This is a genomic window from Nocardiopsis sp. N85, from assembly GCF_028882275.1.
In the GTDB taxonomy this organism is placed as follows: Bacteria; Actinomycetota; Actinomycetes; order Streptosporangiales; family Streptosporangiaceae; genus Nocardiopsis; species Nocardiopsis lambiniae.
Genome location: NZ_JARBUT010000002.1, coordinates 228871 through 285924 on the forward strand (window position 1 = coordinate 228871; position 57054 = coordinate 285924).

The 57054-nt window shown below is 71.9% G+C and carries 50 protein-coding genes and 1 riboswitch (1 of these 51 only partly in view); of the genes, 18 read left to right on the forward strand and 32 right to left on the reverse strand.

Features of this window, described 5'->3' with window-relative positions; all coding sequences use genetic code 11:
* The 7 genes from PWG71_RS05020 to PWG71_RS05050 form a co-directional block, all read right to left on the reverse strand.
* On the reverse strand, positions 1-328 hold the 5' end (the start) of the coding sequence (locus PWG71_RS05020; protein WP_274808320.1) for an amino acid ABC transporter ATP-binding protein. It extends 455 nt beyond the left edge of the window; the window shows 328 of its 783 coding nt (coding positions 1-328); it begins with the start codon at positions 326-328; its stop codon lies beyond the left edge, outside the window.
* The gene (locus PWG71_RS05025) at positions 325-1173 is read right to left on the reverse strand and encodes an amino acid ABC transporter permease (RefSeq protein ID WP_274808321.1); all 849 of its coding nucleotides are present in this window, start codon (positions 1171-1173) and stop codon (positions 325-327) included. The genes PWG71_RS05020 and PWG71_RS05025 overlap by 4 nt, the downstream gene beginning before the upstream one ends.
* 1 nt (position 1174) lies before the next feature.
* Complete coding sequence (locus tag PWG71_RS05030; RefSeq protein ID WP_274808322.1) at positions 1175-2044, reverse strand: ABC transporter substrate-binding protein; 870 nt, start codon at positions 2042-2044, stop codon at positions 1175-1177.
* 126 nt (positions 2045-2170) lie between these two features.
* Entirely contained in the window at positions 2171-4483 is a 2313-nt protein-coding gene (locus tag PWG71_RS05035; RefSeq protein ID WP_274808323.1) for an ATP-binding SpoIIE family protein phosphatase, read from the reverse strand.
* 143 nt (positions 4484-4626) lie between these two features.
* The gene (locus tag PWG71_RS05040; RefSeq protein ID WP_274808324.1) at positions 4627-5328 is read right to left on the reverse strand and encodes a metal-dependent transcriptional regulator; all 702 of its coding nucleotides are present in this window, start codon (positions 5326-5328) and stop codon (positions 4627-4629) included.
* A 603-nt stretch (positions 5329-5931) separates the two neighbouring features.
* Positions 5932-6585 (reverse strand): pyridoxamine 5'-phosphate oxidase, encoded by a 654-nt coding sequence (gene pdxH, locus PWG71_RS05045; protein ID WP_274808325.1) that lies wholly within the window; start codon positions 6583-6585, stop codon positions 5932-5934.
* A 59-nt stretch (positions 6586-6644) separates the two neighbouring features.
* Complete coding sequence (locus PWG71_RS05050) at positions 6645-10148, reverse strand: hypothetical protein (RefSeq protein WP_274808326.1); 3504 nt, start codon at positions 10146-10148, stop codon at positions 6645-6647.
* A gap of 231 nt (positions 10149-10379) precedes the next feature.
* On the opposite strand from PWG71_RS05050, the gene serC reads away from it, so the two are divergent.
* Complete coding sequence (serC, locus tag PWG71_RS05055; RefSeq protein ID WP_274808327.1) at positions 10380-11501, forward strand: phosphoserine transaminase; 1122 nt, start codon at positions 10380-10382, stop codon at positions 11499-11501.
* 129 nt (positions 11502-11630) lie between these two features.
* On the forward strand, positions 11631-12668 hold the full coding sequence (locus PWG71_RS05060; protein WP_274808328.1) for a glycerophosphodiester phosphodiesterase family protein: 1038 nt from the start codon (positions 11631-11633) through the stop codon (positions 12666-12668).
* 205 nt (positions 12669-12873) lie between these two features.
* On the opposite strand, the gene PWG71_RS05065 is transcribed toward PWG71_RS05060, so the two are convergent.
* Positions 12874-13929 (reverse strand): hypothetical protein, encoded by a 1056-nt coding sequence (locus PWG71_RS05065; RefSeq protein ID WP_274808329.1) that lies wholly within the window; start codon positions 13927-13929, stop codon positions 12874-12876.
* A 107-nt stretch (positions 13930-14036) separates the two neighbouring features.
* On the opposite strand from PWG71_RS05065, the gene PWG71_RS05070 reads away from it, so the two are divergent.
* Entirely contained in the window at positions 14037-14762 is a 726-nt protein-coding gene (locus PWG71_RS05070; protein ID WP_274808330.1) for a 3-keto-5-aminohexanoate cleavage protein, read from the forward strand.
* 13 nt (positions 14763-14775) lie between these two features.
* Here PWG71_RS05070 and PWG71_RS05075 read toward each other — a convergent pair whose 3' ends face one another.
* The 4 genes from PWG71_RS05075 to PWG71_RS05090 all read right to left on the reverse strand — a co-directional run bounded on the left by PWG71_RS05075 (position 14776) and on the right by PWG71_RS05090 (position 19030).
* Entirely contained in the window at positions 14776-15165 is a 390-nt protein-coding gene (locus PWG71_RS05075) for a PPOX class F420-dependent oxidoreductase (RefSeq protein ID WP_274808331.1), read from the reverse strand.
* A 154-nt stretch (positions 15166-15319) separates the two neighbouring features.
* A complete protein-coding gene (gene thpR / locus PWG71_RS05080) occupies positions 15320-15907 on the reverse strand; it encodes an RNA 2',3'-cyclic phosphodiesterase (protein WP_274808332.1) in 588 nt (195 codons plus the stop codon).
* 126 nt (positions 15908-16033) lie between these two features.
* A complete protein-coding gene (locus PWG71_RS05085) occupies positions 16034-17407 on the reverse strand; it encodes an MFS transporter (protein ID WP_274808333.1) in 1374 nt (457 codons plus the stop codon).
* Positions 17408-17572: 165 nt separating this feature from the next.
* A complete protein-coding gene (locus PWG71_RS05090; protein ID WP_274808334.1) occupies positions 17573-19030 on the reverse strand; it encodes an NCS2 family permease in 1458 nt (485 codons plus the stop codon).
* A gap of 220 nt (positions 19031-19250) precedes the next feature.
* On the opposite strand from PWG71_RS05090, the gene PWG71_RS05095 reads away from it, so the two are divergent.
* Together PWG71_RS05095 and PWG71_RS05100 are read left to right on the forward strand one after the other, a co-directional pair.
* Positions 19251-19505 carry a DUF2530 domain-containing protein gene (locus tag PWG71_RS05095; protein WP_274808335.1) on the forward strand — a complete coding sequence of 85 codons (255 nt, stop codon included), beginning with the start codon at positions 19251-19253 and terminating at the stop codon, positions 19503-19505.
* A 39-nt stretch (positions 19506-19544) separates the two neighbouring features.
* Positions 19545-21041 carry a class I SAM-dependent methyltransferase gene (locus tag PWG71_RS05100; protein ID WP_274808336.1) on the forward strand — a complete coding sequence of 499 codons (1497 nt, stop codon included), beginning with the start codon at positions 19545-19547 and terminating at the stop codon, positions 21039-21041.
* Positions 21042-21082: 41 nt separating this feature from the next.
* On the opposite strand, the gene PWG71_RS05105 is transcribed toward PWG71_RS05100, so the two are convergent.
* The 3 genes from PWG71_RS05105 to PWG71_RS05115 form a co-directional block, all read right to left on the reverse strand.
* Complete coding sequence (locus tag PWG71_RS05105) at positions 21083-21733, reverse strand: SRPBCC domain-containing protein (RefSeq protein WP_274808337.1); 651 nt, start codon at positions 21731-21733, stop codon at positions 21083-21085.
* A gap of 54 nt (positions 21734-21787) precedes the next feature.
* The gene (locus PWG71_RS05110) at positions 21788-22150 is read right to left on the reverse strand and encodes an ArsR/SmtB family transcription factor (protein ID WP_274808338.1); all 363 of its coding nucleotides are present in this window, start codon (positions 22148-22150) and stop codon (positions 21788-21790) included.
* A 97-nt stretch (positions 22151-22247) separates the two neighbouring features.
* Positions 22248-22685, reverse strand: coding sequence for a hypothetical protein (locus tag PWG71_RS05115; protein WP_274808339.1), 438 nt, complete (start codon positions 22683-22685; stop codon positions 22248-22250).
* Positions 22686-22843: 158 nt separating this feature from the next.
* Between PWG71_RS05115 and PWG71_RS05120 the strand changes: the two genes are divergently transcribed.
* A complete protein-coding gene (locus PWG71_RS05120; protein ID WP_274808340.1) occupies positions 22844-23698 on the forward strand; it encodes an MOSC domain-containing protein in 855 nt (284 codons plus the stop codon).
* A gap of 63 nt (positions 23699-23761) precedes the next feature.
* On the opposite strand, the gene PWG71_RS05125 is transcribed toward PWG71_RS05120, so the two are convergent.
* The 4 genes from PWG71_RS05125 to PWG71_RS05140 all read right to left on the reverse strand — a co-directional run bounded on the left by PWG71_RS05125 (position 23762) and on the right by PWG71_RS05140 (position 29545).
* Positions 23762-26839 (reverse strand): sacsin N-terminal ATP-binding-like domain-containing protein, encoded by a 3078-nt coding sequence (locus PWG71_RS05125; protein WP_274808341.1) that lies wholly within the window; start codon positions 26837-26839, stop codon positions 23762-23764.
* 212 nt (positions 26840-27051) lie between these two features.
* On the reverse strand, positions 27052-27807 hold the full coding sequence (locus tag PWG71_RS05130; protein WP_274808484.1) for a DUF3027 domain-containing protein: 756 nt from the start codon (positions 27805-27807) through the stop codon (positions 27052-27054).
* Positions 27808-27994: 187 nt separating this feature from the next.
* Entirely contained in the window at positions 27995-28378 is a 384-nt protein-coding gene (locus PWG71_RS05135; RefSeq protein WP_274808485.1) for a cold-shock protein, read from the reverse strand.
* A gap of 381 nt (positions 28379-28759) precedes the next feature.
* Positions 28760-29545 (reverse strand): hypothetical protein, encoded by a 786-nt coding sequence (locus PWG71_RS05140; protein ID WP_274808342.1) that lies wholly within the window; start codon positions 29543-29545, stop codon positions 28760-28762.
* Positions 29546-29911: 366 nt separating this feature from the next.
* Between PWG71_RS05140 and PWG71_RS05145 the strand changes: the two genes are divergently transcribed.
* The 5 genes from PWG71_RS05145 to PWG71_RS05165 all read left to right on the forward strand — a co-directional run bounded on the left by PWG71_RS05145 (position 29912) and on the right by PWG71_RS05165 (position 35643).
* On the forward strand, positions 29912-32377 hold the full coding sequence (locus tag PWG71_RS05145) for a helicase-associated domain-containing protein (protein WP_274808343.1): 2466 nt from the start codon (positions 29912-29914) through the stop codon (positions 32375-32377).
* A gap of 48 nt (positions 32378-32425) precedes the next feature.
* Entirely contained in the window at positions 32426-32842 is a 417-nt protein-coding gene (locus PWG71_RS05150) for a hypothetical protein (protein ID WP_274808344.1), read from the forward strand.
* 61 nt (positions 32843-32903) lie between these two features.
* Positions 32904-33380, forward strand: a complete 477-nt coding sequence (locus tag PWG71_RS28660) for a hypothetical protein (protein WP_342455940.1) — start codon at positions 32904-32906, stop codon at positions 33378-33380.
* Between the two features lie 72 nt (positions 33381-33452).
* On the forward strand, positions 33453-33929 hold the full coding sequence (locus PWG71_RS05160) for a hypothetical protein (protein ID WP_274808345.1): 477 nt from the start codon (positions 33453-33455) through the stop codon (positions 33927-33929).
* 67 nt (positions 33930-33996) lie between these two features.
* Positions 33997-35643 (forward strand): DNA repair helicase XPB, encoded by a 1647-nt coding sequence (locus tag PWG71_RS05165; RefSeq protein ID WP_274808346.1) that lies wholly within the window; start codon positions 33997-33999, stop codon positions 35641-35643.
* A 25-nt stretch (positions 35644-35668) separates the two neighbouring features.
* Here the strand turns inward: PWG71_RS05165 and PWG71_RS05170 are convergent, their stop codons facing one another.
* Positions 35669-35905, reverse strand: coding sequence for a hypothetical protein (locus PWG71_RS05170; RefSeq protein ID WP_274808347.1), 237 nt, complete (start codon positions 35903-35905; stop codon positions 35669-35671).
* 207 nt (positions 35906-36112) lie between these two features.
* Between PWG71_RS05170 and PWG71_RS05175 the strand changes: the two genes are divergently transcribed.
* A complete protein-coding gene (locus PWG71_RS05175; RefSeq protein ID WP_274808348.1) occupies positions 36113-37063 on the forward strand; it encodes a R2-like ligand-binding oxidase in 951 nt (316 codons plus the stop codon).
* A 144-nt stretch (positions 37064-37207) separates the two neighbouring features.
* On the opposite strand, the gene PWG71_RS05180 is transcribed toward PWG71_RS05175, so the two are convergent.
* Both PWG71_RS05180 and PWG71_RS05185 read right to left on the reverse strand, forming a co-directional pair.
* Entirely contained in the window at positions 37208-38326 is a 1119-nt protein-coding gene (locus PWG71_RS05180) for a zeta toxin family protein (RefSeq protein WP_446724981.1), read from the reverse strand.
* A gap of 200 nt (positions 38327-38526) precedes the next feature.
* Positions 38527-39870, reverse strand: coding sequence for a glycoside hydrolase family 6 protein (locus PWG71_RS05185; protein WP_274808350.1), 1344 nt, complete (start codon positions 39868-39870; stop codon positions 38527-38529).
* 336 nt (positions 39871-40206) lie between these two features.
* Between PWG71_RS05185 and PWG71_RS05190 the strand changes: the two genes are divergently transcribed.
* The 3 genes from PWG71_RS05190 to PWG71_RS05200 are packed head-to-tail and all read left to right on the forward strand — an operon-like array spanning position 40207 to position 44182.
* Positions 40207-40626 (forward strand): NUDIX hydrolase, encoded by a 420-nt coding sequence (locus PWG71_RS05190; protein ID WP_274808351.1) that lies wholly within the window; start codon positions 40207-40209, stop codon positions 40624-40626.
* Positions 40627-40685: 59 nt separating this feature from the next.
* A complete protein-coding gene (locus PWG71_RS05195) occupies positions 40686-42407 on the forward strand; it encodes an ABC transporter transmembrane domain-containing protein (protein ID WP_274808352.1) in 1722 nt (573 codons plus the stop codon).
* Positions 42404-44182: an ABC transporter ATP-binding protein gene (locus PWG71_RS05200; RefSeq protein ID WP_274808353.1), complete on the forward strand. Its 1779-nt coding sequence runs from the start codon at positions 42404-42406 to the stop codon at positions 44180-44182. The genes PWG71_RS05195 and PWG71_RS05200 overlap by 4 nt, the downstream gene beginning before the upstream one ends.
* A gap of 133 nt (positions 44183-44315) precedes the next feature.
* Here PWG71_RS05200 and PWG71_RS05205 read toward each other — a convergent pair whose 3' ends face one another.
* The 8 genes from PWG71_RS05205 to thrC all read right to left on the reverse strand — a co-directional run bounded on the left by PWG71_RS05205 (position 44316) and on the right by thrC (position 51640).
* Entirely contained in the window at positions 44316-44639 is a 324-nt protein-coding gene (locus PWG71_RS05205) for a hypothetical protein (protein WP_274808354.1), read from the reverse strand.
* 223 nt (positions 44640-44862) lie between these two features.
* On the reverse strand, positions 44863-46491 hold the full coding sequence (gene groL, locus PWG71_RS05210) for a chaperonin GroEL (RefSeq protein ID WP_274808355.1): 1629 nt from the start codon (positions 46489-46491) through the stop codon (positions 44863-44865).
* A gap of 284 nt (positions 46492-46775) precedes the next feature.
* A complete protein-coding gene (locus PWG71_RS05215; protein ID WP_274808356.1) occupies positions 46776-47552 on the reverse strand; it encodes an ABC transporter permease in 777 nt (258 codons plus the stop codon).
* Positions 47549-48514, reverse strand: a complete 966-nt coding sequence (locus PWG71_RS05220; RefSeq protein ID WP_274808357.1) for an ATP-binding cassette domain-containing protein — start codon at positions 48512-48514, stop codon at positions 47549-47551. Before PWG71_RS05220 ends, PWG71_RS05215 begins: the two co-directional genes overlap by 4 nt.
* A gap of 145 nt (positions 48515-48659) precedes the next feature.
* On the reverse strand, positions 48660-49262 hold the full coding sequence (locus PWG71_RS05225) for a PadR family transcriptional regulator (RefSeq protein ID WP_274808358.1): 603 nt from the start codon (positions 49260-49262) through the stop codon (positions 48660-48662).
* A 92-nt stretch (positions 49263-49354) separates the two neighbouring features.
* Complete coding sequence (locus PWG71_RS05230; RefSeq protein WP_274808359.1) at positions 49355-49837, reverse strand: GNAT family N-acetyltransferase; 483 nt, start codon at positions 49835-49837, stop codon at positions 49355-49357.
* A 200-nt stretch (positions 49838-50037) separates the two neighbouring features.
* Positions 50038-50313, reverse strand: a complete 276-nt coding sequence (locus PWG71_RS05235) for a ubiquitin-like small modifier protein 1 (RefSeq protein WP_274808360.1) — start codon at positions 50311-50313, stop codon at positions 50038-50040.
* Positions 50314-50380: 67 nt separating this feature from the next.
* The gene (gene thrC / locus PWG71_RS05240) at positions 50381-51640 is read right to left on the reverse strand and encodes a threonine synthase (protein WP_274808361.1); all 1260 of its coding nucleotides are present in this window, start codon (positions 51638-51640) and stop codon (positions 50381-50383) included.
* 13 nt (positions 51641-51653) lie between these two features.
* Positions 51654-51799: riboswitch (SAM riboswitch) on the reverse strand.
* 350 nt (positions 51800-52149) lie between these two features.
* Between thrC and PWG71_RS05245 the strand changes: the two genes are divergently transcribed.
* Together PWG71_RS05245 and PWG71_RS05250 are read left to right on the forward strand one after the other, a co-directional pair.
* Positions 52150-53586, forward strand: a complete 1437-nt coding sequence (locus PWG71_RS05245) for an alpha,alpha-trehalose-phosphate synthase (UDP-forming) (RefSeq protein WP_274808362.1) — start codon at positions 52150-52152, stop codon at positions 53584-53586.
* A 72-nt stretch (positions 53587-53658) separates the two neighbouring features.
* The gene (locus PWG71_RS05250; protein ID WP_274808363.1) at positions 53659-54117 is read left to right on the forward strand and encodes a hypothetical protein; all 459 of its coding nucleotides are present in this window, start codon (positions 53659-53661) and stop codon (positions 54115-54117) included.
* Between the two features lie 41 nt (positions 54118-54158).
* Here PWG71_RS05250 and PWG71_RS05255 read toward each other — a convergent pair whose 3' ends face one another.
* Both PWG71_RS05255 and PWG71_RS05260 read right to left on the reverse strand, forming a co-directional pair.
* Complete coding sequence (locus PWG71_RS05255) at positions 54159-54752, reverse strand: GrpB family protein (protein ID WP_274808364.1); 594 nt, start codon at positions 54750-54752, stop codon at positions 54159-54161.
* A gap of 456 nt (positions 54753-55208) precedes the next feature.
* A complete protein-coding gene (locus PWG71_RS05260) occupies positions 55209-56348 on the reverse strand; it encodes a S8 family serine peptidase (protein WP_274808365.1) in 1140 nt (379 codons plus the stop codon).
* Positions 56349-56558: 210 nt separating this feature from the next.
* Here PWG71_RS05260 and PWG71_RS05265 point away from each other — a divergent pair, with 210 nt between their 5' ends.
* Positions 56559-56843 (forward strand): DUF3263 domain-containing protein, encoded by a 285-nt coding sequence (locus tag PWG71_RS05265; RefSeq protein ID WP_274808366.1) that lies wholly within the window; start codon positions 56559-56561, stop codon positions 56841-56843.
* Positions 56844-57054 lie beyond the last annotated feature (211 nt).

The window sequence follows — 57054 nt, forward strand, 5'->3', positions numbered from 1 at the left end:
GCACGCTCATGTGCGGGAACAGGTTGAACGACTGGAACACCGTCCCGATCCGGCGCCGCACCCGGTCCGCGTCCACCCTGGGGTCGGTGATGTGCTCCCCGTCCAGGTGGATGGTGCCGTCGGTGATCGGCTCCAGCAGGTTCGCGCAGCGCAGCAGGGTCGACTTGCCCGAACCGGAGGCCCCGATGAGGACGACCACGGCGTGTTCGGGCACGTCCAGGTCCAGGCCGTCGAGGACGACGGTGCCCCGGAACTCCTTGCGGACCCCGCGCAGGCGCAGTACCGGGGCCGGGCCCTCCAGCCGGGCCGTGCGGTCCAGTTCGCTCATCGGTCCCCCTCCGCCGACTGCCGTCGCGCCGCCCGCATCGTCACCCAGTCGGTGAAGGCCACCAGCGGGATCGCCATGAGGACGAACAGCACCCCGGCGACGATGTAGGGCGTGAAGTTGTAGGTCTGCGCCGTGGCGATCTGCGCGGCGCGGATGGCGTCGATGGGTCCGGCCAGCGAGATGAGCCCGACGTCCTTCTGAAGCGCCACCATGTCGTTGAGGAGCGGCGGCGAGACCCGTCGCACCGCCTGGGGCAGCACCACCCAGCGCATCGCCTGGGGGTAGGTGAGGCCGAGGGAGCGGGCCGCGGCGATCTGGCTCGGGTGCACCGACTCGATGCCGGCCCGGAACACCTCGGCGATGTAGGCGCCGTAGGTGAGGACCAGCGCGATCCCGCCGAGCACCAGCACGCTCGGGGTGTTCTCCAAACGCAGTCCGGGCACCCCGAACGCCATCAGGTACAGCACGATGATGAGCGGAGCGCCCCGGAAGCCGTAGGTGTACCCGGTCGCCAGCGCGCGCAGCGGGAAGAACACCGGACCGCGCAGGGTCCGCAGGATCGCCGTGATCAGCCCGAGGGCGAGCGCTCCGAGGGCGCAGAAGAAGAGCAGTCGCACGTTGAGCCACAGCCCGGTGAGCACCGCGGGCAGGGCGTCCCGGGCCACCGCCGCGTCGAAGAAGGTGTCGCGCACCCGTTCCCAGCCGGGCGAGCCGACCACGACGGTCACCAGGGCGGCGCCCAGCAGAGCGGTGGAGACCGCTCCGATGAGCACCGACCGCACACTCTGGCGACGGCGCAGCGCGGCCCGCTCGACTTCGAGGGGAGTGGGGATCCGTTCGGTCACGTCAGCCCAGTTCGGGTGCGTCGGCGGCCTCGGCCAGCCACTCCTGTTCGAGGTCGGCCAGCGTGCCGTCCTCGCGCAGGGCGTCCACGGCCGCGCTGACGCAGTCCGTCAACGGCGAGTCCAGGTCCAGGACCAGGCCGAAGTGCTCGGTCTCCGCTTCGAGCAGGGGGAGCTGCCCGACGATGACGGCGTCCTCCAGCTCGGCGGCGGTGATGTAGAACGCCGTGGGCAGGTCGAAGACGACCGCGTCCACCTGGCCGTTCTCCAGTGCCTGCTTGGCGTCGTCGTTGTTGTTGTACACCAGCGGTTCGACCTCGGGGTCGATCGTCTCGACGAGGGTCTCGTAGCTGGTGGTCCCGACCTGCGCGCCGATGGTGAGGCCGGCCAGATCGGCCGCCGAGGTCGCGCCGGCGGCCTCGGAGTCGCCGAGCGCGACGACGGCCTGACGGACGTCGTAGTAGGGGCTGGAGAAGTCGACCGCCTTCGCCCGCTCCTCCGTGATGGAGAACTGGTTGATGTCGAAGTCGAAGTCCTTGGGGCCGGGCTGGATGGCGCTGTTGAACGCCACGGTGGTCCATGTGACCTGTTCGGCGGTGTAGCCGAGCTCCTCGGCGACCGCGTGGGCGACGGCCGACTCGAAGCCCTCCCCGTTGGTGGGGTCGTCGTCGGCGAACCACGGCGGGTAGGCGGGGCTGTCGGTGCCGACGGTGAGCACGCCCTCGGCGAGGGTGGGCAGGTCGCCGGGGACGCATTCGGCGGCGTTCCCGGGCTCGGGGGCCGCCGCGTCGTCGTCGGCGGGGGCGCACGCGGTCGCCATGAGGACGGCGCCGACGACGAGCGGAACGAACATGGACGGGGGACGGGAGGTCATCGGCTCACTCCGTGGTGAACGGGGGACGGGATCCGTACAAATTACCTACCTGATCGGTGGCGAATCCACGTCTTTTCGATCACGGCACGGGGAGGAACCGGACGGTCACACGTCAGGACCGGACGGTCACCCGGAGGCGGAGTGCTCCTCGATCGCCTCGGGCACCCCGCCCTCCTCCGCGGCCGAGGGCTCCTCGGGGGTGTGCATGGGCATCTCGAACCAGACCGCCTTGCCGTCGGGGGTCGGTCGCGATCCCCAGCGGGTGGCCAGCTGCTCCACGAGGTACAGGCCCCGGCCGCCCTCGTCGTCGGCGGCCGCGCTGCGGATGCGGGGCAGCCGCAGATCGTGGTCGAAGACCTCCACCCACACCCGGGAGGCTCCCCGGCGCAGGCGCAGCAGGAACTCCTTCTCGTCGGCCTCCGCGTCCGCCTCGTCGGCCTCGGCGACCTCGTCGAGAAGGTCGCTCCAGTCCTCGTCGAACTCGTCGAAGGAGGCGGACCCCTCGAAGGGCGTCTCGGAGTCGCGCACCCCGTTGCCGGTGAACTCCCGGTGGACGGGGTGCGGGGTGGCGTGGATGACGACGTTGGTGACGATCTCCGAGACCAGCAGGCAGGCCAGTTCGGCCTGGTCCCGGTCCATCCCCCACTCCTTGAAGGTGTCGGCCGCCAGGTGGCGGGCCTCGCCCACGGTGGAGGCCTCCGAGGGGAACCAGCCCTCGCGCAGCGCCAGCTCGTCGGAGTCGGTGCGCACGACCAGCAGCGCGGTGTCGTCGTCGAGTTCGCCCGGGACGCTGTGCACCGCCGCCTCGGCGATCTGCTCCACGTCCTTGTCGGCGACCTCGGTGACCCGCTCGGTGAGCCTGCTCAGCGCCCGCTCGGGGTCGGGGCGGCCCCCGAGGGGGGTGCGGTCGACCAGGCCGTCGGTGTACAGCAGCAGGGTCGCGCCGGTGGGCAGGCGCAGCTCCGCCTGGTGGTAGACCACGTCCTCGCCGGCACCGCCCTTGACGCGCACGCCGAGCATGCGGTCGGTGACCTCCAGGTCGAGCGCCTCCACGGAGTCGGAGGTGATGAGGAACGGGGAGGCGTGTCCGGCGTTGGCGTAGGACAGCTCACGCGACCAGGCGTCGTAGACCATGTACAGGCAGCTGACGCTCGGGATCCAGGTGCCGCCCTCGATGGGGCGACCCAGGCGGCGCACCCATTCGTCGAGTTCGCGGAGGATGTCGGCGGGTTCGCGGTCGGCCTGGGCGAAGGCCCGCAGCGCGGCGCGCAGCTGTCCCATGACGGCCGCGGCGTGCGGGCCACGGCCCTCGACGTCGCCGATGACCAGGCCCACCCGGCCGGCCGACAGCGGGATGACGTCGTAGAAGTCGCCGCCCACCTGGGTCTGGACACCGTGGCCGTGCGCCTGGAGCGGGCCGGCGGGCAGGTAGCGGGAGGCGATGGTGAGCCCGTCCAGAGGCGGGAAGTCACTGGGCAACAGGCTGTTCTGGAAGGCCAGCGCGGTGCTGCGCTCCTCCTCGAACAGGCGCGCGTTGTCGATGGCGAGCGCGACGCGGGAGGCGATGGCGCCCACCAGGTCGCGGTCGAATCCGCCGTAGGTGCTCTTCTGGCGCGGGGAGAGCCCGGAAAGGGCGAGGGTGAGCACGCCCAGGACCTCGCCCCGGGCGCGCAGCGGGGCGGCGATCGCGGAGGTGATGCCGACCTGGCGGGAGACCCGGTCGGAGCGGTTGTTGGGCGAGCTCTCGAAGAGGTAGTCACTGCTGACGACCGTCTCCAGACGGCGCAGCGCCTGGGTCACGAAGTGGCGCTCGGGGTAGCGGACCTCCTCCCCGACGTCGAACCAGGTGCGCGGCGGGGGCGTCCACCCCTCGGCGTGCACCGACACCTGTCTGACCAGTCGGTCGTGGTCGTACAGGTCGATGAAACAGTGATCGGCGAACTGGGGCACCAGGATGCCCGCCACACCGCGCACCGTGGAGTCGAACTCCAGGGAGCTGGCCAGCCGGCTGCCGATCCGCTCCAGCAGGCCGTACTGCTCCTCGACCCGCCCGCTGCGCAGGGCCTCGCGGGCGATGAGGGTGATGCCGTCGATCTCGCCGTCGTCGTTGCGCATGGGCACGGCCTGGGCGCGCACGTGGATCCAGGTGGAGTCGCCCCTGAGCACGGCGAAGGTGCCCTCCCAGGGCTCCCCGCGCAGAACGCGGCGGGCCAGCTGGGAGGCGTGCTCACGGTCGGACTCGTGAATGCCGATGTCGAGCAGGGAGAGGCCGACGTAGTCGCGGCCACCGACGAAACCGAAGAGTTCGCGCGCGAAGGGGTTCCAGTAGCGCAGGAGACTGAACCGGTCGATGACGACGATGGCGATCTGCGCCCGGTCCACGACGGCGGCCGTGGCGAGCGCGTCGCCTTCCCGGAAGGGCTCACCCCACCGTGTCATCTAGCCGCCACCTCGCCGTCATGAGCTGCACGCATGCCTGCTCCGGGTCACCCGAACGACCGCACCTTGGAGCGAGGGTAGCAACACCGTCAACGTTCTCGCAGCGCAATGTGACAATCCTGATGAGCAACCGACCTCCGATGTCACGGCTTCGCGACGAAGATGTGCCCGGCGATCGCCGAGGACAGTTCGGTGTCGGGGGCGTCCCCCCCGATCACGCGGACCCCGTCGTCGGTGGCGCGCAGCACCACCTCAAGCCCGGGCCGCACCCCCGTCTCGCGCAGGGTGCGCATGACGTCGGCGTCGGACTGGATCTGCTCGCTGATGCGTCGAACGGTGACGGTGATGTCCGCCCCGGAGGCGACGTCGATCATCGGCACGATGGAGTCGTCGGTGAACGGTTCCGGCGAGTAGTCGTCCAGGCCCAGTTCGTCCAGGCCCGGGATCGGGTTGCCGTGGGGGCACACCGAGGGCGCGTTGAGCAGCGTGACCAGACGCTCCTCCACGGCCTCGGAGATCACGTGCTCCCAGCGGCAGGCCTCGATGTGGACGTCCTCCCACGGCAGTCCGATGACGTCGACGAGGAGCCGCTCCGCCAACCGGTGCTTGCGCATGACGTGGGTGGCCAGTCGGCGGCCTTCGGCGGTCATGACCAGGTGCCGGTCGTTCTCGACCCGAAGCAGGCCGTCGCGCTCCATACGGGCCACGGTCTGGCTGACGGTCGGGCCGCTCTGGTGCAGGCGCTCGGCGATGCGTGCCCGAAGGGGGACGATGCCCTCTTCTTCGAGCTCGAAGACCGTCCGGAGGTACATCTCCGTGGTGTCGATCAGCCCGTGTGCGGTCAAGACTCCCCTCCCATGACTCTGCGCCCGGCGCACGGTCACGGCGGGCACGGCAGGTCTCTCACAACACGGGTCGGGGCGACGCGATTCCCGGAAGCCGGATCGGGACCGGGGCGTCCGCGCGACCGCGGGAGCGACCACCGATACCGCAAGCATATCGTGATGGCAAGGACCCGAAATTCCGTACGGACGCGGACCTTCGGACGGGCGACGGATCTCACCCCGCTCCGGTGTCCGGGCCGGGTGCCCCGCGTGCCGTTCACGGCCCCTCTCGAACAGCGCCGACACGTCCGGCCCGGCCGGGGTGAGCCCGGACCACCCCGCCCGGACCTCGGCGAACCCCGCAGCGTCGGCCGGCCGGGCACGACCCCTCCCCCGCGGGCCGGCCCCGGTCGCCGGATCTCCCCCGGGGCGGGCGAACGGTCGGCGAAAGGCCGCCGAACGACGAGGAAGCCCACGAGGGCGGGAACGGGCGAGGAGGCCTCGTCCCGGTGACACGGCTCGAAGAGGGCCGCCGCCCGAGGCGCGGTGCCCCGCGCCCTTTCGTCTCCACCGGTCCCGACGCGGCGGGTCACCGGGGGTCGGCGACACCGGGGAGGCGGATGCTCAGGGGGCCAGGCGGGTGATCTCCCAAGCGCCTTCCCCGTCGCGCAGGTAGCGGAAGCGGTCGTGCATGCGGTCCGCTCCGCCCTGCCAGAACTCGACCTCCTCGGGGACCAGCCGGAAGCCGCCCCAGTAGGCGGGCCGGGGGATCTCGGCGTCCTCGGGCCAGACCGTCTCGAACTCGCGGTAGAGACGGTCCAGCTCCTCGCGGTCGGCGACCGGCTGCGACTGGCGTTCACTGGCCCAGGCGCCCAGCTGGGAACCGCGCGGACGGGACGCGAAGTAACGGTCGTTCTCGGCGTCGCTCAGGCGTTCCACTCGACCGGCGATGAGGACCTGGCGGCGGACGGGGTGCCAGGGGAAGACCACGCTCGCCCGGGGGTCGGCGGTCAGGGCCAGGCCCTTGCGGGAGGCGTAGTTGGTGAAGAAACGCAGACCGGTGCGGTCGTACCCCTTCATGAGCACCGTGCGGGCCCGGGGCGCGCCGCCGGGCTCGACGGAGGAGAGCACCATGGCGTTGGGTTCGGCGAGGCCGGACTCACGGGCCTCCTCGAACCACAGGTGGAACTGGCTCATGGGGTGATCGGCGAGATCGGCACGGCGCAAGGGCGCTCCCAGGTAGGGTTCGCGCAGCTCGGCGGGGTCTGTACGGTCCACAGGGGGCATCTTCTCGCGGCGCGGCCCGCCGGCGCCACCCGCCCCTCGGGCCGCGCGCGTCACACACAGCCCGGGCCGGGGTCGATCGTGGCCGCGCTGATCCGCCCGCAGGCCGCCACAACGTGCTGGCGCAGACCGTCGGCGCCCAGCGGCCCGACCACCACGAGCTGCACCATCCGTTCGGGATGCCAGTTGCCCAGCGCGGGTTCCCCGAACGCGATGTGACCGGAGACCGCCGACAGCCCGGAGGTGTTCTGGATCCGCTCCACCAGCGCGTCGCGTTCGGCCTCGTACCCGTCGTCGGTGCCGAGGAAGGGCGAGGGCTCCACGGCGGGGCCCTCCACCGAAGCCTCCCGGGTCGTGGTGCGGTCGATACCGCGCAGTGCCCGGGAGAGCACGGTGAGGGCGTCGGCGGCGACGGCGGCGTGGGTCATCGACGGCGACCCGCCGTCGGCGGCGTCGAGATCGGCGCGGATTCCCGGGGGCCCGCCCTCCCCGTCGTCGGGGTCGGCGTACAACTCCTCCACCAGGGCCTCCGCCTCGGCGTAGAAGGCTCGCTCGCTGCCCTCGGTGTACCGACTCCAAGCCCCGCTGGCGGCCAGCGGGGTGTAGAAGACGGGGTAGCCGCCGGCCATGCCGATCGTCTCGGCGTGGTCGGTGACGAACTTGGCGATGTCGTCACCGCCGAGCACGTCGATCCCCGCCTCCACGCACATCCCCTCCTGTTGCAACTGCCGGTGGAACTCGGCGAAGTCGGTGGAGCGTCCGGCGAAGTAGATGAGGTCGGGCGGATCCTGAGCGCACACCCGTGCCAGGTGGGCGGCGAGCGACACGCCCCCGTCCTGGTAGGGCAGCACTCCGGGGACCACTCCGGTGGAGCCGTCGGCGAAACCCACCGGCGGCGGGTCGCCGCCCTCGGGGTCGGCCCAGGGTTCGCCGCCCAGCTCCCGGAACCCGGTCATGAACCGGACCGCCAGGTGGGGCCCGTAGCTCTCCCCCCTCCGGTTGTCGGCGATGGCCACGGCGGTGCGCGCGGGTTCCAGGTCCGGGGCCGGCTCCCCCTCGACCAGCTCCGTGCCGGACCACTCCACGCCGTGGTAGGCCCACGCGGCGGCCTGTTCGGCGATCCGGGAGTTGGCGGGGGCCAGGGGGAAGAAGTACTGGCCGTACTTGCCGGAGGGGTCCAGGGCGATGTCGTCGAAGGTCGCGGTGGTGCCGATCGTGGGTATCCGGGCGCCGCCCAGGACCCGGATCGCGTCGGTGGTGCCCTGGAGGCTCTGCCCGAAACCGAGGGCGGCGACGGGGCGGTCCATTCGGCGATGGGTCTCGACGGCCCGCTCGACGACCATCTCGGCGGCCTCCCGCGCGCGGGACCACCCCTGGCCGGTGTTGACCAGCATGATCTTGATCCTGGGCAGGGAGGCGTCGGCGGAGGCGTTGTGCTGGGCCTGCCGGTGGGCGATCCCGAGGAGTTCCCCCTGGACCCCGGCCAGGGTGAGGTCGTTCGCCCCGGTGGTGCTGAGCGCGCCGAAGTAGGCGACGGTGACGTGGGTCGTGTCGCGTCCCGCCTTGTCGACGGCCTCGTTCTGCTCCCGGATGTGCTCGGTCACCTCCGTCAGGCGTTCGTGGAAGACGAAGTCCCCGAAGGTGAGGCCGTAGCAGTCCCTGCCGTCCTGTCGGATGCCGACCGGGTCCCAGACCCAGCTCTGGACGCAGGGGTTCACGGGCGCCATGACGGCCGGCCCGAACGCCCAGAGCAGGAGGAGGAGCAGGGAGAGCCCCGCTCCCGTTCCGCCGATCCAGGCCGAGGCGAGGGCCCCCGCGGTGAGCACGGTCCGATCGGCGGGGCCCGGCCCGTCGAGGTCGTCGGGCGGACGGGGAACGGGAACGCTCAGGGTACGGGCGGCGCCCAGGACGCCTGCGGCGTGACGGGCGCGCAGCCACAGGGAAAGCTCCTCCTGCCTGCCGTCGGTCTCGGTGCCGGGCAGGGAGGGGTAGCGGAGCACGTTGACGTTCGGGTCCACCAGGGACGTGCCGTCCGAGGCGCGCACCTGGACGATGAGCAGCGGGTCGGGCAGGGTTCGGCGCACCCGCTCGTCCTCGATGAGCCGGACGAGGTAGCGGCCGACCCGGCCGAGACGGTCCTGGTCGACCAGGAGGACGGGGCGCTGGGCCCGGCCCCGACGCGGCGAGCGGGAGCGGGCGGAACCGCCGTGGGAGTCGGCGAGGTCGTCCAGGAGGGCGTTGACGATCAGGCGGTGGACGGCGGGCAGGGGTTCGTACCCGCGCGGCGGCCCCTCCACGGACTCGGGGCGGGGTGCGGTGGCGGCGGCGGGCGGTTCGGTCGGCGCGTCGGCGGACCGTCCGGTCGCCAGGCCGAGGAGAGGGCGGAGCAGACCGGGACGGCGGGGAACGGACGGCACGGGCCCGGGTCGGGGCGGTGTCCGATCGGCCAGGGGGTAGAGCCGACCGACGCGACCGGCCTCGCTCTTGAGCAGGTTGAGAACGTGGACACCGCGGGCGCGGTGGTCGCCGAGGGGGCGTTCCTCGTAGTCCGCGTGGTCGTCGAGCCACCGGTAGGCGCGCCAGGGGAGGAAAAGGAAGGGGGCCAGGGAGATGTGGACGATCAGGAGCAGGACGGCCGCGCCGACGGTCACCCAGTTGTTCACTCCCTGGAGGGCCGATCCGAACAGCGCGGCCAGGCCGAAGGCGCCCAGGGCGAAGGGGCCGAGGAACGCCAACGCGCCGACGACGAAGGAGAGCGGGGTGAGCAGCTTCTCGTCGAGCCGGCTGAAGGTGACCTTGGCGCTCAGCGCGGCCACCCAGATGGCGGCCCTTCGGGCGATCCGGACGTAGCCCTGGGCCCAGCGCGCCAGGAACCAGCTCCCCCGGCCCGCTTCGGCGCGGTTCGTCTCACCGGAGCGACGCGCTTCGGTGCGGATGCGCAGCAGCGCGGCCACCACGTGGATCTGGGTACGGCGGTCGGTGTCGAGTTCGAGGTCGCCCTGACCGGCGACGCTGCCCTGCATGCTCTCGTGGACGGCCCGGCGGTCACAGTCGCGCAGCCGGAGAAGGGAACGCAGACGGGCGAACCGGGGCGGAGGCGGTGGCGTGCGGACGCCCTCGGCCCCGGGGCGCGCGGCGTCGCCGGCTTCCAGGAGCGCCCGGACGAGGTCGTAGAGTTCGTCAGTGGTGGCCCACAGGTCGCGGATGTCGGGGGGTCCGTCGAGGGTGTCCCCGGCGTCGGGCGGGAGCCGCCACGGCGGCTGGTTGCCACAGCGTTCCACGAGTGCGTCGAGGAGGGCGTCGCGGTCGGCCGCGTCGTCGAGGACCAGGTCGAGCACCGGTGGGGGTTCGGCAAGGTCACCGCGCTGCACTCCGTCGTGCACGCGGACCCGCCTGCGGCGGGCCGCCCGGCGTTCCATCCGGGCCAGGCGCCGATGGCGACCGCCGCCGGGGCGTTCGCGCAGGGCGTCGAAGATCGCGAGGAAACGCGCGTCGGCCTGGGGGCCGGGTTCCTCGGGGGATCGTCGTTCCGCGGATCCGGTCGCTTCCTCGGGCACGCGCGGGCACCTCACCGATGTGTCGTGATCGTTCTGGTCACTCCCCCCGAAGCGACCTCATTAGATAACAAAAGACACCGATGTTTCACCCTTTTAAGCAGAATTGACACTGACCCATACCGGCCACTCCGGGGGGATCGTGAGGCGGTGATCCGTTCTCACGTTTTTTCACGCGTGTTAATAACACCCCTGACCGGCGACGTCACCCGTGCCACCACTACCCTGGGACGCGTGACCGAGATTCAGATTCCCGCGAACCTCCTGCCCTCCGACGGCCGTTTCGGCAGTGGCCCCTCCAAAGTCCGCCCGGCCCAGCTGGAGGCCCTGGCCTCCTCCGGATCCCGTTACCTGGGGACCTCCCACCGGCAGAAGCCCGTGAAGTCCCTGGTGTCACGGGTCCGCACCGGAGTGGCCGACCTGTTCTCCCTTCCGGAGGGGTACGAGGTCGTCCTCGGCAACGGCGGCACCACCGCGTTCTGGGACATCGCCGCGCACGGCCTGCTGCGCGAGAAGTCCCAGCACCTCTCGTTCGGCGAGTTTTCGAGCAAGTTCGCGAAGGTCGCCAAGGGCGCCCCCTGGTTGGCCGAGCCGACCGTCATCACCACCGACCCCGGCGGTCACGGTGAGGCCGTCGCCGAGGCCGGTGTGGACGCGTACGCCCTCACCCACAACGAGACCTCCACCGGTGTGGCCGCGCCGATCCGCCGCGTGGCCGGGGCCGACGAGGACGCCCTGGTGCTGGTCGACGCCACCAGCGGCGCCGGCGGTCTGCCGGTGGACATCGCCGAGACCGACGTCTACTACTTCGCCCCGCAGAAGAGCTTCGCCGCCGACGGCGGGCTGTGGCTGGCCGTCATGTCGCCCAAGGCGCTGGCCCGGGTCGAGGAGATCGCCGCGAGCGGCCGCTACATCCCCGAGTTCTTCTCGCTCACCACCGCGATCGACAACTCCCGCAAGGACCAGACCTACAACACCCCGGCCGTGGCCACCCTGCTGCTCCTGGCCGAGCAGTTGGAGTGGATCAACGGGCAGGGCGGGCTGGACTGGGCCGTGGCCCGCACCGCCGAGTCCTCCTCGACCCTGTACACCTGGGCCGAGAAGTCCGCGGTCGCCACGCCCTTCGTCACCGACCCGGCCAAGCGCTCGCAGGTCGTGGCCACCATCGACTTCAACGACGACGTGGACGCCTCGGCGATCGCCGAGGTGCTGCGCGCCAACGGCGTCGTGGACACCGAGCCCTACCGCAAGCTGGGCCGCAACCAGCTGCGCGTCGCGACGTTCCCGGCCGTCGAGCCCGCCGACGTGCAGGCGTTGACCGAGTGCGTCGACTTCGTGCTCACCCGGCTCTCCTGAGCCCTTCCGCCCCCGTCGATCTCCCGGCCACGTCCCGGCCGTGTGAAGGGGCAGAATGGAGGTCGGTCCGCCAACGGCGGGCCGACCTCCCTTTTCTCTCCTTTTCCGGATTTTCAGGACGGGTCGACTGTGCGCAGGAACAAGAAGGAAAACCCCATCAAGATCATCTCCCACCGGGGTGCGTCGGGGCATCGGCCCGAGCACACCCTGGCCTCCTACGAACTGGGGGCCCGGCACGGCGGCGACTTCATCGAGATGGACCTGGTCGCCACCAGGGACGGTCGGCTGATCTGCCGCCACGAGTCGGAGATCGGCGAGACGACCGACGTGGCCGACCGGCCGGAGTTCGCCGACCGGCGGACCACCCGGACCATCGACGGACGGGAGATCACGGGGTTCTTCGCCCAGGACTTCACCCTGGCGGAGATCAAGACGCTGCGCGCGCGGGAGCGGCTCCAGGACGTGCGCACGATGAACGCCATGATGGACGGGACCTATGAGGTGCCGACCCTGGAGGAGGTCATCGACCTGGCGTTCTCCCTGACCTCGGAGCTGAAGCGGCCGATCGGGATCTACCCCGAGACCAAGCACCCCTCCTACCACGTGTCGCAGGGCCTGGAACTGGAGCCGCCGCTGATCGCCGCGCTCAAGGCGGCCGGGCTGACCGGGCCGGAGCCGCGGGTCCCGGTGTTCCTCCAGTCGTTCGAGGCGGAGAGCCTGCGCAAGCTCGCCGAGACGGAGCTGCCGCTGGTCTTCCTCCTGGGCACCGAGGAGCACTGGCGGCACTACACCACGCCGGACGGGCTGGCCGAGGTGGCCTCGTTCGCGCACGCGATCGGCCCGGCCAAGACCCTGATCGTGCCGCTGGACGAGGACGGGGACCCGGTCGAGCCGACCACCCTGGTGGACGACGCGCACGAGGCGGGGCTGCTGGTGCACCCGTACACGTTCCGCAGCGAGAACCACTTCCTGCCCGGCCCGCTGCGCTCGGACGGCGGCCCGGGCGACTACGGGTCGTTCGCGGCGGAGTACGAGCTGTTCTTCGAGCTGGGTGTGGACGGGGTGTTCACGGACTTCTCCCGGCACGCCTTCCTGGTGCGCGAACACTTCCTGGACACCGCGCAGGCCGCGCAGAACGGCCAGGGCGGGGGCGGCGGGGACGACTGACCCGCCGCACGCCGAGGGGGCCCGAACGGGGGGATCGTCCGGGCCCTCCGCCGCGTCCGGGGCCTACCCGGCGCCCGTGGTCCCGGGCGACGTGACCCCCGGTACGGGCGTCCACGCGCCCCGTGCGGGCGGCGCCGGCACGAGGAGGGCGCACCATGACCGGCCGCCCTGTCACCCTTCCGGGCGGCCCGTGTCCCGGCCCCTGTCAGCCCCTGCGGGCGAGCAGGACGATGCCGCCGATGAGAAGGACCGCGACCAGCGCCCCGGCCGCGATGAAGGGGACCGCGCTCCCCCGCTCCTCGGCGTCCTCGGCGGCCTCCGACGGGGACGCGCTCTCCTCCCGGGCCTCCTCCTCCGTCTCCACCGTGCCGGTCCGGTAGCGATCCTCCAGCGGAACCCGCCACACGGGGGCGAAGAGACCCTCGGTACCGGCCATGAGGGCGGTGCCGTCGAGGGTGAAGGCGATCGACTCGCCCTGGTCGGACTCGGGCAGGTCGAAGGCGCCCATGGAGGTGCCCGGCACACCGTCCGTGGAGTCGTAGATCGTCACGCCCCAGTAGGTCCGGATCGCGTAACGGGTGCCGTCCGGGCCGAAGGCCGCGTCGGTGGCGAACAACGGCGCCGAGTCGATGCGTTCCAGGGTGTTGACGCCGACCGGGTCGATCTCCTCGGGGGCGGCGTACAGCCCGCCCGCGAACTCCTTGGACACCACGTACAGCCGCCCGTCGCGCGGGTCGATCATCATCGACTCGGCGTCCCGGCCGCCGTCGGCGTAGGCGAAGGTCAGCACCGTGGGCTCGATCGTCGTGTCGGCGAGGGCCTCCGGTTCGGTGAACCGGTACACCCGCACCTCGGTCCAGCTCCCGCCGAAGTTGTCGCCGATGTCGGCCACGTGGATCGCGGGTTCCCCGTCCGGGCCGGGGACGACGGCGATCGCCTCCCAGTCCCGCAGTTCCAGGAGCAGGCGCACGGTGGCGAGCGTGTTCCCCTCCTCGTCGACGGCGAACACGTCGGTGGGGTGATCACCGCTGTCGTTGTGGGTCCACCAGACGCCCTCGTGCCGCAGCGAGGGCGCGATCCCGCTGGACTCCGAGATCCGCTCGTCCTGGAAGGTGAAGGCGATCTCCGATCCCTCCGGCCCCTCGCCGCCGCGCGGGTAGTCGAACCCGGTCCCGCCGTCGGGAACCTCCGGCTCCGCCAGGGCGGGTGCCGGGAGGAACACGGACAGCGCGGCCACGGCGCACACGAGCGGTCGTCTCATGACGGCCATCCTGCCAGGGGCGGACGGGGGCGGCGCGCATCCGGGACGGCTTTTGCGCGACGGCGCGAACGGGCACATTCGGCATACGGAGTTCCGTGAGGAGAGCCATGAGGATCGTCGCCTGTCTGAACGGGGACCGCCGCCCCGGTGCGCACCCCGCTCTTCCCGTGTCCCTGGACCAACTGATCACCGACGCCCACGAGGCGGTGGCCGCCGGGGCGACCGCCCTCCACCTGCATCCGCGTGATCCGGGGGGAGCCGAATCCCTGGAGCCGCAGGTGGTCGGCCCTCTCATGGAGAGGTTCCGCGCCGAGGGCCCCGACGTCCCGATCTCGTTGACCACGGCCCTGTCCGCCGAGTCCGACCCGTGGCGGCGTTACGACCTGGTGCAGCGGTGGGCGTCGCCGTCGTTGCCCGACTCGGTGACGGTGAACCTGCACGAGGCCGGTTCGGTGGACCTCATCCATCTGCTGGACGACCGCCGGGTCGCCGTGGAGGCGGGGGTGTGGACGGTGGACGCCGCTCGCATCCTCATCGCCACGAAGGTGCCGGTGACCGCGGTCCTGGTGGAGCCCACACAGGTCGCGGTGGAGGACGCCCGGCGCAACGCCGAGGCGATCCTGTCACTGCTGGACCGCGCGGGCCCGTCCGCGCCCCGGCTGCTGCACGGTTCGGACGCCACCGCCTGGCCGATGTTGGAGGACGCGCTGGACGCCGGGTTGGACATCCGCATCGGTCTGGAGGACACGATGCGGATGCCCGACGGCGAAGAGGCGGAGGACAACGCGGCACTGGTCGCGCGCGCGGTGGCGCTGGCGTCCGCCGCGGCCTGAGTCCGCCGTCCCGTCAGCCGGCGTCGCGGGCGCTGCGCGGCACGGGCTGCCCGTCCTCCTCCAGCCCCCAGCTCACGACGCGGTGCGGCCGGATGCGGATCCGGGGTCGTCCGTCGTCGATCGCCTCGGCGTGGCCGCGGATCTCGACGCCGCGCGGCCGCCAGGGCGGGAGGACGTCGTCCACCACGAGGGAGGCGCGGCCGGTGCGCCGGACGTCGCGGAACTTCTTCGTTCCGGCGAAGTCGTGACCGCTGATCTCCACGACGGTGGCGTCGTCGGCGAGGGACCAGCCGACGGGGGTCACGTGGATGGAACCGTCGGGTCCGACGGTGGCGACGCGGGCGAGTCTGCGCTCGCCTTCGAGGGTGAGGTAGGCGAGTTCGGGACCGGTGAAGACGCCCATGGCGGGACTCCTGGGTCGAGGGACGCGGTGGTCCCTCCCCTACCCCACCGGGATCGTGATCAGCCCAGCAGGGCGCCGAGCAGCACGAGGAGCATGATGAAGCCCAGGACCACGGGCAGCAGCCAGCGCTGCTTGCGGTTGTTGGTGAGCATGCTCATGCGGTGCTCCGCTCTGGCGATATCCCCGGGTCGGTTTTCCAGCCTAACGCCCAGGTCCGGGCGGTTCGGTAACGGTCCTCCCGACCGGGTCGGCTCTCGATGAGGCGCACCTCGCGCGCGGGCCAGGGGTGGTGGGGGCCCCGGCCCAGTACGGAGCGCAGGTCGGTGAGGTCGCGGGGCGGCCGGGAGCGGGCCACGGTGAGATGCGGCACGTAGGCGCGGTCCTGTCCGGGCAGACCCGTGGAGACGGCGGCGGCGCGCAGGTCGGCGGCGAGAGAGGCGAGGGCCTCGGTGTCCCCGCCGATGCCCGACCACAGGACGGCGGAGGGGCCCGAGCGGGGGAAGACGCCCCACCCGTCGACGGTGAGGTCGAAGGGGGCGTGATCGCCGGCGACGGCGCCCAGGACGTCGGCGAGGGCCGGAAGCGACCCGTCGGGGACCTCTCCGAGGAAGACCAGGGTGAGATGCCAGTCCGAGGGGTGGGTCCAGCGCAGGTCGGACGTGTGCCGCGGGCCCGGAGCGCGGGCGGCGAGTACGGCGTCGACCACGTCGGCGGGCGGTGACAGCGCGACGAACAGTCTCATGTCCGCATCCTCGCATCCGGTCCGGGCCGGCGGGAGCGGCCCGGCCCCTCCGGCGCCCTTCCCGGTGCGCCCGGTCGCCGGCCGGGTCCGTCCCGGCCGGAAGGCCCCTCCCGGCCGGGGCGGGACTCAGCGGGACCGGGGCGCGCTGAGGTCTTCGTCGGCGAGCCGTTCGGGGGCGGGCGAGGCCTCCCCCGCGCCGGCCTCCACCGCGGTCTCGACGCCCTGTCCCCTGTCGGCGGGTGCGGGTCTCCGCGCGGCGGCGCGGCGGCGTCCCGGGATCAGGTCGCGCGGACGCACCCCCTTGACCCGGAGGAGCGGTACCGCGAGCACCGCGACCACGAGCACGGTCACCGTGCCGCCGACGACGAGGCCGGTCCGCGGCCCGAAGGCGTCGGCGAGGAAGCCGACCACCGGTGCGCCGATCGGGGCCACACCCATGAAGACCAGCAGGAACATGCTCATCACACGGCCGCGCATCTGCGGATCCACGGTGAGCTGGAACGTGGCGTTGAGGGTGGTGACGTAGGTCATGAAGGCGATGCCCATGGGCACCAGCACGATGATGAACGCCGGATAGGTGGGCATGAGGCCGGCCACGATCTGGGCGACGCCGAAGACCATCGAGCCCACGAGGATCAGCCGCAGGCGCGGGCGTTCGCGGCGGGCGGCCAGCAGCGCGCCGATGAGGGCTCCCACCGCCAGGCAGGCGGCGGCCACGCCGAACGCGGCGGCCCCCGTCTCGAAGACGTTGTTGACCATCAGGGCGATCTGGTTCTGCGCGTTGGCGCCGAAGAACTGCGTGCACGCCGCCAGCAGGAGCAGCAGCGTGAGGTCGCGGCGACCCCTGACGTAGGCCAGCCCTTCGCGGATCCGCCCCCTGCCCCGGGGCACCGGCTCGGCGGGGTCGAGTTCGGCGGTGCGGATGAGCAGCAGGGCCACGATGGTGAACCCGAACGAGGCGCCGTTGACGAGGAAGACGGGACCGCTGCCGATCCAGGCGATCAACAGCCCGGCGATGGCCGGGCCGGTGACCCGGCCGAGCTGGAAGCTGGCGCTGTTGAGGGCGATCGCGTTGCTCAGCAGTTCCCGGTCGACCATCTCGGGGACGAAGGCCTGCCGCCCGGGGTTGTCCAGCACGGTGATCAGGCCGAGCCCGAACGCGAACAGGTACACGTGCCAGACCTGGGCGGCGCCAACGGTGGCCAGCACGCCGAGGGCGACGGCGAGCACGCCCATGGCGGTCTGCGTGCAGATCAGCAGACGGCGCTTGCCCAGCCGGTCGACCAGGGCGCCGCCCCACAGCCCGAGGAAGAGCATGGGCAGGAACTGGAGGGCGGTGGTCATCCCGAGCGCGATGCCGCTGCCGCCGCTGAGCTGGAGGACCAGCCAGTCCTGGGCGATGCGCTGCATCCAGGTGCCGGGGTTGGAGAACAGTTGTCCGAGCGCGTACAGGCGGTAGTTGCGCACGGACAGCGAACGGAACATGGCCCCACGCCGCATCAGCCGCTCCCGGGGGGTGGGAGAGGGGCCGACGCGGTGACCGGGGCGTTCCGGGCGACAAAAAGTAAACGGCGTTGACTCATCATTCGGGTCAACGCCGTTCACCGTCTCGGGAATTCCCGCCGTGCGGGGCGGACGCGGAAGTCGGTCCGCGGCCGTCGCCGGCTAGCCGATGAGGGCGTAGATGGGCGCCTCGGCGAAGTGGATGAGGAACACGATCGAGATCAGCCAGAGCAGCGGGTGGACCTGGCGGCCCCTGCCCATGGCGAGGCTGACGAAGGCGTAGGTGAGCAGCCCGAACCCGATGCCGTTGGCGATCGAGTAGGTGAAGGGCATCATGATGATGGCCATGAAGGAGCCCAGACCGATCGCCGGGTCCTTGAAGTCGATGTTCACGACCTGGGTCATCATCATGAAACCGACGATGACCAGGACCGGGGTCGCGGCCTCGAACGGGACCAGGGTCACCAGCGGGGTGAACAGGGTGGCCACGACCATCAGCAGACCGGTGACGATCGGGGCGATACCGGTCCGCGCACCCTCCGCGACGCCGGCGGCGGACTCGGCGTAGATGGTGGCGACCGAGGCCGATCCCACACCGCCGAAGATCGTGCCCAGGGAGTCGGCGACCAGGACCTCGCGGGTGCCCTCGATGTTGCCGTCCTCGTCGGCCAGCCCGCCCTGGTGGGCGACGCCGACCATGGTGCCCATGGTGTCGAAGAAGTCGGCCAGCAGCAGGGTGAAGATCAGCATCAGCACGGTGGCGAAGCCGATCTCGGACCAGCGCCCGAACACGTTGAGGCCGCCGTCGGCGAACAGGCCGATGAGCGAGAAGTCCGGCAGCGACACCAGTCCGCCCACACCGTCGGGCAGCGCGGGGACGGTCAGGCCCCAGCCCAGGCGATCGCCGCCGTCGCCCAGCGCGGTCTCCACGGCGATGGCGAGCACGGTGGCGATGACGATGCCCAGCAGCATCGCGCCGCGGATCTTGCGGACGTACAGGGCGATGGTGATGAGCAGGCCGATGACGAAGATCAGGATCGGCCAGCCACTGAGCCCGCCGTCGCCGAGCTGCACCGGGGTGCCCGCGCCCGCCTGGACGAAGCCGGCGTTGACCAGACCGATGAGCGCCAGGAACAGGCCCACGCCGACCGCGATGGCGATCTTCAGACCGGGCGGGATGGCGGCGAAGACCGCGGTGCGGAAGCCGGTCAGCACCAGGATCAGCAGGAGCAGACCCTCGACGATGATCAGCAGGAACACATCGGACCACGGCATGAGCGGCGCGATCCCGTAGGCGACCACCGCGTTGAGGCCCATGCCCGCGGCGATGGCGAACGGGTAGCGGCTGACCACGCCCATGAGGACGCAGGAGATCGCGGCGACGAGGGCGGTCACGGCGGCGACCTGGGGGATGCCCAGGGTCTCTCCGTTGACGTCCTCGGCGGTACCGATGATCAGGGGGTTGAGGACGACGATGTAGGCCATGGCGAAGAAGGTCGCCAGGCCACCGCGGATCTCGGTGCCGAAGGTGGAACCGCGCTCGGAGATGCGGAAGAAGCGGTCCAGGGGCCCCGAGGGCACCTTGGACACTGTGTCGGGGGATGGGGTTGCAGCGTTCACGGTGTCAGCCTGACCTGGTCGTGTTACCGGACAACAAGGATTCTGCGCCAGATTAGTTGCATCTTCATACAACAACCGACACAGGTTTCACAGGAGTTTCGTAGAAAACACCATGCGTTCGGATGATCGAGTGATCGGATGTGACGAAGATTTCCCTGGTGGGGGCAGACGCACCACCTCCTCCATGGAGCGTTCCGATGTGTACGGCTAGCCTGGAGCCGTGCGCAAACCTCGTCAGCCGGATCCCGAAGTCCACGAGAGCGATTACCGAGTCCCCGCCGCGATCGGCACCGTCGCCTGGGTGATCGCGCTGATCGTGCTCTTGGCCATGGGCGAGGGCCTGCCCGAGTCCGAGCGCTGGTGGATCGGCGTGTGCGCGACCGGGATGGGCCTGGGCGTGTTCGGTTTCCTCTACATCCCCCGCCTCCTGCGCAAACGGGCCGAGGCCGCCGAGCGGATCGCCTCCAGGGACTGATCGAACGCCCTGGTGGGTCCCGTGGTCGATAATGGGCGGGTGCCTGAGACAGCCTTTCCCCGCGGACTCGCCGAACGACTGCGCGCCATCCTCATCGACGCCGACTACACGGTGTCGGGCGTTCGCGACCGATTGGGCGACGCCGCGGCCCGCGCGCTGGCCCGCGAGGAACTCGTGCCCGCGCTGCGCGCCACCGGCGGCGAGGAGCGACTCGGGCTGCTGCTGCGCCTGTGGTGGCTCCAGAGCCCCATTCCCGCACGGGCCGCCCGCGCCGTCCTGCCCGTCGACGAACTCGTGGGGGCGGGCCTCGTCACCGTGGACGAGCGCCCCGGCGGACCCGTCGTGCGCTCCCTGGTGCACCTGGGGCCCTGGGAGCTGGAGGAGGGCCGCCCCGGCTTCGTGGTCTCCGACCCCAAGGTGCGCCCCGGCACCGGCGTCGTGCCGCGCCCCGATCACGTGGTGGGCGCGGGCGGCGCCTCGGCCACCCTGTCCCGGCTGATCGTCGACGGCCCCGTCGAACGCGCCCTCGACGTCGGCACCGGCTGCGGTGTGCAGGCCCTGCACCTGGCCTCCCGCACCCGGGAGATCGTCGCCACCGACCTCAACCCGCGCGCCCTGCGGATGGCCCGGATCAGCCTGGCGCTGTCGGGTGTGCCCGACGTCCGCCTGCTCCAGGGTTCCCTGTACGAACCGGTCGAGGACGAGCGCTTCGACCTGATCGTGTCCAACCCGCCGTTCGTCATCACGCCCGACGCCTCCCGCTACACCTATCGGGAGTCCGACCTGCCCGGCGACTCGATCTGCGCCGAGCTGGTCCGCCAGGCCCCCGCCCACCTCACCGAGGGCGGCTGGTGCCAGCTGCTGGCCAACTGGGTGCACTCCGACGGCGACGACTGGGAGGACCGGGTGGGCGGCTGGGTCACCGGGACCGGCTGCTCGGGCTGGGTGGTCCAGCGCGACGTACAGGACCCCGCCGAGTACGTGGAGCTGTGGCTGCGCGACTCCTGCGAGCACGGCACCCCCGAGTACACCCGCCGCTACGACGCCTGGTTGGACTACTTCGAGCGCGAGGGCATCAAGGGCATCGGGTTCGGGTGGATCAGCCTGCGCAACGACGTCGCCCAGGACGCGACCGTGCGCGTGGAGGAGCTGCGCCACGAGATCGACCAACCGGTGGGCCCCTATCTCCCCTCCGTGGTGGACGGGGCGATGACGGCGCACCGGCTGACCGACGCCGCCCTGCTCTCGGCGCACGTGGCCCTGGCCCCGGGCGTGGTGGAGGAGCGTGTCGGGGTCCCCGGCGCGCCCGACCCGGAACGGATCCTGCTGCGTCAGCGCGACGGACTGCGTCGGGTCGCCCGGGTGGGCACGGTGGAGGCCGCGCTGGCCGGGGTCTGCGACGGGACGATGCCGGTGGGCCCCCTGCTGGACGCCATCGCCCAGCTCATCCACGAGGACCCGGCGCAGGTGCGCGAACGGGTGCCGGAGGCGCTGCGGACCCTCATTTCGGAGGGTTTCTTCACCGTCACCCGGTAGACCTTCGCCCCGCTTCGGCCCGCCCGTCGTCCGTCACCGGATCAGCCCTGCTCGGGGTCCTCGGCCGGGGGTCGCGTGTAGAACTCGATGGTCCGCTCGGCCGCGGCGCGCACCGCCTCGGGATCGGCGCCGGTCGCCAGGTGGGCCCGTTCCCAGTCGCGGGCGCTCAGTTCCATGAACCGGAGCGCCTCGGGCGAGGTCCCCCACTCGGAGGCCTCCGCCGGCATGTCCACACCGCTCTCCAGGTGCAGGGTCAGGCCGAGGAGGCCCAGGTCCCAGCCGACGCCCGCCGCGCCCGGACCGAACCGATCCCAGAACTCGGTCAGCGGTGCCACGTGCGACAGCTCGAACCGGGTGCGCTCCCCGCCGTCCTCGGACGCCAGCGGGGTCAGGCGCACGTGGACGTCGCTGCGCTGACCGTCGAACTCCCAGCTGACGTGGAAGGCCTTGGGCGGATCACAGGACAGGATCCGGCCGCCGGCGTTGTCCTGCACCTGATAGGTCCCGCCCTCGCGCAGGTCCCCGCTGACGGGGGCGAACCAGCGCGGAAGGCGCTCCGCGTTGGTACAGGCGTCCCACAGGTCCTCGATGGAGGTGGCGTAGTCGTGCGCGATGGTGACGGTGGTCTCGTCCCCCGCTCCGCTGATCGTCACCGTGCGTCCGGCGGCGTCGATCCGCTGTTGAACGTCCATTGGTCCACTCCCCTGGTGTCGGGTCCGATGCCCGCCCGGTGGCCCCGGTACGGGTCACTGCCGACGCCGCCCGCGCTCTCGTTCGTCGCCCGCGCGGCGTTCGCGCCCGCCTCTGACCAGTTCGGTCTCCAGCGCCATCAGGTGCGGTTCCCAGCGGACGGCGAAGCGCCGAAGCCAGGCGTCGACGTCGCGCAGGGGCGAGGCGTCCACGGCGTAGAGCCTGCGGTTGCCGTCCTTGCGCACGGTGGCGAAACCGTTCTCCCGGAGCACGCGCAGGTGCTGGGAGACGGCCGGCTGCGAGATGCCGAACTCGGCCCGGACGACCTCGGTCAGTTCGCCGGAGGCCCGCTCACCCTCGTTGAGCAGTTCCAGGAGGCGTCTTCGCACGGGGTCGCCCAAGACGTCGAAGGCGTGCATGGGACCACCATATAAGATTTGATTTATATAAGCCAGGGTTGATTCTCTGTTCGCGGCGTGGGCACACCCGACCGACCCGGGTGTGCCCCGCCGCGCCTCAGCCGCCGGTGAAGACGACCACGCCCGTGCCCGTCTCCTCGCCGCCCTCCAGCACCCGGAAGCCCGGGGTCTCCGGATGGGCGAGGATCTCGGAGTCGCACTCCAGACCGATCCGGTGGGTCTCCCCCGGCGGGAACTCGCGCAGATCGACCGGCAGCTGCGCGTAGCACTCGGTGCTCTGCTCCTCGTACTCGAACTCGATGGTGGGCCGGTACCCCGAGAAGAACGAGGTGCTCCGGCCGCCGTCGGCCGAGGAGAGCATGGTCAGCTCCACGGCGATCTGCCGCCCGGGCTCGAAGGTCTGCTCGGTGGCGGTCGGCGGGGCCCCTTGCTCCACGCCGCCCGAGCCGGAAGCGGCGTCGGGCTCGTCTGAGGAGCAACCCGCCAGCGCGACGAGGGCGGCGGCGGCGAACAGGGCGATGGGGATCGTTCGCATGGAGGGGTCCTGTCAGATGTCGGATATGAGCGGGGACGTTACGCCAGGGAGGACGCTCCGGAATGTGCCCCGGTTCCTTCCAGGCCTCGATGAGAAGTACAGCGGGTCCGGCGCCCGCGGGCAAACCGGGGGTGCCCCCTGTGCGCTAGCGTGCACGCATGGCCCGAATCTCCGAACTCGTCCACTACCCGGTGAAGGGGTGCGCGGGGGTCCCCCTGAGCACCGCCGAACTCACGCACGCCGGGATCCGCCACGATCGTTCCTTCATGGTGGTCGATGATTCCGGCGGCTTCCGCAGCCAGCGCAAGGACCCGCGCATGGCGCGCGTCCGGCCCGAGGTCGTCGACGACGTGCTGCGGCTGACCACCGACGGGATCGAGCCCCTGACGGTGAAGATCGACCCCGAGGGCCCTCGCCTCGACGTCACGCTGCACGGGCTGCCGTTCGTCGGCGTCGACCAGGGCGAGCCGGCCGCCGCCTGGCTGACCGAGGTGTTCGGCTCGTCCAGTCGCCTGGTCCGGGTCCCCGACGATCACCGCCGCGAGGTGAGCGGTCTCACCCCGGGCACCAGCGGCTTCGCCGACAGCACCGCCGTCCTCATGGCCTCCACCGCGTCCTTGGAGCTGCTCAACGGCCGCATCCTGGAGACCGGCTCCGAGCCCGTGCCGATCCACCGCTTCCGGCCCAACCTCGTCATCTCCGGATGGACCGAACCCCACACCGAGGACCGGGTGCGCGCCGTGCGCGCGGGCACCGCCGAACTCGGCTACGCCAAGGTCTGCATCCGGTGCGCGGTCACCACCGTGGACCAGGAGAGCGGGGAGAAACGCGGCCCCGAACCACTGCGCGCCCTGGCCGGCTACCGCCGGGCCGACGACGGCGGCGTCTCCTTCGGAGCCAAGTTCTCGGTCATCCGGCCGGGTGTGCTGAGCGTCGGCGACGAACTCGACGTCACCGCCTGGGGAGAGGCCGAACAGGGCCTGGGCGAACGCCTGGCCGCCGTGCTCTCCTGAGTCTCCGCTCCGCCGGTCCCGGGAACCCCGTGGGCGCCCTCACCTCGCGGAGCGGCCCCCGGGTCACTGCTCCAGGTCGGTCTCGGCCAGCAGTATCGGGGCGGCGTCCGGGTCGCGCAGCGCCGCCGCCACCAGATGGCGGCGGCCCCACTGCTCGGCGCGCCAGCACAGGGCGCGGGCCAGACCGTCGGTGGTGGCCGCGTGCACCACGCCGTCACCCACGTACCACTCCACCTCGACCTCGTCCACGACGAGCGTCGCGTGGTGCACGTAGGTCCGGTCCGGCTCCCCCTCCGGATCCAGGAACAGGTCGACGACGTCGGGCACCGGGCGGATGCTCCCCGCCGAGGTGACCTCCCCCTCGACGATCTCGCTCGCCACGGCCAGGTCCAGGACGTCGGCCAGCGACTCCGGGGACGCGGCCAGCACCAGGGGCCGGTCCGCGACCAACGGCAGCAGATCCGGAGAGTCCACCACCACGACCTCCTCGGCGTCGGCGACCACGATCGCCCCGCCGAGGACGGCGCGCACCCGCGTGGGCGGGGTGACCAGGTCGGCGTCGACCCCGGCCAGCGCCGTCCAGATCCGCAGGAGCGCCGCCCGGTCCACGTGCCTTCGCGGATCGGCGAGCCGGGTCGCCAGGTCGTCGGGACCGTCCGGGTCGGCCAGCAGGTCGGTGAGGGTCGTGCGCACGCCCAGTGCTCGGGCGAACTCCGGATCGATGTCGGTGGGCGCCTCGTCGTAGAGCCCGCTCAGCGCGGGCTCGGCCTCGGCGGCGCGCAGTTCGGCCGGGGCGCTCCCGTCCAGCAGGGCACGGGAGCGCAGCCACCAGGAGGCGTAGGAGGGCACGTCGACGACCCGGCCGTCGGGCATGAGCACCCGGGCCGGTTCGGTCACCGCCTCCCGCAACACGCCCCGGGAGAGCATCTCCAGGGCTCGGGGCCAGCGGTCGTCGGCCACGTAGTCGAGGTCGACGACACAGGTCAGTTCGGGGACGACCGGCGGCAGGTCGGGGTCTCCGACCCGCTCCAGGACCTCGTCGGCCCACTCCTCCAACCCGTCGGGCGCCTCCTCGAACGCGTCGAGGAGGTCCTCGCCCAACGCGACCTCCTCGACGCGCGCCACGGTGAACTCCCACAGGGCGCCGACCGCCCGCAGGGCATCGGTCCCGTACCGCTCCACCAGATCGTCGTGGACCGCGCCGAAGGGGGCGTCCTCCGCCAGCACCTCGGCCAGCGGGGCGCCCGGGACGAGGAGTTCGGCGGCGACCGAGTAGCCGTCCTCGTCGTCGCGCAACGCCAGCTCGGCCAGCCAGGGCGCGTCGGCGACGGTCGTCCCCGAGGCGGCGACCAGGCCCAGGACCGCCTCGGCCAGCGGTTCGGGGTCGTCGGCGTCCAGAGAGGACCGTACGGCCGCCTCGGTGTTCGCGTCGGCCAGGACCGTGCCGGGACCGGCCTCCACCGCGCCCAGACGCAGCAGGAGCGGGTGGACGGCCTCCGGGTGGACCAGACGCACCCCGAGGGCGGCCAGGGCACGGGAGTCGATCCGCGCGGTGCCCTCCTCCTCGGGGACCAGCAGGGAACGGGGGCCGCGCACCAGGCGTCCGTCGGCCAGGGGCACCGGCAGGGCGCCCAGTTCGTCGGTGTCCACCCCGGTGGTGCCGGCCAGCGCCGCGTACAGACCGGCCCACCAGCGCGGCGGCCGGTCGGTGTCCGCGAGCAGGTCGGCGATGTCGGCCGCGCCGATCCGGTGGACCCGCAGGGCCGCCAGCGCCGGGTGACGGGGGTTGAGCCGGCCCGGCAGCAGCGCGGGCACCAACTCGGCGAGGACCGCGGCGAGGTCGACGCCCCCGGGGTCGAGCAGAACGGCCTCGGCCGGGGCGATCCGGGCCCCGGACTCGGTGGTCAGGAACGCGGTCGTGCGCAGGGGTTCGGCGACCCGGGCGCGGAGACCGGCGTCGAGGTGCCCGCCGCCCACCCGGGTTCCGGGCACCAGTTCCAGGGCGGCACCGGCGTCGAATCGGCGCAGCAGCGCGCAGTAGGCCTCGGCGGCCTCGGACAACAGCAGATCGGTGGCCGGACCCGGCTGCACCGCCCGCCGGTCGCTGCCGAGCGGGAACGTGCCGATGAGGACGGCGGGCAGGTCCAGTCCGGTGTCGGTGGGGGTGGGCGCGTGCACGACGGGCTCCACGCCCTCCGGCAGCGGGGCCGGGCCCCCCTCGTCGTCGACGGGCACCGCCCAGGTGAGCGACCAGTCGGTGCGGCCGCGCTCCTCGGTGGGCCGGTCGGCGAGCAGGTCCGGATCGAAGGTCCCGGTGCGGGTGATCGTGCGCCAACGGGTGGTGCGGACGCCCTCGGCGTCGCGGTGGGTCGTCACGGGGTCGATCGCGCCGTCGTCGGCCTCACCCTCCTCACGGGTGGCCACGTGCTCGGCGCCGTCGGCCAGAACGCGGACCTCGGTGAGCCCGGGGAGGGCCAGCAGGAGGGCCTCGCCGGTGCCCACCAGCAGCGCGCGCACCCGGTCGCGGGCCCCGTCGTCGCGCAGCGTCAACGCGACCACGGTGTCGTAGCCCTCGACGCCCGCGCCCTCCTCGGGGAAGGGGAGCCGGAGCATGGGCACGTGCCCGGAACGGCGTTCCACCTCGGCGGCCAGCCCGCCCGGACCGGTGTCGGCGAGCAGGTCGGCGACGGCGGCCCGGGCCAGATCGGCGCTGAACCGCACGGCGGAGCCGGCGGAGGTGACGGTCACGTCGTCGCTGAGCGCGGCCACGGCGGAGAAGCCCACCCCGAACCGGCCGGCGGAGGCGTCGTCGTCACGCTTGGTGGAGGCCCGCAGGGTGGCCAACGACTCCACGCCCTCGGCGGTGAGCGGGGCGCCCGTGTTGGCCGCGATGAGCCGGTGCCCCTCCAGGGACAGCAGCAGGCGCCCGGGGACGTCCGCGCGCCGGGCGGCGTCGGCCGCGTTCTGAGCGAGTTCGACGATGACCCGGTCCCGGTAGCCGCCGAGCGCGAAGTCCTCTTCCGCGTTGGCGTCCTCGCGGAATCGGGCGGGCGCGTCCGACCACGCCGCGAGCACTCGGCGGCGCAGTTCGGCGGTGGCGTAGGGGTCGGCCACCGACTCGGTGGTGAGCGGCTCGGCCATGGTGGTCCCTCCTGGGCTGCGGGCGCGGCCCGGCACGGTGCACATCAGACCTTAGGGCATGCGCCGCGAGCGCACTCGCGCACGGCGCCCGCCATCGCCCTCAACGGACCACCGTCGCGTGCGCGGTGCCCCGGCACGGCGCACGCGACCCGTGGCGTTCACGGGGCACGCCCCACCCGCGGTCCGGGCGGGGCGTGGTACCGGCGGATCCGTCAGGAGTCGGAGGTGACCAGTTCGAGTTCGGTGGTGTCGTCGAAGACGATGTGGTCGTACCCCAGCTCGTCCACGACGGGGGCGACCGGCTCGTTGCGCGACTGCGGCATGCGCACCTCGGAGTGGGCGCCGCATCCGTGGTCCATGGAGACGACCCGGCCGTCGTCGGGGGCGTACTCGTTGGTGCACACCCCGAACATCTGACGCAGCTCGCCGGCGAGCGGGGTCATGAAGCCGCAGGTGATGCAGCGGGCGGGCGCGGCCTCGGCGATCGGGCTGCGCGGCCCGGACTCACCGTTGTACCAGCGCTCGGCGGCCTGCTCACGACCGGTCTCCGACAGCACGTACTTGCGGCCCAGGCCCATTTCCCAGACCATCTGCCGATCGACGCCCTCGTCGTCCAGCTCGTTGTCGGGGACCTGCGCGTAGCCGGGGACGAGGCGCTCGTCGTCCTCTTCGATGGGCAGCAGGTCGCCCACGCCGAGGTCGCCGGGGCGCAGCCGCTGGTTCCACGGCACCCATTCGGGTGCGACGAGGGCGCCCTCGCCGGGCAGCAGGACGACCTCGTTGACCGTGACGTCCTTGGCGCGCGAGGCGCGGACGACGGTGACGGCGTAGTTCCAACCGGGATAGGCCGGGTCCAGGCAGGTGAAGCAGTGGGTGATCAGACGGGCGTCCTCGACCTGGGGAGTGAGGTGCTCACCCACCCACTCGGGTCGCCCGACCTCGGCGGCCACCGAGCGGGCCAGGTCCACCGCCTCGATACACGCCTTGTCCGGTACAGGAGAACGTCGAGAAGGGCTCACGTTCCCCATTCTCACTGATCCCCGGCACCGATTTGACCACAACGCGGGTCAAGGTTCGTCCGATACACCCTCTTGATCGGGTCTTGGGTCTCCGGGGCGGTCCCGACCGACCGGTCGGGACCGCCCCGGGGACCGTTCAGGCCTCCAGATCGTCGGCGACGACCCGGAGCACCGCGGCGATCCGGGAGGCATCGCGGCGCTCGGGGTGACGGTCGCGCCGGTAGCCGTTGGACAGCCCCTCCAGCAGTTTGATGAGGTCCTCGGTGATGACGACCATCTCTTCGGGCTTCTTGCGCCGGGCCTTGGCCACCGAGTGCTGCACGTCCAACAGTTTGACCTGGAGCGCCTGCGCGCCCTTTCGCCCTTCGGCCACACCGAATTCGACCCGTTGTCCGGGGCGCAGCGTCTCGGTGCCGGGGGGTAGGGCGGTGGAGTGCACGAAAACCTCTCCACCGTCGTCGCGTGTGAGAAAACCGAAACCCTTGCCGCCGTCGTACCACTTGACCTTGCCGGTGGGCACGTAGGACCTCATGCTTTCACTCGGTGTCGTGCAATGGTGGGGCCCAGGCTAATGCCCCGGAGTGACGGAAGCGAGGCATAATTCCCGCGCACAAAGGAACGAGGCCCGGGTACGGCTCACCCGGGCCTCGTGCGTCTCGGCGGCCCCTCCCCGCTGATGCGGAGCACGGGACGGGACTCGGCGGAGACGCCGGGCCACCGACGACGCGGTGCGGAGCCCGGACCGGATGCCGGGCCACCTGTCTCACTGGCGTGGCCGTCGCGAAGCGAAAGCGACGGTGTACCGCATTGATTACCCGAGAACGTGTGCCCGGACGCACCGTAACGGGCCGACCGGAAAAGGTTATTCCCCTGTGTTTGCCAGTCGATGACCGGCGGCCGTTCAGCCGGGTCGGCTCTCGGCGGCCCGCTCGGCCGCGCGTTCGGCCGCCCTCGCCGAGCGGAGGACCCGGGGGTAGAGGTAGGCCACGGAGACCAGGGAGGCCAGGCCCAGCCCGATGACCCCGGTCTCGGACAGGGAGCGTTGCACGTACTGGTCCACGAAGTCGGCCCGGCCGTCCCACAGCGCCATTCCGGTCACGCAGCCCAGGAACGGGACGACGATCGCGATCCACTTGTCGTGGACGTTCCACACCCGGCTGAGCACGATGAACGCGACGCCGAGCACCCACAGGAAGGACAGCCCCCACATCCAGGGGACGGTCAGCAGCAGCAACGCCAGGGCGACCAGTTCGCCGGGGTGCCGGCGCAGGCACAGGATCAGGCCGCGCAGCGGTCCCGGCCCCCGGGGGACGTGGCCGTGCACCCGCATCTCGGTGCGACCGGGTCCCTCCAGCAGGCCCATCAGGCCGGAGCTGGGACCGCCGCGCCAGGGCGGCGGCGGCCGGTCGGCGTGCCGGGGCTTGGGCGGGATGAGTTCGTCGTCCTCGATGTCGAGCTTGTTGCCGACGATCTCCCGCTCCACCAGGTCCGTGGGGCTGCCGAAGACCAGCAGGATGCCCCGGACGGTGTCCGCGTCGTCATCGGGCGCGGCGGCGCGGCGCGCGTCGATCCGCGAACGCACGTCAGCGAGGTAGGTGGTCCGTTCCCTGGCGGTCAGCCGACCGTGCAGGACCAAGCCGACCTCGGACAGATAGTCGAGTACCACTTGTTCCGAGCGCTGGGTCATATCCCCATAGTGGCGGAGGATGACCTGCCTTTTAAGCCCTCTTTCCATTTTCGGTCGCCGAATTCTCTCCGTATACGGTCCACCACCCGGTGACGTGTGGGATCGGGGTGAGTCGCTGGACCGCCCGTCGTCGGGGGACGCCGCCCACCGCGGGACCGGCCCCGCGGAGAGAGCCCCGCAGGGCCGTGGGCCGCCCGTCGAGGTGACGGGGCGGGCGACGGGCGGAGGCTCCGGGGTGCTCGTCGCAAGGCCCGAGAAGGGGTCGGGGTGGTTCTCCCGTCGACCGATGAGAACGCGGGACGGGACGGGCCGGGGCGTCGCGCAGCGGGGTGAGTATCCGCGGAACATGCCCTAGCGTTGATTCCGATGACCGAGAACGCACAGCCCGACCGGCACGGATCGGGCCCGGGGACCGCCGGGCCGGGACGCCCCCCGACCTTCACCTCCTGGCTGCGCGACCGGTCGGATGAGGAGCTGGCCGCGCTGCTGTCCGCCCGGCCCGACCTCGCCCGCCCCGTCCCCGCCGACATCGGCGCCCTCGCCGCCCGCGCCACCACCCGCAACACCGTCCTGCGGGCCCTGGAAGGGCTGGACTCCTTCACCCTCCAGGTCCTGGAGGGCGTCGTCGCCCTCGGCGACGACCGTCTCTCCGAACCCGTGGGCGTCACCCCCGACGAACTCGTCGCCGCCCTGACCCCGGCGGCCGCCGACGCCGATCGGCTCCGGGAGGCCGTGCCCCCCGTCTTGGCCGGGCTGCGCCGATCGGCGCTGATCTGGCCCGACCGGGACCGGCTGCGCCCCGTCCAGGTCCTGCGCGACCTGTTGGACGCCCCGGCCCGACTCGGCCCGCCCGTCCGGGTCCTGCTGGCCGCCCTGCCGCACGGGCGGGTCAAGCGGCTGGCCGACGAACTGGTCCCCGACTCCACCGAGCCCGCCCCCGTCGAGGCACTGGCCCGGCTGCTCGCGGACCCCCGTCGGCTCGACGACCTCCTGTCCCGGGTGGGGGAACAGGCCCACCGCCTCCTGGACGGGATGACCTGGGGGCCTCCCCACGGCACCGTCGCCGACGCCCGCCGCGACGTCGGGGTCGCCGACGCCGGATCGTCCGTGGAGGAGTTGCTCGCCCGGGCGCTGCTGCTGCCCAGCGGCGACGACACGCTCACCCTGCCCCGGGAGGTGGCGCTGCACCTGCGCTCCGGGAGGCTGTTCCGCGAGGTCGGTGTGGAACCGCCCGCGTTCGCGGGCACCGAGCGCGACGGGGACGCGGTGACCCGGTTCGCCGCCGGCCAGGCGTTCACGGTGCTGCGCGCCATCGAGGAACTCCTGGAGTCCTGGTCCGCCGAGCCGGCCGCAGTCCTGCGCAACGGCGGTCTGGGCGTTCGGGACCTGCGCCGGGCCGCCCGGGTCATGGACACCGACGACGCCACCGCCGCGCTGTACGTCGAGATCGCCCACGTCGCCGGGCTGCTCGGCACCGATGACCGGGTCGAGGGCGAATGGCTGCCCACCCGCGAATACGACCTGTGGCGGGAGAGCCCGCCCGAACGCCGTTGGCTGCGGCTGGCACAGGCCTGGCTCGACACCGACCGGGTTCCCGCGCTGAGCGGGTCCAAGGACCCCGGCGGACGGATGCGCAACGTGCTCGGTCCGGGCCTGGTCCGACCGGCCGCGCCGCAGGCCCGCCGCGACCTCCTCGGCGAACTGGCCACCGCCGATCCCGGCTACGCCCCGACCCCGGTGTCGCTGTCCGCCCGCCTCGCCTGGCGGCGACCGCGCCGCCGCTCGCAGCTGTACACCGAACTCGTGGCGGTCGCCGAGGCCGAGGCCGCCGCCCTCGGTCTCACCGGCCGGGACGCCCTGGCCGACCACGTCCGCCCCCTGCTCGAAGGCGACCCCGAGGGCGCCGCCGCCCTGCTCTCCGTCCACCTGCCCCGACCCTTGGACCACGTCCTGGTCCAGGGCGACCTGACCGCGATCGCCCCCGGCCCCCTGGTCACCGAACTGGCCCGGGAGCTGTCGTTGATCGCCGAGGTCGAGTCGACCGGCGGCGCCACGGTGTACCGGTTCACGGAGGACTCGGTGCGGCGGGCCCTGGACGCCGGGCGTGGCATCGCCGACATCACCACCCTTCTCGAACGCCACTCGCGCACCCCCCTGCCGCAGGCCCTGCGCTACCTGATCTCCGACGTGGGCCGACGGCACGGGCGGTTGCGCGCCGGATCGGCGTCGGCCTACCTGCGCTGCGACGAACCGGCGCTGCTGGACGAGGTGATCGGGGACCGGCGCACCGAGACCTTGGGGCTGGTGCGGTTGGCCCCGACCGTGGTGGCCTCCGCCGTCAACCGGGCGGCGCTGGTGGAGGGGTTGCGCAGGTCGGGGTACCACCCCGTGCCGGAGGGCGGAGACGGCACCATGAGGCTCTCCCGCCCCGAGGTGCGCCGCGCCGAACCCGTGGAGGTCCCGCCCGAGCCGCTCGCCGCCACGCCGCCCGTGGAGCGCCTCCGCGACACCGTGCGGGCCGTGCGCGCCGGGGACGAGGCCGCGACGGCGGTCCGGCGGCCGGTGTCCCTTCCGGAGGACGGGCCGCCCGGCTCCCGGGCGATGGCCGTGTCGACGGCCCTGGCCCGTGTCGCCGAGACGGGAGGCCGGGTGTGGATCGGCTACACCGACACCGACGGTCGCCAGGTGAGCCGCATCATCGCCCCGTCCTCGATCGACGGCGGCTTCGTCATCGCCCACGACGCCACGCGGAACGCGGTGCAGCGCTTCGCGATCCACCGGATCACCGCCGTCGCCGAACTGGAGGAGGACGATCGGACGGAGACGCCGTAGGGTGGTACGCGGTCGACAGCAGGCCCTCGGACAACGAGAGACACCCCCATGAGCGATGCGTCCCTGCCCCCCGGGGCCTCGTCCCCCCGTGAACGCGGCCGCGACGACGGGCGCGGGCGCGAGGTCCGGCGCGACGACGTCCCCGAGCGCGGGAGCGGGACCGCCGCGCCCTCCCCCGTTCCGGGCGGGGCGAGCGGCTCGACGATGGCGTTGATCCTGCACGCCTTGACGTTCCTGTGCTGCGCCAACTGGATCTTCGGGATCGCCGGGATCGTCTTCGCCGTGCGGGCCGCGCACGCGCGCGACCGGGGGATGCCGGACCGGGCCGAGGTGCTCACCCGGTACTCCTGGTACTGCCTGGGCGCGGCCGGGGTGATGCTGTTCGTCATGCTGGTGTTGACGGGCGTGGTGTTCACCCAGGCGGGGTCGTGGATCCAGGGCGTCGTTCCGGTGACCAACTACTGACCGGGGAACCCGTTCCGGCTCCCCGGCGTCCGAATCCGTGAGTGCGGGTACACCAGGTGTCATGAGGGAGAGGGAACGGATGCAGGGGAGTGCCGGTGGGCCGAAGGCCTTCTGGGAGCGCGAGCAGGGCTCGGCCACGCGCTCCGTGGCGCCCTCCGCCCCCGCGCCGGGGCGGCCCTCCGCCGCGCCCGCCCGGCCCTCCTCCACCGCCTTCTCCGTGCACCCGCCGCCCGCCCCGGTACCGATCGGTCCGCCCGCCCGGGTGGGCGGGACCGTCGCCGCCCTGGTGGTGGCGCTCCTGACCCTGACGGGGCCGGTCCTGGGGGCCTACCTGGGGTTGTGGTTCCTCCTGCTGGGTGCCAACGTCCCCGGCATCACCCTCGCCATCGTGGCGCTGACCCGGATCCCCGACGCCCCCGAGGTCGAACGGTTCCTCAGGTACACGTGGGCCTGCAACTTCGCCTACATCGGGCTGAACGCCGTTCTGGCGGTGTTCGTACTCCTCATGCTGGCGATGATCATCCTCCTCGGATACTGAGATCCCACCGCCGTCCCGTCGGCGACGGCACGCCGTCGTCCCCCTCCCCATCCTCGAAGGAAACGTCCTCCCGTGAACAACGACCCCGACCCGTACCGCCCCGACGCCTCCTCCTACGGCGACCCCGCCGCGGGGTACGGACCGTACGGCGAAGCCCCCTACCAGGACACGACCGGAGGCCACGCCGGTCACTCCGCGCACGGCGGATACGACGGATACGGCGGATACGGCCCCGCCGGGTACGGACCGCCCGCGTACGGGCCCGCCGTCCCGATGGCCCCGTACGCGCCCCCGAAGGCGGAGCACGAGGGGAGCGCCACGCTCGCCCTGGTGCTGTCCTGTGTCCAGTTGGTCCTGTGCTGTGGTCTCACCGCGATCCCCGGGATCGTCCTGGGCGCCCTGGCGTTGGGAGAGAAACTGGACCTGGAGCGCGGGGCCCGTCTCACCAGGAACGCCTGGATCTCGGTCTGGGTGAACCTCGGGATCATCGGCCTCGTGATCCTCGGCTACGTCGGGATCATCTTCTACGCGGTCGTCTCCAGCCCCTGACCCGGGCATGTTCGAGGCCGTGCGCGCGTTGCATCTGTGGCCGTCCCCTGGAGAACGAAGGTTCCGTGTGTCCTGCCTGATCGTGCAGTCCGACAAGACCCTCCTGTTGGAGGTCGACCACGAGCTCGCCGACGAGTGCCGCCGCGCCATCGCCCCCTTCGCCGAGTTGGAGCGCGCGCCCGAACACGTGCACACCTACCGGATCACCCCGTTGGCGCTGTGGAACGCGCGCGCCGCGGGGCACGACGCCGAGCAGGTGGTCGACGCCCTCATCCGCTTCTCCAAGTTCCCGGTGCCGCACTCCCTGCTGGTGGACATCACCGAGACGATGGACCGGTACGGGCGGCTGCGCCTCGAAGGCGATCCCGCGCACGGGCTGATCCTGCGCTCCTCGGACCGGGCGGTGCTGGAGGAGGTCCTCCGGGCCAAGCGCCTCAGGGGAATGCTGGGCGACCGGCTCGACGACGACTCCGTCGTCGTCCACCCCAGTGAGCGCGGCAACCTCAAGCAGGCGCTGTTGAGGATCGGCTGGCCCGCCGAGGACCTGGCCGGTCATGTCGACGGTGAGGCGCACCGGATCGATCTGGCCCAGGACGGCTGGGAGCTGCGCGACTACCAGCGCGCGGCGGCGGAGGGCTTCCACGCGGGCGGTTCGGGAGTGGTGGTCCTGCCCTGCGGTGCGGGCAAGACCGTGGTGGGCGCGGCGGCGATGGCGATGACCGGGGCGACCACGCTCATCCTGGTCACCAACACCGTCTCCGTACACCAGTGGAAGACCGAGCTGCTGCGGCGGACCACCCTCACCGAGGACGAGATCGGCGAGTACTCGGGGTCCCGCAAGGAGATCCGGCCGGTCACCATCGCCACCTACCAGGTGATGGCGGCCAAACGGAAGGGCGTGTACACGCACCTGGAGCTGTTCGACGCCCGGGACTGGGGGCTGGTGATCTACGACGAGGTGCACCTGTTGCCCGCGCCGATCTTCCGGATGACCGCCGACCTCCAGGCCCGTCGCCGACTGGGACTGACCGCGACCCTGGTGCGCGAGGACGGCCGCGAGGGGGACGTGTTCTCGCTCATCGGACCCAAGCGGTACGACGCCCCGTGGAAGGACATGGAGAACCAGGGGTGGATCGCCCCGGCCGACTGCGTCGAGGTGCGCGTGGACCTGTCGGAGGCCGAGCGCTTGGCGTACGCGACGGCCGAGCCCGAGGACAAGTACCGGTTCTGCGCGTCCTCGGAGACCAAGACGGCGGTGGTGCGGGAGTTGGTGGAGCGGCACACCGACGAGCAGGTGCTGATCATCGGCTCCTACATCGACCAGCTGGACGAACTCGGCGAGGCCCTGGGCTCCCCGGTGATCAAGGGAGAGACCCGCAACAAGGAGCGGGAGCGGCTGTTCGACGCCTTCCGCGCCGGCGACCTGCGCACCCTGGTGGTGTCCAAGGTCGCGAACTTCTCGATCGACCTGCCCGAGGCGGGCGTGGCGATCCAGGTGTCGGGGTCGTTCGGGTCCCGGCAGGAGGAGGCTCAGCGGCTGGGTCGGGTGCTGCGGCCCAAGTCGGACGGCCGGTCGGCCCGGTTCTACGCGGTGATCGCCCGGGACACCGTGGACCAGGACTACGCGGCGCACCGGCAGCGGTTCCTGGCCGAGCAGGGGTACGCCTACCGGATCACCGACGCCTCCGACATCCTGGCCGGCGGTGAGGTCTGAGCGCCGAGGCGGGGGCCGTCGGAACTCAGAAGGAGGGCAGTCCGCCCATCACGTACGTGCCGGCGGCGATGACCCAGGCGATCAGGGAGTAGCTCAGGGTCCGGACGCGCAGGGGCCGGTCGTCGCGGACGCCCGGCGCCGCGAAGGCGGCGACCAGGAGGGCCAGGCCGAGCAGCGCGGGGATCGCCGAGGCCAGTGAGAAGAGCTGGGTCTGGGCGGCGCACGCGGCGTAGCCGGGGGTGCCGGGATCACCACAGAACACGTCGTACCCCGATCGGATCGTTCAGTGCGGACGGGACACCCCGACCGTACCGTTTCGGCGAGGGCTCCTCCGTCGTCGGTGCCGACCGTATCCGAAACACGTTCGGCTCTTTCGTGATCCAGGACACTCCTCCTCTTTACACGAGACGGATCCGTGTCCAATCATGGGCTGGACAGCGCCCCCGGCATCCCCTCACGGAGGTCCTCCATGCCCGACCGCACCGGCTTCCACTCCCTCCGCGACGGCGGCCTGAACTGGGATTCGCTCCCGCTCAAGCTGTTCGCCAAGGGCAACGCCAGGTTCTGGGACCCGGCCGACATCGATCTGGACCGGGACGCCGAGGACTGGAAGGGGGTCAACGAGCCCTCCCGGGAGCGCATCCTCCGCCTGTGCGCGTTCTTCGCCGCGGGAGAGGAGGCCGTCACCGAGGACCTTCAGCCCTTCCTCCGCGCCATGGCCGCCGAGGGCAGGCTCGGCGACGAGATGTACCTGACCCAGTTCGCGTTCGAGGAGGCCAAGCACGTCCAGGCGTTCCGGCTGTGGCTGGACGCCATCGGCGTGTACGAGGACCTGCACGCCTACGTGGAGGAGAACCCGGGTTACCGGACGCTGTTCTACGAGGAGCTGCCCGCCTCGTTGGAGGCGCTGATGGAGGACCCGAGCCCGCGCAACCAGGTGCGCGCCTCGGTCACCTACAACCACATCATCGAGGGTTCCCTGGCGCTGACCGGGTACTACGCCTGGAACCACATCTGCACCGTGCGCGACATCTTCCCCGGGATGCGGCGGATCGTGCGCCGGATCGGCGACGACGAACGCCGGCACATGGCGTGGGGGACCTTCACCTGTCGTCGGCACGTGGCCGCCGACGACTCCAACTGGGCGGTGGTGAACGAACGCCTGGAGGAACTGCTGCCGCACGTGATGGCCACCGTCGAACGCGGCGAGAACGCCTCGGAGGTCTCCCCCGACAACGCCCGCTACGAACTGCCGCCGGGTGAGCTGCTCCGCTACGCGACCGACCGGGCGATGCGCCGGCTGGGCGCCATCGAGTCGGCCCGGGGCGTGCCCGTGGCCCAGATCGACCTGGACGCCTCGCCCGAACAGTTGGAGGAGCGGTTCGGCGAGGAGGACCGGGCCGCCATGGCGAGGCTGTGAGAACGGGGACGGGGCGGGTCCACGGGACGCGCCCCGGGCTCGACGGCCCTCGAACGGCAGCGGGTCGATGACGGCGGCGGAGGCGACCGCCCCGGTGCCCGGCGGCCCGTGCCGCGCGAAATCTCCGCGACGGAGTCCGTGACCCTACGGCGTCCCGTGAGGCGGCGTGACGATCGCGTCCTCGCGGTGCCACAGTTCTCGGCGGCCGCGTTCGGCCTCCAGGGCGATCCGGCCGAACGGTTCCGACCGCCAGTCGCCGTCCGGACCGAGGTGGTTGGCGTAGAGCACCTCACCGGCGCGGGAGAGCACGTAGAGCGAGTCCGCCAGCCGGTGGGTCTCCAGGAACTCGATCGTGTTGGGCACGCCCTGGTAGAAGCGGTCGTGCAGGGTCTCCGGCAACCACCGGCCGAACCCCTGCTCCTCACGGGAACGGCGATGGCGGTCCATGAGCGAGAAGCGGCTGTTGGAGGCGTGCACGGCCACGAACGCCACCTCGACCCGGTACTCCGCCGCGCGGAAGCCGCCCACCCACTCCGCCGCCCAGTCCGCACGCCCCAGCGGGTGGCTGCACAGCACGTCCACCCGGCCGGCGCGGACGTGCTCCATGGCGAGCCCGTGCAGCGCGCCGACCTGCCGGGCCACCGTGTGCGAGGCCACCCGGTCGTCGAGACCCATCGCCCACTCGTAGTCCGGGGACGTCCGCATGAGGTCGTCGCCGTCGTAGCTCACCGTGCCCTCGGGCAGGGCCGGCAGCAGCAGGCGTTGCAGGGTGGACTTGCCCGAGCCCGGTTGCCCGCCGAACAGCAGCGCACGGGGGTGTTCGCGCGCGGGCCCGGTCAGCCGCCCGCGCAGGGCCAGGTCGAACAGGTCGGCCGCGACCTCGTCGGTGAAGGGGCGCGGACCCTCGGGGGGAACCCCGGTGGGCGACGGCGCGGGGGTGGCGCGCAGTTCGGCGAGGGTCGCGGCCAGCTCCTCGTTGACCTTCTCGATCTCGGCCGGGGTGAGGAACGGCGAGCGGGCCTCACGAGCCAGCAGTTCGGCGGCGCGGTCGCGCAGTCCTCGGGCCGTGCAGGCGCCGATGGCGGCGCTGAACAGGTTGTAGGCCCGTTCCCGGGCCAGGCGCTGTTCGGTGGTCTGGGGAGGGATGCCCCCGGCGACGCTGTCCGCGAGGAGGGGGCGGACCGCGTCGAAGGTCGGGCGCGGTCTCTCGACCGGTGCCGCCGCCCCGGGTTCGAGTGCTCCGGGGGTCGAGGTGGTGTCCATCGCCATGCCGTCACCCTTTCGAGGGTCCGTGGTCGGTCCCACAGTCGCTGACACAGGGTGATGGTAGTGCGTTCCGTTCCCCCGGGAGGGCCGTTTCGGTGGCCGATCCCGGCCGTCGGAGTCGACCGCGGCCCCCGTGGTGTGAGCACAGGGGCCGCGGTCGGACCGGGCGGCAGGGGGCCCCGCCCGGTCTCGGGGGGTCAGACCGCCGAGCAGACCACCTCGGGCACCGTGTTGGCCCCGTGGTGGGAGCCGGTGAACCCGAACCCGGTGCTGGCGCCCGCCGCGAGGGCTCCGCCCCACTCCGGGTTGAGGGCGGTCACCGAGGCACCGGACGAGGTGAGTCGCGCGTTCCAGGACTGGGTGACGGCCTGCCCGTCGGCGAACGTCCACTCGACCCGCCAGGCGTCGATCGCCGTGTTCGCGGTGATGGTGACCGTGGCCTGGAAGCCGACGCCCCAGTCGTTGTCGACGCGGTACTCCGCGGTGCAGTCGCCGTCGGCGGGCTCGGAGGGCTCCTCCGAGGGATCGGTGGGCTGTTCCGTCGGATCGGTGGGCTGTTCCGTGGGCGTGTCGGTGGCGTTGACCGCCATCTCGTAGGCCAGGTGGGGGACGAAGGACCCGGCCGATCCGGCACAGCCGTCCGCCTCGCCGGGGAGCTTGACCCACAGGTAGGCGTCGATGACGGGGTCACCGGTGTCCGTGGTGCTCGGGGTGCCCAACGCGCGCCCCTGCGGGTCGCACCACTCGCCGTCGGGGGCGGGGCCGTTGCCGTTGCGGCTGGTGTCGATCACGGCGCCCAGCCCGGAGACCCCGGTGGCGTTGATGACCGCCTTGGCGAAGGCCACCTCGTCGGCGGTGGTGCGGTAGTTCGAGGTGTTGGTGGAGACGCCGTCGGCGCTGCCGGCGATGTCGGCCCCGTTGAGCAGTTCGGCGGCGCGGCCGGGGGTGAGCCACGCCGAGTGGCCGATGTCGAAGTAGACGCGGGCCTGCGAGGAGCCCGCCTTGAGGGCCTTGCCCGCGTAGGCCATGGAGTCCAGCAGCGCCTGTCGGCCCTGGGGGTCGCTGCACCCACTGACCAGGGGCAGGGCGTCGGGTTCGAGGACGATGTGCGCGGGTCGGCCCTGGAGGCCGGCGGCGACCTCGTCCACCCACTGGCGGTAGGCCTCGTGGGAGGGCGCCCCGCCGCCGCTGTGGTTGCCGCAGTCGCGACCCGGGATGTTGTAGACGACCAGGATGGGCACCTGACCGGCCGCGTCGGCCGCGCCGACCAGGGCGTCCACCTGGCCGCGCACGGTGGCCGGGTCGTGCCGGGTGAACCAGGTGCCCTGGGCGACCGAGGCGATGCGGTCCTCGATGAGGGAGGCCCGGGGGTCGGAGGGGTTGGCCTCCACCCAGCGGGCCGCGGAGGTGTCGGGGTTGACGTAGAAGCCGGAATCGGCGGACGCGGGGACCACGGTGAGGGTCACCGTGGCCGCGGCCAGGGCCATGACGAGCCCGGCCGCGGCGCCCAGTGCCGCGCGCAGGCGAGATGTGCGGGTCATGCGCTGTTCCTTTGAGCAGATCGAAGGTACGTCGAATGATCCCCACCACCTGGGAGCGCTCCCATTAGTTCCGCAACCTACCCCGTACCCGATGTGCCCGCACAGGGGGCGACCCACGGTGTTTCCCAATGGTTATCTTCACATCACATCCCCCCGGCGCACTCCGCCACCGCGTCCGCCCCAGGGCCTGTTCCGCGTCCGCTCGCCCCTCTGCGCGACGACCGGGCAGCCCCCCACCCGTCCGCCCCGTGCAGGGTCCGCGAGGGACGCCCTGCGGCCGACGGCGTTCCCTTCGCGACGGACGGCGTCCACGGCACACGTCCTAGGCTGGACCCCATGTCCGCCTCCACCACACCGCCCGCCGTGATCGACGCCCTCGCCTGGGTACACGTCCGCGACGGCAAGGTCCTGTGCGTCCGCTCGCGCGGGCGCGACGTGTTCTACTCCCCCGGGGGCAAACGCGAGCCCGGGGAGTCCGACGAACAGGCCGTGGCCCGCGAGGCCCGCGAAGAGGTCGGCGTCACCCTGACCCCCGGCACCTTCCGTCTCGTCACCGTCGTCGACGAGGTGGCGCACGACCAGGCGCCCGGCACCCGGGTACGGATGGCCTGCTACGCGGCCGACCACGAGGGGGAACCCCGCCCCAGCGCGGAGGTGTCCGAGATCGCCTGGATCGGCCACGCCGACCGGGGGTCGTGCGCCCCCGCCACCCAGCGCCTCATCGAGGTCCTGCACCTCACCGGCGAGCTGACCTGACCGGGGTCCCCGAAAACCAGTGGTAGCGACGGAGGCCCGGCCGTTACAGTCCTGAGACTGTGCGCGACCTTCCCCAGCCTCCGGGCGAACCCGACCATCGTTCCGCCGACCGTTATCTGCTGTGGTTGACGCGGAAGGAATGGCCGTCCCTCCTGTGGGCCGGCCTCCTCGCCGGCGGGTACACCGCGACCACCGTCCTGATGTCCGCCGCCATCGGGGCGACCCTGGACTCCGGGCTCGACACCCGCTCCGTACTGACGTGGTTCGGGGTGCTGGCCGCGATCATCGTGATCGGTGTGGTGCTCATCCCGCCGACGCACCGGGCCGAGTGCTTCAACTGGTACGCCTCCGCCTACCGGACCGTGCAGGTGGTCTGCTCCCGATCCGCCGACCTGGGTCCCACCCTCACCCGGAGGCTGCCCTCCGGTGAGGTGGTCGCCGTGGGCACCGAGGACATCGACCGGATCGGCGACTTCTACGAGCGGTCGTCCATGATCGCGGGCTCCCTGGTGTCCGTGGTGGCGGTGGCCGTCCTCATGCTCACCTCGCACGTCGTCTTCGGACTCATCGTGCTCGTCGCGGTCCCGCTGATCATGCTCGGCATCGTCCCGGTGCTGCGCCCCCTGTCCCGGCGCCAGGAGCACCAGCGCGGCCGGACCGCCGAACTCACCACGCGGGCCTCGGACCTGGTGGCGGGGCTGCGCGTGCTCCGCGGGGTGGGCGGTGAGCGCACGGTCGGCGAACGCTACCGGGACGAGTCCCAGAAGGTGCGCGCCGCCGGCGTGCGGGTGGGCTGGATGGACGCCGCGCTCCAGGCCCTGCGCGAGCTGTACCCGGGCCTGCTGCTGGTCGGGATCATCTGGTACGGCGCCCGACTGGCCCTCGACGGGGAGATCACCATCGGACAGCTCGTGGCGTTCTACGGGTTCACCACCAACCTGGCCATGGCCGTCCGCTACCTGATGCACTCCGTGTCCCTGTACATCTCCGCGCGAGTGGCCGCCGGACGGGTGGTCCGGGTGCTGTCCCTGGACCACGATCACCCCGACCCGGTCGACCCGGCCGATCCGCCCACGGGCCCCTACGGTCTCCACGACCCCATCAGCGGGGTGCGCGTCCCCGCCGGTCGGCTGACCGGTGTGGTGTGCGCCGATCCCGGGGACGCCACCGCGATCTCCGCCCGACTCGGACGCTACGAGGAGGGCGGGTGCCTGGTGGAGGAGGCCACCGGACGTGCGATCGCCCTGGCCGAGCTGCCGTTGCGCGACGTGCGCCGCCGCGTCCTGGTGGCCACCAACGAAGCCCACCTGTTCTCCGGGCGACTGCGCGACGAACTCGCGCCCGACGGCGGCCTGTCCGAGGAGCGGCTGGCGGAGGTGGTGCGCGTCGCCGCCGCCGAGGACGTGATCCGCCAGTCCCCCGCCGGGTGGGACGCGATGCTCACCGAACGCGCCCGTGAGTACTCCGGCGGCCAGCAGCAGCGGCTGCGGCTGGCGCGGGCGTTGGCCCAGGACCCCGACGTCCTGGTCCTGGTGGAACCGGCCTCCGCCGTGGACGCCCACTCCGAGGCGGCCATCGGCGCCCGGCTGGCGGCCGAGCGCGCCGGGCGCGCCACCGCGCTGATCACGGCGAGCCCGCTGCTGCTGGACCGCACCGACCACGTGCAGTTCGTCCGTGACGGCCGGATCGTCGCCGAGGGCGGACACCACGACCTGCTGGTGACCGAACCCGACTACGCCGCCACCGTCCTGCGCACCACCGTCCTGGAGGAACAACCGTGACCCGGACCGCCGAACCTCCCGTGCCCGCGCGGACCCTGCTGCCCGTCGCGCCGCCACCGATGGTGTGGTCGCGGCTGCGCGTCCTGGGCCGCAGGCACGGCGGTGCCCTGATCACGGTGATCGGCCTGTACGCGCTGGCGGCGCTGGCCGCACTGGTGCCGCCGTGGATGCTGGGCCGGATCATCGACGCGGTGCGCGCCTCGGCGGACCCCGAGCGGATCGACCTGATGGCGGTCCTCATCGTCGGCGCCCTGCTGTGCCACGCCGGGCTCACCCTGGTGTCGGTGGCGCTGTCCATCCGGTTCGGCGAGGCGATCCTGGCCGAACTGCGCGAGGCGTTCGTCCGGGCGGTCCTGCGTCTGCCGCTCGGCACGGTGGAGCGCGCGGGCAGCGGTGACCTCATGGCGCGCACCGGCCGCGACGTCGGCCACCTCAGCCACACCGTCCGCCACTCGATCCCGGTGATGGTGGTGAGCGGGGTGACGGTGGTGGTGATCTTCGGCGCGTTCACCGTCCTGCACCCGGCCCTCCTCCTCGCCTGGCTGCCCTCGGCGGCGATCATCTGGACGAGCACCCGCTGGTACGCCCGGCGCGCACCCGCCGGGTACCTGCGGGAACTGGACACCTACTCCGAGCTCACCCAGGGTGTGACCGACACCGTCGAGGGGGCGCACACCCTGGAGGCGCTGGGCCGGCAGGACCGGCAGCGGGAGCGGACCGACGCGCGGGTCCGCGGCTCCTACCTGGCCGAGCGCTACACGCTGTGGCTGCGGACCGTGTGGTATCCGACGCTGGAGTTCTCCTACCTGCTCCCGACGGCGGTGACCTTCCTGGTGGCGGCGTACCTGCACACCCAGGGCGCGCTGACGGTCGGACAGATCGCCACGGCGATGTTCCTCGCCGTGCAGGTGGTGAGGCCGCTCGACCTGCTCATCGACCAGGTCGACAGTCTGATGATGGGGTTCACCAGCCTGCGCCGGCTCATCGGAGTGGAGCTGGCGGAGGAGGACGCGGGCGCCACGACCGCGGACCGGGGGACGCCGGGCACCGTCGAGATCTCCGGCGTGCGCTTCGGCTACACCGACACCGAGGTCCTGCACGGGGTCGAGCTGACCCTGGCGCCGGGCGAACGGCTGGCCATGGTGGGTCCGAGCGGCGCGGGCAAGTCCACCCTGGGCAAGCTGATCGCGGGCATCCACACGCCCACGTCGGGCAGCGTCCGGGTGGGCGGAACGGACCTGACGGGGGTCGCCCCGGAGATCCGCCGGGAGAAGACGATCCTGCTGAGCCAGGAGAGCCACGTGTTCCGGGGCACCGTCGCCGAGAACCTGGCGCTGGCCCTGGACCGGGAGGAGGTCGACCACGACGTCCTGTGGCGGGCGCTGGCGGCGGTGGACGCCGATGTCTGGGTGCGGTCCCTGCCCGACGGTCTGGACACGAAGGTGGGCTCGGGCGAGCTCGTCCTCGACCCGGCCCACGTGCAGCAGTTGGCCCTGGCCCGGGTGGTGCTGGCCGATCCGGAGGTGCTGGTGCTGGACGAGGCGACGTCGCTGATGGATCCGCGTTCGGCCCGCCACCTGGAGCGTTCCCTGGCCGGCGTGCTGGAGGGACGCACGGTGGTGGCGATCGCCCACCGGCTGCACACCGCCCACGACGCCGACCGCATCGCGGTCGTCGAGGACGGCCGGATCACCGAGCTGGGCGCCCACGACGAGCTCCTCGCCGCCGGGGGCTCCTACGCCGCCCTCTGGCACGCCTGGCACGGCGACACCTGACCGCGAGGACGTGCGGTGGCTCCTCCGGCGGGTCCGGCCCACGGCACGACCGGCACCGACCGACCGCCCCCTCCCGCGTGCGTCGGCCCCTCCGGGGAGACCGCCGCACACGACCGGACGGGCGTCCGTGACCTCACGGAAGCATCCGGGGTCGGGTCGACCACCGGTCGGGCAGGGGGAACGCGCGGTGTCGAGTGCGATCCGGAACGGATACGACGACGAGGTCGGGCGTGCGGAGGCGTTCGACGACCGGTGACCGGATGCCCAGGGTCCGCTGAACGTCCCGGTCGTCGGGGATGACGTGGTTCGGGGCGCGGTCGGCCCGCACCGCGATGCGGCCGTGCGGGTCGGCGGAGGCCGCCGCCGCGACTCCATCGTCGTCGAGGATCTCGGCCCGCCGGGCGCCGAGAAGGCGGTCCCATCGCGGCGTCCCCGTGTCCGGGGCGGTCCCCGTCATGGCCCGGACGCATCCCGTCCCACACCTCCGGGCAGGAGCGTGACGCTCCGCGCACCCGTCCGCCCGACGCTTCGCGGAACGACCTCCGACGCCCCGGTGGGACAGGACGCGACCGGGGCGGCGGCCGGAGGACACCCGGGAAACGCGGAACCGGGCGGCCCCGAGGGGCCGCCCGGTCGTCGCGGGCGAGGTCGCGTATCCGGACCTCGAACTCACGGACCTCTTAGAAGTCCATACCGCCCATGCCACCGGTCGGGTCCGCCGCGGGGGCGGACTTCTCCGGCTTCTCGGCGATGACGACCTCGGTGGTCAGGAACAGACCGGCGATGGACGCCGCGTTCTGAAGGGCCGAGCGGGTGACCTTGGTCGGGTCGATGACGCCGTCCTTGAACAGGTCGGTGTACTCACCGGTGGCGGCGTTGAGGCCGAAACCGGGCTCCAGGTTGCGGACCTTGTCCGCCACGACGCCGCCTTCGAGGCCGGCGTTGGCGGCGATCTGCTTCAGCGGCTCGGCGATGGCGCGACGAACGATGTCGGCACCGATGGCCTCGTCGCCCTCAAGGTCCAGCTTCTCGAAGGCGGGGACGCTGGCCTGGAGCAGCGCCACACCGCCACCGGGGAGGATGCCCTCCTCGACCGCGGCCTTGGCGTTGCGGACGGCGTCCTCGATGCGGTGCTTGCGCTCCTTGAGCTCCACCTCGGTGGCGGCACCGGCCTTGATGACCGCGACGCCGCCGGCCAGGCGGGCGAGGCGCTCCTGGAGCTTCTCGCGGTCGTAGTCGGAGTCGGTGCGCTCGATCTCGTTGCGGATCTCGTTCACGCGACCGGCGATGGCGGTGGCGTCACCGGCGCCGTCGACGATGGTGGTCTCGTCCTTGGTGACCACGATCTTGCGGGCGCGGCCCAGCATGTCGATCTCGGTGTTCTCAAGCTTGAGACCGACCTCTTCGGTGATGACCTGGCCGCCGGTCAGCACGGCGATGTCGCCGAGCTGGGCCTTGCGACGGTCACCGAAGCCCGGGGCCTTGACGGCGACGGACTTGAAGGTGCCGCGGATCTTGTTGACGACCAGGGTCTGAAGCGCGCCCTGCTCGACGTCCTCGGCGATGACGACCAGCGGACGGCCGGCCTGGAGGACCTTCTCCACGATCGGAAGGAACTCGTTGTTGTTCGAGATCTTCTGGTTCGCGATGAGGATGTACGGGTCCTCAAGGACCGTCTCCATGCGCTCCAGGTCGGTGGCGAAGTAGGGCGAGATGTAGCCCTTGTCGAAGCGCATGCCCTCGGCGAGCTCCAGTTCGAGCCCGAAGGTCTGCCCCTCCTCGACGGTGATGACGCCTTCCTTGCCGACCTTGTCCATCGCCTCGGCGATGGTCTCGCCGATCTGGGTGTCGCCGGCGGAGATGGAGGCGGTGGAGGCGATCTGCTCCTTGGTCTCGATCTCCTTGGAGAGGTTGCCCAGCTCCTCGCTGATGCGCGCCACGGCGGCTTCGATGCCGCGCTTGAGACCGACCGGGTTGGCACCGGCGGCGACGTTGCGCAGGCCCTCGCGTACGAGCGCCTGGGCCAGCACGGTGGCGGTGGTGGTGCCGTCACCCGCGACGTCGTCGGTCTTCTTGGCGACCTCCTTGACGAGCTCGGCCCCGATCTTCTCCCACGGGTCTTCGAGCTCGATCTCCTTGGCGATGGAGACACCATCGTTGGTGATGGTGGGGGCGCCCCACTTCTTCTCCAGGACGACGTTGCGACCCTTGGGGCCGAGCGTGACCTTGACGGCGTCCGCGAGCTGGTTCATTCCGCGCTCGAGGCCGCGACGGGCCTCCTCGTCGAACGCGATCAGTTTGGCTGCCATTGAGTTCTTGTCCTCCCGTGACCGGGCTGATACGCGATGGGACGAGGCGTGCGCCCGCGACGGACGACCGCGGACCCACCGGCGACCCTGTTGCCGGGGGCCGCGATCTCGCAGCCTCGATCCGGTTTAGCACTCAGCCTGGGCGAGTGCTAACCAGATCCCTTTTTAGCACTCGGCATGGGAGAGTGCAAACGATGTGGTCACGATTCCACCACCTCTTCATCATGCATCTACCTGCGCAAACGCCCCATGACCTCAGGTTTCTCCGCTTCGGGCGGACGGACTCAGGCGGAGATCCGACGCATCGCGCGGGAGCCCAGGCCCAGCACGAGGACGGTCAGGATCAGGGCCACCGCCCAGCCGATGCCCACGGCGGCCGACCACTCACCGGCGAACAGGGCGCGTTCGGCGTCGACCACGTACGCGATCGGGTTGAGCCGCGACAGTGTGTACAGCCAGCCCGGCGCCAGGTCCATCGGCAGCAGCACGCCCGACAGCAGCATCAGCGGCATGACGGCGGTCTGGACGATGGAGGCGAACACGTAGGTCTGCCCGACCTTGAGCGCGACCAGGTAGGACAGCGCCGACAGGCCGATCCCCAGCACGACGAGCAGGAGGAGGCCGACGACGAACCCGAGGAGGGGGACGCGGAACCCGAAGGGCACGACCAGCACGACGACGAGCGTCATCTGCACGGCCATGACGGACACGTCGCGCAGTACCCGGCCCAGCAGCAGCGCCACCCGGCTCGCCGGCGTGGCCATCAGCCGTTCGTGCGCCCCGGAGGCGATCTCCGGCAGCAGCCCGAACCCGGCGAACCCGGCGGTGAACAGGGCGAGCATGACCAGCAGTCCGGGTACGAACCACTGCCAGGGGTTCTGCCCCTGGGCCCCGGCCAGGCCGGTGAGCAGGGGCGAGAACAGCACCAGGTACAGGATCGGCTGGAGCATGCCGAACAGCAGGAACACCGGCCGGTGCAGCAGGGGCCGCATCTGGCGGGCGAAGATCAGCCCGGTGTCCCGGATGACGGAGGGTCGGGCGGTGGCGATGTCGGTGGTCACGGGTTCTCCTCCCGCAGGCTGCGGCCGGTCAGGGTCAGGAAGACGTCGTCGAGGGTGGGGCGCTGCACCCGCACCGAGGCCAGGGGGACCCCGGCGGAGTCCAGGGCCCGCAGCAGGTCGGGCAGGACCGTGTCACCGCGTTCGACCCGCAGGCGCACCTCGGTCTCCCGGCCGGTGACGATCTCGACCTCGCCGGCACCGGAGAGGTTCCCGGCGATCTTCGCGCCGGTGGGCGCGGCGGTCTCGTCGGCGACGGTGAACGTGACGAGGTCGCCGGAGACCCCGCCCTTGAGTTCGTCGGCGGTGCCGTCGGCGATGACCCTGCCGTGGTCGATGACCAGGATCCGTTCGGCCGCCTCATCGGCCTCGTCGAGGTAGTGGGTGGTGAGCACGATCGTGGTGCCGGTGCGCTCGCGCAGGCGGGTGATGTGCTCCCACAGGTTGGCCCGGCTGTGCGGATCCAGTCCGGTGGAGGGCTCGTCCAGGAACAGCAGCGGGGGTTCGTGGACGAGTCCCATGGCGATGTCGAGGCGTCGGCGCTGCCCGCCGGAGAGCTTGGTGACCTCACGGTCGGTGGTGCCGGACAGTTCGAGCATGTCGAGCAGGTCGGCGGTGCGGCGCCGGGCGGTGGCCCGGTCCAGCCCGTAGAGCAGCCCCTGGGTGTAGAGCTCCTCTCCGGCGCGCTGGTCCTCCCCCGCACCGTGGCCCTGGCCGACGAACCCGATCCGGCGGCGCACCTCGGCGGGTTCGGTGAGCACGTCGCGACCGGCGACGACGGCGGTGCCCGAGGTGGGTTCGAGCAGGGTGGTGAGCATCCGCAGGGTGGTGGACTTGCCCGCGCCGTTGGGACCGAGGAGGGCGACGAGTTCGCCCGCGGCGATGTCGATGTCGATCCCTCGGACCGCTTCGAGGGTCTCCCGACCCACGCGGAAGTGTTTGGTGAGATCCCGTGTCCGGATCATCCGCGACTCCTCTTCACAGTTGAACGTGGTCGAGTCTGCCCAACACCGCAGCCATATTCAAGTTTTAATATCGAGGTCGGGGTCGGCCGCGGAGCACTCCCCGGAGGGCGGCGCGCGGTGGGCCGGCGGGCCGGCGGGCCGGCCCTCAGCCCCGCGGTGCCCCGACCGGCGGCAGGCCGAAGGCGGACGGGCTGTCGTCGGCCATCGTGTAACGCCCCTCCTCCAGCTCGCGGATCAGCCCCCGGCTCCACTCGATGCCCATGTCCACGGCCATCCGCCACAGGGTGAAGAGCGGGCGCACGTGCTCGGGCCCGTCCCACTCCCCGGTGCTCCCCCGGGCGGCCTCCGGTGTCCGGACACCGCTCTCCTCCAGTCCGGCGATCCGCTCCTCCAGCAGGGAGACGACCTCCGCACGCGGCAGGGAGGTCATCAGGGTGACCCCGGCGCACAGCAGCGCGTGATCGTCACCCGTGTGGGAGAGCGCCTTGCGCAGCAGCCGGTGCAGCTCGGCCTCGCCCTCCCCGGTGATCTCGTACGAGATCCGGTCCACCACCTCGTCGCCCTCGGCGGTGAACTCGCGCAACCGGCCCTCGGCGGTGAGCTTGCGCAGCGCGTGGTAGATCGACCCCCACTTGACGTTGGCCCACTCCGAGGCGCCCCAGTCCATGAGTTCGCGGCCGACCCGATACCCGTGAGCGCGCCCCGACATGCGCACCACACCCAGCACCAACAACCGCGTCGCCGACATCGCCGCCTCATCCGAAGATCCCCTGTGGGACTCCAGGTTAAGACCCGCCGTCGAAGCGGCGACCACTCGGTGCGGGACCGGTTCGGCCCCGCTCACAGCGCCTGGAAGTAGCGAACGATCGGCAGGGGGGCGAGCCCCGCCTTCTCGTAGGCGCGTCGGGCCGGGGCGTGGCCCTCGTCCCCGCCGGTCTCGATCATGGCGACGCCCATGCCCTGGTCACGGATCAGGTCCACGGCGTGCCCGGTGAGCGCGACCCCCACCCCGGCCCGCTGGTGATCGGGGTCCACGGCCAGCAGGGTCACCTCGCCCATGTCCTCCTCGGATCGGATCCGCACGGCGTAGAACCCGGCGATCTCCCCCTCCCGCAGGGCCACCCGCACGAGGGTCTCCCCATCATCGATGGCGTCCGCGACCGCCGCCCGCCGACTCACCCGCCAGTCGGGGATCATCCGGTCGTAGAGGACCGCGCCCAGCGCCTCGCGCAGCGAGGCGTGCACCGGCTCCCAGGCCCGCAGCGACAGCTCCAGCAGAGTCTCGCGGTCGTCGCCCCGGATATCCCTGATCTCGATGTCCATGGCGGCACCGTAGTGGGGTCCGCCGCCGACGGGCAAAGGTTTTCGCCCGGTCCGCCGACCGCGCTCCCCGGCCCGCCCCGGGACGAGGGCGGCCCCGCGTCCTCCGGAGAGGGCGCGGGGCCGGGGAGCCGCCGGGTCTCGCGAGCCGACGGAGTTCGGGGGACGGCGCCGAAGGCCCCGGGTGGTGGAGGGTGGGGGGATCAGCCCCCCGCGACCGCCGGAATGATCGAGATGTTCGCGCCGTCGGCGATCTCGGTCTGGAGCCCCTTCGCGAAGCGCACGTCCTCGTCACCGACGTAGACGTTGACGAAACGGCGCACCTTGCCGTTGTCGTCCAGGATGCGCGCCCGGATGCCGGGGTGGTTGGCCTCCAGATCGTCGAGGATCTCGGCGAGGGTGCCGCCCTGGGCGGTCACCTCGGCGGCGTCGTCGGTGTAGGTGCGCAGGATGGTGGGCACGCGGACGCTGGCGCTCATGGCGTTTCTCTCTCGTGGTCGTGGGGAGGAGGGCCCCGGGGCGTGGCGCCGCCCCGGGGGCGAAGGGTCAGGCCAGGCCGGCCTCGGTGAACGCCTTCAGAGACGGCGCGATGGTGGCCGTCACGCCGGCGTCGACGGCGTTGAGGGTCTTGAGACCGTCACCGGTGTTGAGGACGACCGTCTCGGCCTTCGGGTCGAGCCGCCCCTCGCGGACCAGCTTGCGGAGCACACCGGTGGTGACACCGCCGGCGGTCTCGGCGAAGATGCCCTCGGTACGGGCGAGCAGCGCGATCGCCTCGACGATCTCGACGTCGTCCACGTGTTCCACCGAACCGCCGGTGCGGTGGGCGATGTCGAGCACGTACGGCCCGTCCGCCGGGTTGCCGATGGCCAGCGACTTGGCGATGGTGTCCGGCTTGACGGGCTGGATGACGTCCAGCCCCTTCTCCCAGGCCCGCGCGACCGGGGAGCATCCAGTGGCCTGCGCGCCGAAGATCCGGTAGGGCCGGTCCTCCACCAGGCCCAGCTTGATCAGCTCCTGGAAGCCCTTGTCGATCTTGGTGAGCTGCGAGCCGGAGGCGATGGGGACGACGATCTGCTCGGGCAGGCGCCACCCGAGCTGTTCGGCGATCTCGTAGGCCAGCGTCTTGGAGCCCTCGCCGTAGTAGGGGCGCAGGTTGACGTTGACGAAGCCCCAGCCCTCGCCCGCCTCGTCACCGATGAGCTCGGAGCAGAACCGGTTGACGTCGTCGTAGTTGCCGTCGATGGCCACGACCTTGCCGCCGTAGACGGCGGCCATGACCACCTTGGCGTCCTCCAGACCGGCGGGGATGAACACGCAGGACTCGAACCCGGCCCGTGCGGCGGCCGCGCCGACGGCGCCGGCCAGGTTGCCGGTGGAGGAGCAGGACAGCGTGGTGAACCCGAAGGTGCGGGCGGCCTCGACCGCGATGGCGACCACACGGTCCTTGAAGGAGTGGGTGGGGTTACCGGAGTCGTCCTTGACGTACAGGGAGTCCAGGCCCAGTTCGGCGGCGAGGCGGTCGGCCTTGACCAGGGGGGTCAGCCCGGGGTTCATGTTGGGCAGCTCGGCCACGTTCGCCGGGACGGGCAGGAGGTGCCGGTAGCGCCAGATGTTGTTGGGGCCGCTCTCGATGTCGGCGCGGGTGACGGTGCCGAAGTCGTAGGCCACCTCTAGGGGGCCGAAACAGAATTCGCAGGCGAACCGGGGGGCGAGGTCGTAGCGCTCGCCGCATTCGCGACAGGACAGCGCGATACCGGGGCCGAAGGCGCGGACGGAGGTGGGTGCGGTGGCGGTCATCGCCATGGCGAGGCGTCTCCCCTCATCTTCCCTGGTGGACACTTTGTCCCCAGGCCGGAGTTGGCACCTGTCCCGGCCGCCTCGCGAGATCCGCGAGTGTCGATGTACGCCGAGATGGTTGCCGGGGCTTCGCAGGGCCGGTCCCTCCACCCCTCTGGATGAGCAATATGAAGTTGTGGTGTTCTCCGCCGGCCCCTTCCGGACCCGGCACGGTCACTGTAACGGACGTGTTGACCGGTTTTCCATCGTGCGTGATCCGGGTAACACGAACCGACTCACATGGTGAGACGGCACTGATCGGGGCCGGGGCGGTGCACGTGCTCTGTTTCGTACGCGTGACGTCGCACTCCGATGACCTGATGGGGGTTTGGGGCGCGCGTCGACAGGCGAGACCTAGGGTGCGTCCTCCTCCGTTCACCGTCCGTTCCCCGAGCCGGGCGGGTCACGGGCCCCGGGGGCCGTTTCCGTATCCTTCGGCACCGAGACCGTTTCGCGCATTCCGAGAGGACGACCACGTGGACAAGGCGCAGATCCTCATCGCCTCCAACCGAGGACCCGTGTCCTTCTCGATCACCGACGAGGACTCCCTGGAGCACCGCCGCGGTGGCGGTGGGCTCGTCTCCGGCATGATCTCGGTGGCCACCGAGGTCGACGGCGTCTGGGTGTGCGCCGCCCTGTCGGACGCCGACCGGCGGGCCGCCTCCGAGTCCCCCGAGGCACGGCTGGACCTGCGGTACGACCTGGAGGGCATGCGGGTCCACATGCTGGACATCCCGGAGGAGACGCTCAAGGGCGCCTACACCGAGATCGCCAACTCGACCCTGTGGTTCGTGCAGCACATGCTGTACGACACCCCGAACAAGCCCTCGTTCGGCTCCGGGTTCCGACGGTCGTGGGAGGACTACACCGCCTACAACAACGCCTTCGCCGAGGCGCTGGTGGCCGGTGCCGCCGACAACGCCCGCGTGGCCGTGCAGGACTACCACCTGGCCCTCGTGCCGCGCGTCCTGCGGGCCCGCCGCCCGGACCTGCGCATCGCGCACTTCTCGCACACCCCGTGGGCGCCGCCGGAGTACTTCCGGATGCTGCCCGACGACATCGCCCGGGATCTGTTGACGGGCATGCTCGGCGCCGACCGGCTGGGGTTCCTCAGCCCGCGCTGGGCCGACGCCTTCCTGCGCTGCTGCGCGGAGATCCTGCGCGCGGACGTGGACCTCGGGAGCAGGACCGTGGAGTACGGCGGCCGGATCATCCGGGTGGGCGTGCACGCGCTGGGCGCCGACGAGGCGGGGTTGCGCGAGAGCGCCGCCGAACCGCTGGTCGGGGTGCGCCGGGAGATGCTGGAGGAGTTGGTCGGCGACCGGAAGCTGATCGTGCGGGTCGACCGGACCGAACTCTCCAAGAACATCGTGCGGGGCCTGGAGGCGTACCGGGAGCTGCTGCGCTCCCACCCGGAGTGGCACGGCCGGGTGACCCACCTGGCGTTCGCCTACCCCAGCCGGGGCGACGTCCCCGAATACCGCGAGTACACCGACTCGGTGCTGCGGGTGGCCAAGGAGATCAACGCGGAGTTCGCGACCGCCGACTGGACGCCGCTGGTCCTGGAGGTCAACGACGACTACCCGCGTTCGCTCGCGTCGTTCCAGTTGGCGGACGTGCTGCTGGTCAACCCGATCCGGGACGGGATGAACCTGGTCGCCAAGGAGGGCCCGGTGCTGTCGGAGCGGGACTCCGTGCTGGTGCTGTCGCGGGAGGCGGGCGCCGCCGACGAGCTGGGCGAGGACGCCCTGACGGTCAACCCCTACGACACCGTGGAGACGGCGCGGGCCCTGCACCGGGCGCTGTCGATGCCCCCCGAGGAGCGACGGAGGCGACGCGAGCGGCTGGCCGAGGCCGCGATGGCGCTGCCGCCGCGCCGGTGGTTCCAGGACCAGTTGCGCTCCCTCGGCTGAGGCCCCGACGGGAGGTCGGTCTCCCCCGCGCGGGGGAGGTGGACGGTCGGGTCGTGGGGAAGGCTGGAACGCATGGACCCCCGACCCGCCCGCGCCGCCGCCGACCCCCGTTCCCGCGCGACCCCCTGGGCGGTGGCCGCCGCCTCGTGGTCCCTGCTCTACGTCGTCTCCAAGGTGGAGTACGCCCTCGCGGGTCGGCTGGGTGTGACCGGTGGCCCGGAGGTGGGGGCCGCGTCGTACGCCGCCCACGGTCCCGGTGAGGTGGCCGCGGCCCAGTGGGCCAACGCCGGGGTGGGGCTGGTCGTCGTCCTGCTGTTCGCGGCGTGTGCGCTGCCGGCGGCCCGGCGGGCGCCCCGGTGGCTGTCGCTGCCGCCGGTGGGCGCGGTGGCGCTGATGGCGACGGTGGGCGCGGTCGTCATGGTCGGCCGGGATGTGTTCACCGGTTCCGGGGGAACGCCGTTCGGTCTCTACTGCCTGGTGTGGGCCGTGCTGTCCGCGGGGGTGCTGGTCACCCTGGCCCGAGGGCGATGACCGCGGGGGTCGCGCCCGCCCTGGGCCGACCCCCGAATCGGTCAGTCGTCGGCGCTGGGCGCCCCGGCCTCGATGAGGATCTCGCGGATGATCCCGGACTTGGCGTCGGAGTAGTCCTGGATCCGTTCCCAGGTGCGTTCGGCCAGTTCCCGTTTGACCGCGACGTAGCGGTCGCGGGCCGCGGGGTTCGCGATGAGGTGATCGCGGAACCGGCGCATCCGCTCGCCCTCCGAACAGCCCTCGCTGAAGACGTGCAGGTTGAGGTTGATCCCCGGCCCCTTGAGGACGCGGTGCTCGTACCAGTCGGGCTCGCGGATGACGAGGGTGTACCCGACGGCCTCCAGGTCGGGGAGGTAGGCGGGTTCGTCGGCGGAGTCGGCGACGACGAGCAGCAGGTCGACACAGGGTTTGGCGGGCAGTCCCGGGACCGAGGTGGAGCCCACGTGCTCGAAGAGCAGGACGCGGTCGCCGAGTGCCCCGTGGACGCGCCCGGACTCGCGCTCGAACAGGTAGGGCCACTTGGGGTCGTAGTCGGAGATGTGGACCCGGCCGTTGACGAGGTTGCGGTGCTCAGGGGCGACCTCGATCCGCGGTTCACCTCGTGAGGGCAACGGTGACGCTTCGAGGGGTGACATTCAACAAAGGGTTCTCCGGTTCGCCTCCCACGTCAAGGGCATCGGGCGTCGCTTACATATGCACGTGTATTCGTAACACCGCCGAACACGGCGGATCCCACTGAGAGCAACACGGCAGATACGCATAGAGAGAATTCGACGCGCTTTTTCCCATGCTTTTCCCCGTTTTCTTCACGCCCTTTACCCGACCCGATCACCGTCGGTCACTCCGGCGCGGCGACCGGGAGGGGCCGCCCGCACGACCGGACGGGCCGACCGGGACCCCGCCCCCTCACGTGCCGCTCCGAGCGCCCGTGGTCGGCCTCGTCGGGTTCGCGGAGCGGTCCCGGGGCGGGCACGGACACGGCTTCGGCGTTCCCGCCGAAGCGCGTCGACACCACCGATGGGTGTGCGTCGCGCACCGCTCCCGAAGACGTGAAGGGCCGGCCCCCGGTGTCGGCCCTCCCCGACCCGGCGTCAGCCCCTACGGCGGCGTCCGCCCTTCTTGCGCCGGGAGGCGGGCCGGGCCTCGGCCGCGCGTTCGTCGGCGATCTCGGCCTCGTCCAAGGCGCGTTGGGCCTTGACCCCGTAGGGGTCGGCGTTGGAGCGGCGCACCCACACCACGACCAGGGCCACTCCGAAGAGCAGCACGGCACCGCCCGTGACGAACCACGCCCATATCGGGACTCCGCCGCCCTCGTCGGCCCGGTCGGCCAGGTCCTGGTCGACGAGGGGGAGGTCTTGGGCGTCCCCGGCCGCCAGGGCCCGCGCCCCGGGCAGGTGCAGGCTCGGAAGCCCGTCAGGCCCCTCCTGTCCGCCCTCCACCAACGCGGCGCGGACCTGTTCCGGGCGCAGTTGCGGGTAGGCCGAGCGCAACAGGGCGGCGGCCCCGGCCGTCATCGCCGCCGCGTACTCCGTGCCGGTCACCTGGGCCTGACCCATGTCGGGCCCCGCGGTCTCCAGGTCGGCGCCGGGGGCCACCAGTTCCATGACCCCGGGTTCGGGCGAGTCCGGGATGAGTGCGGCGTTCTCGTCGATTCCGCCGACGGCCAGCACGTTGGGGTCGGCGGCGCCCCCGGCCGGGCCGACCACGAGGGTGCCCATGGCGACGGCGTCGCGCGTGGCCCCGGTGAGGTCGGCCCCCTCGGGGATCTCTGGCAGCAGGACGACCTGGGCGCCGGACTCGGCGGCGTGGCGCACGGCGGCGGCCAGCCGGCCCTCGGTGGGGATGATCAGCAGCCCGGAGTCGGGGGCCACGCCGAGCACACCGCCGTCGGCGTCCATGCCGTGCCCGTGACCGGCCACCAGGGCGGCCGCGGCACTGCCGGTCTCGGCGTCCCCGTCGTTGGCCCCGAACTCGTCGTCGATGGTGATGTTGTCGACCAGGTCGGGGTGATCGTCGTAGACCGACGCCCCGGGCAGGCCCACCGTGATTCCCTGTCCCTGTGTTTCCGACCACAGTTCCTGGGCGTTGACGGACTGCAACCCCCATTGTTCGGGGCGGAAGTCGGGGACCCCGTCGGCCGCCGCGGGGGCGGCGGTGAGACCGAGAACGGTCGCCGCGACGATGGCGGCGATCCCGGTGTGGTTCTCGTTACGGCAGATGCCCCCGAGCACGACAAGCCCCCCTCGAACTTTGCTCCCTGTACCAGTGCAATTCTGTCATGAGCACAGGTTTCCGGCGTGGACAAGTGACCGTGAGGGTAGGAAAGGCAACTGTAGCCCCGCTGCCAGTCCTGGGTTTTCCGCTCCGCATCCGGCATGTCGAGTCGCTAGCATGTGTCGGGCCGATCCGGACAAACCAATTTCCCGTCCAGGGGGTGTCCCATGCCGAATATCGGTCCGACCGGAGACGGTCCGTCGGCCCTCGCCGAACGCGATCAGCGCATCCTCGCCTTCGAACGCCAGTGGTGGAAGTTCGAGGGATCCAAGGAACAGGCGATCCGCAACGAGTTCGGGTTCTCCGCCACGCGGTACTACCAGTTGCTGAACGGGCTGGTCGATCGCCCCGAAGCACTGGCCTTCGACCCCATGACGGTCAAGCGGCTGCGTCGGGTGCGCGCCGACCGGCAGCGTCAACGCAACGCGCGCCGGCTGGGCATCCGACTCTGAGGCCCCTTTTCGGTCGCTCCATGCCTGAACCTTCATGGATGCGACCCGAGGTCCGAAACCGCACCAACGGTGGAGAAAAACGCGGGTGCGCACCACCGGTGCGCACCCGCCCCTCTCCTCTCTCGCGGTGCGCCACGGCGCATCGGTCCCGCCGGGCGACGGCGGAACGCGGGACGGACGCCCGGCACCGGTTCCCCCATCTCTCGGAAGT

Excerpts from the sequence above, each read along its gene's own strand:
- PWG71_RS05250 (WP_274808363.1), top strand. The coding sequence starts at position 53,659 with ATGGACCCCCGACCCGCCCGCGCCGCCGCCGACCCCCGTTCCCGCGCG.
- PWG71_RS05035 (WP_274808323.1), bottom strand. The coding sequence starts at position 4,483 with ATGACACGGTGGGGTGAGCCCTTCCGGGAAGGCGACGCGCTCGCCACG.
- PWG71_RS05255 (WP_274808364.1), bottom strand. The coding sequence starts at position 54,752 with ATGTCACCCCTCGAAGCGTCACCGTTGCCCTCACGAGGTGAACCGCGG.
- PWG71_RS28660 (WP_342455940.1), top strand. The coding sequence starts at position 32,904 with ATGAGGGAGAGGGAACGGATGCAGGGGAGTGCCGGTGGGCCGAAGGCC.
- PWG71_RS05185 (WP_274808350.1), bottom strand. The coding sequence starts at position 39,870 with ATGACCCGCACATCTCGCCTGCGCGCGGCACTGGGCGCCGCGGCCGGG.
- PWG71_RS05230 (WP_274808359.1), bottom strand. The coding sequence starts at position 49,837 with ATGGACATCGAGATCAGGGATATCCGGGGCGACGACCGCGAGACTCTG.
- PWG71_RS05150 (WP_274808344.1), top strand. The coding sequence starts at position 32,426 with ATGAGCGATGCGTCCCTGCCCCCCGGGGCCTCGTCCCCCCGTGAACGC.
- PWG71_RS05125 (WP_274808341.1), bottom strand. The coding sequence starts at position 26,839 with ATGGCCGAGCCGCTCACCACCGAGTCGGTGGCCGACCCCTACGCCACC.
- PWG71_RS05220 (WP_274808357.1), bottom strand. The coding sequence starts at position 48,514 with ATGATCCGGACACGGGATCTCACCAAACACTTCCGCGTGGGTCGGGAG.
- PWG71_RS05140 (WP_274808342.1), bottom strand. The coding sequence starts at position 29,545 with ATGACCCAGCGCTCGGAACAAGTGGTACTCGACTATCTGTCCGAGGTC.
- PWG71_RS05070 (WP_274808330.1), top strand. The coding sequence starts at position 14,037 with ATGAGGATCGTCGCCTGTCTGAACGGGGACCGCCGCCCCGGTGCGCAC.
- PWG71_RS05075 (WP_274808331.1), bottom strand. The coding sequence starts at position 15,165 with ATGGGCGTCTTCACCGGTCCCGAACTCGCCTACCTCACCCTCGAAGGC.
- PWG71_RS05205 (WP_274808354.1), bottom strand. The coding sequence starts at position 44,639 with ATGACGGGGACCGCCCCGGACACGGGGACGCCGCGATGGGACCGCCTT.
- PWG71_RS05105 (WP_274808337.1), bottom strand. The coding sequence starts at position 21,733 with ATGGACGTTCAACAGCGGATCGACGCCGCCGGACGCACGGTGACGATC.
- PWG71_RS05180 (WP_446724981.1), bottom strand. The coding sequence starts at position 38,326 with ATGGACACCACCTCGACCCCCGGAGCACTCGAACCCGGGGCGGCGGCA.
- PWG71_RS05085 (WP_274808333.1), bottom strand. The coding sequence starts at position 17,407 with ATGCGGCGTGGGGCCATGTTCCGTTCGCTGTCCGTGCGCAACTACCGC.
- PWG71_RS05065 (WP_274808329.1), bottom strand. The coding sequence starts at position 13,929 with ATGAGACGACCGCTCGTGTGCGCCGTGGCCGCGCTGTCCGTGTTCCTC.
- PWG71_RS05110 (WP_274808338.1), bottom strand. The coding sequence starts at position 22,150 with ATGCACGCCTTCGACGTCTTGGGCGACCCCGTGCGAAGACGCCTCCTG.
- PWG71_RS05120 (WP_274808340.1), top strand. The coding sequence starts at position 22,844 with ATGGCCCGAATCTCCGAACTCGTCCACTACCCGGTGAAGGGGTGCGCG.
- PWG71_RS05235 (WP_274808360.1), bottom strand. The coding sequence starts at position 50,313 with ATGAGCGCCAGCGTCCGCGTGCCCACCATCCTGCGCACCTACACCGAC.
- PWG71_RS05030 (WP_274808322.1), bottom strand. The coding sequence starts at position 2,044 with ATGACCTCCCGTCCCCCGTCCATGTTCGTTCCGCTCGTCGTCGGCGCC.
- thpR (WP_274808332.1), bottom strand. The coding sequence starts at position 15,907 with ATGAGACTGTTCGTCGCGCTGTCACCGCCCGCCGACGTGGTCGACGCC.
- groL (WP_274808355.1), bottom strand. The coding sequence starts at position 46,491 with ATGGCAGCCAAACTGATCGCGTTCGACGAGGAGGCCCGTCGCGGCCTC.
- PWG71_RS05115 (WP_274808339.1), bottom strand. The coding sequence starts at position 22,685 with ATGCGAACGATCCCCATCGCCCTGTTCGCCGCCGCCGCCCTCGTCGCG.
- PWG71_RS05145 (WP_274808343.1), top strand. The coding sequence starts at position 29,912 with ATGACCGAGAACGCACAGCCCGACCGGCACGGATCGGGCCCGGGGACC.
- PWG71_RS05175 (WP_274808348.1), top strand. The coding sequence starts at position 36,113 with ATGCCCGACCGCACCGGCTTCCACTCCCTCCGCGACGGCGGCCTGAAC.
- PWG71_RS05225 (WP_274808358.1), bottom strand. The coding sequence starts at position 49,262 with ATGTCGGCGACGCGGTTGTTGGTGCTGGGTGTGGTGCGCATGTCGGGG.
- PWG71_RS05190 (WP_274808351.1), top strand. The coding sequence starts at position 40,207 with ATGTCCGCCTCCACCACACCGCCCGCCGTGATCGACGCCCTCGCCTGG.
- thrC (WP_274808361.1), bottom strand. The coding sequence starts at position 51,640 with ATGGCGATGACCGCCACCGCACCCACCTCCGTCCGCGCCTTCGGCCCC.
- PWG71_RS05265 (WP_274808366.1), top strand. The coding sequence starts at position 56,559 with ATGCCGAATATCGGTCCGACCGGAGACGGTCCGTCGGCCCTCGCCGAA.